The following is a 56168-nucleotide window of genomic DNA, read 5'->3' on the forward strand; positions in this document are numbered from 1 at the left end:
ATTATTCCGGAGGCCGTGCCGGCGACCCGCCGTCGATTGCCCTGGCAAAACGACTGCGTGAATTGCCGCTGCGTGTCGGCCGCTTGAAAACCGGTACTCCGCCACGTATCGACGGGCGTTCTGTGGACTTTTCGGTGATGACCGAACAGGCCGGCGACACACCGATTCCGGTGATGTCGTTCATGGGTTCCAAAGAACAGCACCCCAAACAGGTGAGCTGCTGGATTACCCATACCAATGCCCGCACCCACGAAATCATTGCCGCGAACCTCGACCGTTCGCCCATGTATTCCGGAGTGATCGAAGGTATTGGCCCGCGTTATTGCCCGTCGATCGAAGACAAGATCCACCGCTTTGCCGACAAGGAAAGCCACCAGGTGTTTATCGAGCCCGAAGGCTTGACCACCCATGAGCTGTACCCGAACGGAATTTCGACTTCCTTGCCGTTCGATGTGCAAATCCAGATCGTGCAATCGATTCGCGGCATGGAAAACGCGCACATCGTGCGTCCGGGCTACGCCATCGAGTACGACTATTTCGACCCGCGTGATCTTAAGTACAGCCTGGAAACCAAAGTGATCGGTGGCCTGTTCTTTGCCGGGCAAATCAACGGCACCACCGGTTACGAAGAAGCCGGCGCCCAAGGTTTGCTGGCCGGAACCAACGCCGCATTGCGCGCCCAAGGTAAAGACAGCTGGTGTCCGCGTCGCGATGAGGCCTATATCGGCGTGTTGGTGGATGACCTGATTACCCTGGGAACCCAGGAACCGTATCGGATGTTCACATCCCGCGCCGAATACCGCCTGATCCTGCGCGAAGACAACGCCGACCTGCGCCTGACCGAAAAAGGTCGTGAACTGGGGCTGGTTGATGACGTGCGCTGGGAAGCCTTCTGCAAAAAACGCGAAAGCATCGCGTTGGAAGAGCAGCGTCTGAAAAGCACTTGGGTTCGCCCCGGCACTGAGCAGGGCGATGCCATTGCCGAAAAATTCGGCACGCCGCTGACCCACGAGTACAACTTGCTCAACCTGCTGTCCCGTCCGGAAATAGACTACGCTGGCTTGGTCGAAGTGACAGGCGGTGGCGCAGAAGATCCACAGGTTGCCGAGCAGGTCGAAATCAAGACCAAATACGCCGGCTACATTGATCGCCAGCAGGACGAAATCGCCCGCCTGCGCGCCAGTGAAGACACCAAGTTGCCTGTGGATATCGACTACACCGGCATTTCCGGGCTGTCGAAAGAAATTCAAAGCAAGCTGGGGATAACTCGTCCAGAAACCCTGGGCCAGGCGTCACGTATCCCCGGCGTTACCCCGGCAGCGATTTCGCTGTTGATGATCCATTTGAAAAAACGCGGCGCGGGCCGTCAGTTGGAGCAAAGCGCTTGAGTTCGTTGGTCACCTCGCAACACGCCGAAGAGTTATCCACAGGGGCGCGCCAATTGGGCGTCGACCTGACCCCGGCCCAGCACGAATTGTTGCTGAGCTACCTGGCCCTGTTGATCAAATGGAACAAGGCTTACAACCTGACCGCTGTACGCGATCCTGACGAAATGGTGTCCCGTCACTTGCTCGACAGCTTGAGCGTAATGCCGTTTATCGAAAATGGCCGGTGGCTCGACGTTGGCAGTGGCGGTGGGATGCCTGGCATTCCGCTGGCCATCCTGTTTCCAGAGTCCCAAGTGACTTGCCTGGACAGCAATGGCAAGAAAACCCGCTTCCTGACCCAGGTCAAACTCGAACTCAAGCTGGATAACCTGCAAGTTATCCACAGTCGCGTCGAAGCCTTCACGCCTGAACAGCCTTTCAACGGAATTGTTTCCCGGGCGTTCAGCAGCATGGAGAACTTCAGCAACTGGACCCGCCACCTGGGCGATCGCGACACGCGCTGGCTGGCAATGAAGGGCGTCCATCCAAGCGATGAACTGTTAGCATTGCCGGCAGACTTCCACCTCGATAGCGAACACGCCTTGGCCGTACCCGGTTGCCAAGGCCAACGCCATCTGCTGATACTGCGCCGCACGGCATGATTGGGAACACAAGCAAGAATGGCTAAGGTATTCGCGATAGCGAACCAGAAAGGTGGCGTGGGTAAAACCACCACCTGCATCAACCTCGCAGCATCCCTGGTAGCCACCAAGCGCCGGGTGCTGTTGATCGATCTCGATCCACAGGGCAACGCCACCATGGGTAGCGGTGTGGATAAACACGGCCTGGAAAACTCGGTCTACGACTTGCTGATTGGCGAGTGCGACCTGGCCCAGGCCATGCACTACTCCGAACACGGTGGTTACCAACTGCTGCCGGCCAACCGCGACTTGACCGCGGCGGAAGTGGTGCTGCTGGAAATGCAGATGAAAGAAAGCCGTCTGCGCAGCGCTTTGGCGCCGATCCGCGAAAATTACGACTACATTTTGATCGACTGCCCGCCGTCTCTGTCGATGCTGACATTGAACGCGTTGGTGGCGGCCGATGGGGTGATTATCCCGATGCAGTGCGAGTACTACGCGCTGGAAGGGTTGAGTGACCTTGTGGATAACATCAAGCGTATTGCCGAGTTGCTCAACCCGAACCTGCAGATCGAAGGCCTGCTGCGCACCATGTTCGATCCGCGCCTGAGCTTGATGAACGATGTCTCTGCGCAGCTCAAGGAACACTTTGGCGACCAGTTGTACGACACGGTGATCCCGCGCAACATCCGTTTGGCTGAAGCGCCAAGCTACGGCATGCCTGCGCTGGCGTATGACAAATCCTCCCGTGGCGCCATTGCCTACCTGGCTCTGGCCGGCGAGATGGTACGTCGTCAACGTCGCAACTCACGCACCGCTGCAGCCCAGCCAACTTAAGGAACCCCCATGGCCGTCAAGAAACGAGGTCTCGGACGTGGACTGGATGCACTGCTCAGTGGTCCGACCGTCACGTCGCTTGAAGAACAAGCGGTGCAGGCCGACGAGCGCGAGCTGCAGCACCTGCCCCTGGACCTGATCCAGCGCGGCAAATACCAGCCACGCCGGGACATGGACCCCCAGGCGCTGGAAGAACTGGCCAACTCGATCAAGGCCCAGGGCGTAATGCAGCCGATTGTGGTCCGTCCGATCGGTGGTGGGCGCTTTGAGATCATTGCCGGTGAACGTCGCTGGCGTGCCAGCCAGCAGGCTGGCAAGGAAACCATCCCGGCGATGGTGCGCGATGTGCCGGATGAAACCGCCATCGCCATGGCGTTGATCGAGAACATCCAGCGTGAGGACCTCAACCCGGTCGAAGAAGCGATCGCGTTGCAGCGCTTGCAGCAGGAGTTTCAACTGACTCAGCAACAAGTGGCCGACGCAGTGGGCAAGTCCCGAGTGACGGTGTCCAACTTGCTGCGCCTGATCTCGCTGCCGGAAGTCATCAAGACCATGTTGTCCCACGGTGACCTGGAAATGGGTCACGCCCGTGCTTTGCTCGGTTTGCCGGAAAATCAACAGGTTGAAGGGGCGCGACACGTTGTCGCACGAGGGCTCACCGTTCGTCAGACCGAGGCTTTGGTTCGCCAGTGGCTCAGCGGCAAACCTGCACCGGTCGAAACGGCCAAACCTGATCCGGACATTGCCCGCCTCGAACAGCGCCTGGCCGAGCGCCTGGGCTCTGCGGTGCAAATTCGCCATGGCAAGAAAGGCAAAGGCCAATTGGTCATCGGATATAACTCGCTCGATGAGCTTCAGGGCGTCCTTGCCCACATCCGCTGAAACATTTGCTTATGTAGCGCGTGATCGGAAATCACTACCCGGCAGTTGAATAGGGGCTGAACCGCCCCTATACTCTGCGCGCATTTTGTCGGCACAAATTATGCCAAGTTATTGATTTCCGGCAGCCGACTATTGAGGAGCAAGAGTGATGGAAACCCGCACGCCAAACACGTCGCCGTTCCATCGCTTGGCTGTTTTTCCGGTTTTATTGGCTCAGTTTGTCATTTTGCTGATCGCCGCTTTGGCGCTTTGGTACTGGCATGGAGTCGTAGCCGGATACTCGGGACTCTGCGGAGGCCTGATAGCCTTGCTGCCCAATATGTATTTTGCTCACAGGGCCTTTCGGTTTTCCGGCGCCCGAGCAGCCCAGGCTATCGTCCGGTCCTTTTATGCCGGCGAAGCAGGGAAACTGATTTTGACGGCAGTGCTGTTTGCACTGACCTTTGCAGGTGTGAAGCCATTGGCGCCGCTGGCTGTATTCGGCGTCTTCGTGTTGACCCAACTGGTCAGCTGGTTCGCTCCCCTGCTAATGAAAACAAGACTTTCGAAACCTTAGGGCGTTTGAGGCAACCATGGCAGAAACAACCGCTTCGGGCTATATCCAGCACCACTTGCAGAACCTGACCTTCGGTCAGCTTCCTAATGGCGGCTGGGGCTTTGCCCACTCCGCAGCAGAAGCCAAAGAAATGGGCTTCTGGGCTTTCCACCTGGATACTCTGGGTTGGTCGGTCGCATTGGGTCTGATCTTCGTCCTGATTTTCCGCATGGCGGCAAAGAAGGCGACTTCCGGTCAGCCAGGTGCTTTGCAGAACTTCGTTGAAGTACTGGTCGAATTCGTCGATGGCAGCGTGCGAGACAGCTTCCATGGTCGTAGCGCGGTGATTGCACCGTTGGCACTGACCATCTTCGTCTGGGTGTTCCTGATGAACGCCGTCGACCTGATCCCGGTCGACTGGATTCCTCAGCTGGCCATCCTGATCTCCGGCGATCACCACATTCCATTCCGTGCGGTTTCCACCACGGATCCTAACGCTACCCTGGGCATGGCCCTGTCGGTATTCGCGTTGATCATTTTCTACAGCATCAAGATCAAGGGCATCGGCGGCTTCATCGGCGAACTGACCCTGCACCCGTTCGGCAGCAAGAACATCTTCGTTCAAGCCCTGCTGATCCCGGTGAACTTCCTGCTGGAGTTCGTGACCCTGGTTGCCAAGCCGATCTCCCTGGCCCTGCGACTGTTCGGCAACATGTATGCCGGCGAGCTGGTGTTCATTCTGATCGCTGTGATGTTCGGCAGCGGCCTGCTCTGGCTCAGCGGCCTGGGCATTGTTCTGCAGTGGGCGTGGGCTGTGTTCCACATCCTGATCATCACCCTGCAGGCCTTCATCTTCATGATGCTGACCATCGTCTACCTGTCGATGGCGCACGAAGAAAACCATTAAGGCCAGTCTCGACTAGTCTGATGTCCTTCCCGGTAACACGGGAAGGTGGCCCTCACGGGCTATGAAACGATTTGTTTTACCGCTTTAAAATCTAAAAAACCTAAACCATACGACGTAAAAGTCGGGAGGAAAGATGGAAACTGTAGTTGGTCTAACCGCTATCGCTGTTGCACTGTTGATCGGCCTGGGCGCCCTGGGTACTGCCATTGGTTTCGGCCTGCTGGGCGGCAAGTTCCTGGAAGGCGCAGCGCGTCAGCCAGAAATGGTTCCAATGCTGCAAGTTAAAATGTTCATCGTCGCCGGCCTGCTCGACGCCGTGACCATGATCGGTGTTGGTATCGCTCTGTTCTTCACCTTCGCGAACCCCTTCGTTGGTCAACTCGCCGGTTAATCACTCGTTTTTCGAGTGATTGGTGTGTTGTGCAACGAATGAGCGAGGTATTGGCGTGAACATTAATGCAACCATTATTGGTCAGTCCTTAGCGTTCTTGATTTTTGTCGTTTTCTGCATGAAGTTCGTATGGCCTCCGGTCATCGCAGCTCTGCACGAACGTCAGAAGAAGATCGCGGATGGGCTGGACGCTGCAGCACGAGCAGCTCGCGACCTGGAGTTGGCCCAAGATAAAGCGGGTCAACAACTGCGCGAAGCGAAAGCTCAAGCAGCCGAAATCATTGAGCAAGCCAAGAAACGCGGTAACCAGATCGTTGAAGAGGCTGTTGAAAAAGCCCGTATCGACGCTGACCGTGTGAAGGTTCAGGCTCAGGCCGAGATCGAGCAGGAACTGAACGGTGTCAAAGACGCGCTGCGTGCCCAACTGGGTGCTCTGGCCGTCGGCGGTGCTGAGAAGATCCTGGGTGCCACAATCGATCAAAACGCGCACGCGGAGCTGGTTAACAAACTGGCTGCTGAAATTTAAGCGAGGGCGATCATGGCAGAATTGACCACGTTGGCCCGACCTTACGCTAAGGCAGCCTTCGAGCACGCCCAGGCCCACCAGCAGCTGGCCTCTTGGTCAGCCATGCTCGGCCTGGCTGCAGCAGTGTCGCAAGACGACACCATGCAGCGCGTGCTCAAGGCCCCGCGACTGACGAGCGCAGACAAGGCCGCCACTTTTATTGAAGTGTGCGGCGACAAGTTTGATGTGAAGGCACAGAACTTCATCAACGTCATTGCCGAAAACGACCGTCTCCTGCTTCTGCCGGAGATTGCCGCTCTTTTCGACCTGTACAAGGCCGAGCAAGAGAAGTCGGTAGACGTTGAAGTGACCAGTGCTTTTGCATTGAACCAAGAACAGCAAGACAAACTCGCCAAGGTTCTCAGTGCACGACTCGACCGGGAAGTGCGCCTGCAAGTTGCGGAAGACCCATCCCTCATTGGGGGTGTTGTCATTCGCGCCGGCGACCTGGTTATCGATGGCTCGATTCGCGGCAAACTCGCGAATCTTGCCGAAGCATTGAAATCTTGAGTTTGAAGGGGCAGCAGAGCAATGCAGCAACTCAATCCTTCCGAAATAAGTGAAATTATCAAGGGCCGCATCGACAAGCTCGATGTGACCTCCCAAGCCCGTAACGAAGGCACTGTCGTCAGCGTATCTGACGGTATCGTGCGGATTCACGGTCTGGCCGACGTAATGTACGGCGAGATGATCGAGTTTCCGGGCGGCGTCTTCGGTATGGCCCTCAACCTGGAGCAAGACTCCGTAGGTGCCGTTGTATTGGGCGCGTACACCAGTCTGGCCGAAGGCATGAGCGCCAAGTGCACTGGCCGCATCCTGGAAGTTCCGGTTGGTAAGGAACTGCTGGGTCGCGTTGTCGACGCACTGGGTAACCCTGTTGACGGTAAAGGTCCACTGGGCAACACCGAGACCGACGCGGTCGAGAAAGTTGCTCCAGGCGTGATCTGGCGTAAGTCGGTAGACCAGCCTGTACAGACTGGCTACAAGGCTGTCGATGCCATGATCCCTGTCGGCCGTGGCCAGCGTGAGCTGATCATCGGCGACCGTCAGATCGGTAAAACCGCTCTGGCCATCGACGCGATCATCAACCAGAAAGACAGCGGCATTTTCTGCGTCTACGTAGCTATTGGTCAGAAACAATCGACCATCGCCAACGTGGTTCGCAAGCTGGAAGAAAACGGCGCCCTGGCCAACACGATCATCGTGGCTGCCAGTGCTTCGGAATCTCCTGCGCTGCAATTCCTGGCACCGTACTCCGGTTGCACCATGGGTGAATTCTTCCGCGACCGCGGTGAAGACGCGCTGATCGTTTATGACGATCTGTCCAAGCAAGCAGTGGCTTACCGCCAGATTTCCCTGCTGCTGCGCCGTCCACCAGGCCGTGAAGCTTACCCAGGCGACGTGTTCTATCTCCACTCCCGTCTGCTGGAGCGCGCATCCCGCGTTTCGGAAGAATACGTAGAGAAGTTCACCAACGGCGCAGTGACCGGCAAAACCGGTTCCCTGACCGCACTGCCGATCATCGAAACCCAGGCTGGCGACGTTTCCGCGTTCGTTCCGACCAACGTGATTTCCATCACCGACGGTCAGATCTTCCTGGAATCGGCCATGTTCAACTCAGGGATTCGCCCTGCAGTGAACGCCGGTGTTTCGGTATCCCGTGTGGGTGGTGCCGCTCAGACCAAGATCATCAAGAAGCTCTCCGGTGGTATCCGTACCGCTCTGGCTCAGTACCGTGAACTGGCGGCATTCGCCCAGTTCGCTTCTGACCTGGACGAAGCGACCCGTAAGCAACTTGAGCATGGTCAGCGCGTTACCGAGCTGATGAAGCAGAAGCAATACGCCCCAATGTCGATCGCTGACATGGCGTTGTCGCTGTATGCCGCTGAGCGTGGGTTCCTGACTGACGTCGAAATCACCAAGGTTGGCAGCTTTGAACAAGCGCTGATTGCTTACTTCAACCGCGATCATGCCGACTTGTTGGCCAAGATCAACGTGAAGGGTGACTTCAATGACGAAATCGACGCTGGCCTCAAAGCCGGTATCGAGAAGTTCAAGGCCACCCAAACCTGGTAAGCCGCAGCGGGAGCCGCAAGGCTCCCGCTTGCTAACCTGATAGGTGTTACATGGCAGGCGCAAAAGAGATTCGCAGTAAGATTGCGAGCATCAAAAGCACGCAAAAAATTACCAGCGCCATGGAAAAAGTGGCGGTCAGCAAAATGCGCAAGGCACAAATGCGCATGGCTGCTAGCCGTCCTTATGCGGAGCGTATCCGCCAGGTAATTGGGCATCTGGCCAACGCCAACCCGGAATACCGCCACCCATTCATGATCGACCGCGAAGTTAAGCGTGTGGGTTATGTGGTTGTGAGCAGTGACCGTGGTTTGTGCGGTGGTTTGAATACCAACCTGTTCAAGGCCCTGGTCAAGGACATGGCGGTAAACCGCGAAAAGGGCGTCGAGATCGATCTGTGTGTTGTTGGTAGCAAGGGTGCGGCCTTTTTCCGTAACTTCGGCGGTAACGTCGTTGCAGCTATCAGCCACCTGGGTGAAGAGCCGTCGATCAATGATTTGATCGGCAGTGTGAAGGTGATGCTGGATGCATACCTGGAAGGCCGGATTGACCGCCTCTCCGTGGTATCCAACAAGTTCATCAACACCATGACCCAGCAGCCAACCGTGGAGCAATTGATTCCACTGGTGGCGACTCCGGATCAGGAACTCAAGCACCACTGGGACTACCTCTACGAACCAGACGCCAAAGAGCTGCTTGACGGCTTGATGGTGCGCTACGTGGAGTCGCAGGTGTACCAGGCGGTGGTCGAGAACAACGCAGCTGAACAAGCGGCGCGGATGATCGCGATGAAAAACGCTACCGATAACGCCGGTGATCTGATCAGCGATTTGCAGCTGATCTACAACAAGGCGCGTCAGGCTGCGATCACCCAAGAGATCTCGGAAATCGTCGGCGGCGCTGCCGCGGTTTAACGGTTCAAATATTCAGAGGATCCAGCTATGAGTAGCGGACGTATCGTTCAAATCATCGGCGCCGTTATCGACGTGGAATTTCCACGCGACAGCGTACCGAGCATCTACAACGCGCTGAAAGTACAAGGCGCGGAAACTACTCTGGAAGTTCAGCAACAGCTGGGCGACGGCGTAGTTCGTACCATTGCGATGGGTTCCACCGAAGGCTTGAAGCGCGGTCTGGACGTCATCGACTCTGGCGCAGCCATCTCCGTACCGGTCGGTAAAGCGACCCTGGGCCGGATCATGGACGTACTGGGCAACCCGATTGACGAAGCTGGCCCGATCGACACCGAAGAGCGTTGGGGTATCCACCGCGCTGCGCCGTCGTTCGCAGAGCAGGCAGGCGGCAACGACCTGCTGGAAACCGGCATCAAGGTTATCGACCTGGTTTGCCCGTTCGCCAAAGGCGGTAAAGTCGGTCTGTTCGGTGGTGCCGGTGTAGGCAAGACCGTAAACATGATGGAACTGATCCGTAACATCGCCATCGAGCACAGCGGTTATTCCGTGTTCGCCGGTGTGGGTGAGCGTACTCGTGAGGGTAACGACTTCTACCACGAGATGAAGGACTCCAACGTTCTGGACAAAGTGGCACTGGTTTACGGTCAGATGAACGAGCCGCCGGGTAACCGTCTGCGCGTAGCACTGACCGGCCTGACCATGGCCGAGAAGTTCCGTGACGAAGGTAACGACGTTCTGCTGTTCGTCGACAACATCTACCGTTACACCTTGGCCGGTACTGAAGTATCCGCACTGCTGGGCCGTATGCCTTCGGCAGTAGGTTACCAGCCGACCCTGGCCGAAGAGATGGGCGTTCTGCAAGAACGTATCACTTCGACCAAGGAAGGCTCGATCACCTCGATCCAAGCGGTATACGTACCTGCGGACGACTTGACCGACCCGTCGCCTGCGACCACCTTCGCCCACTTGGACGCCACCGTCGTTCTGTCCCGTGACATCGCTTCCCTGGGTATCTACCCAGCGGTCGATCCACTGGACTCGACTTCGCGCCAGCTGGACCCGAACGTGATCGGCCAGGAGCACTACGACACCGCTCGCGGCGTTCAGTACGTGCTGCAGCGTTACAAAGAACTGAAGGACATCATTGCGATCCTGGGTATGGACGAGCTGTCGGAAGCCGACAAGCAGTTGGTAAACCGTGCTCGTAAGATCCAGCGCTTCTTGTCGCAGCCGTTCTTCGTGGCTGAAGTCTTCACCGGTGCTTCGGGTAAATACGTTTCCCTGAAAGACACCATTGCTGGCTTCAAAGGCATCCTCAACGGTGACTACGACCACCTGCCAGAACAAGCGTTCTACATGGTCGGCGGCATCGAAGAAGCGATCGAGAAAGCCAAGAAACTGTAATCCAGGCGCCCGGAAACGGGCGCTCATCAGGTTGAGGCAATCAGATGGCTATGACAGTCCATTGCGATATCGTCAGCGCGGAAGGGGAAATCTTCTCCGGTCTGGTAGAGATGGTGATTGCACACGGCGAACTCGGTGACCTTGGTATTGCCATGGGTCACGCGCCGTTGATCACCAGCTTGAAGCCAGGTCCGATCACTCTGACCAAGCAAGGCGGGGAGCGTGAGGTGTTTTACATCTCCGGTGGTTTCCTTGAGGTTCAGCCGAACATGGTCAAGGTACTTGCCGATACTGTGCAACGTGCTGGTGACCTGGATGAAGCCTCCGCTCAGGAAGCCGTCAAGGCTGCCGAGAAGGCCCTGAATGAAAAGGGTGCGGACTTCGACTACAGCGCTGCTGCTGTACGTCTGGCCGAGGCTGCAGCCCAGCTGCGCACGCTCCAGCAGATCCGCAAGAAGTAAGCGGCCACGCCGTCATGCTTCAAGCGCGATTGATTAAAAAGGGTAGCCTCGGCTACCCTTTTTCTTTTTCAGCAAAACACTTCTCTGGTCTGAAGCCGGACCGCCCAGGATTGGTAGCCACTCATGTCTCTTGAAATCGTCATTCTCGCCGCAGGCCAGGGCACCCGCATGCGTTCAGCCCTGCCCAAGGTGCTGCACCCGGTTGCCGGAAACTCCATGCTTGGCCATGTTATCCACAGCGCCCGGCAACTCGACCCCCAGCGTATCCACGTAGTGATCGGCCACGGTGCCGATGTGGTACGTGAGCGCCTGGCAGCGGACGACCTGAATTTCGTATTGCAAGACAAGCAGCTGGGCACCGGCCATGCCACCGCGCAAGCCGTACCATTCGTCACTGCCGACACTGTGCTGATCCTCTACGGGGACGTGCCTCTGATCGAAGTAGAAACCCTGCAACGCCTGCTCAAGCACGTAGTGCCCGGCCAGATGGGCCTGCTCACCGTCGAGCTGGACGACCCCACCGGCTATGGGCGCATCGTGCGTAACGCCCATGGCAAGGTCGCCGCCATCGTCGAACACAAAGACGCCAGCGAAGCACAGCGCGCCATCACTGAAGGCAACACCGGCATCATGGCCGTGCCTGCCAACAAGCTCGCCGACTGGATGAGCCGCCTGTCCAACAACAATGCCCAAGGTGAGTACTACCTTACCGACGTCATCGAGATGGCCGTAAACGATGGCCTGCTAGTGGCTACCGAACAGCCCCACGACCCGATGGAAGTTCAGGGCGCCAACGACCGCAAGCAGCTTGCTGAGCTTGAACGTCACTACCAACTGCGCGAAGGCCGCCGCCTGATGGCCCAGGGCGTGACCCTGCGCGACCCGGCACGTTTTGATGTGCGCGGCGAAGTGACCGTTGGCCGCGACGTGCTAATCGACATCAACGTGATCCTCGAAGGCCGTGTGATCATCGAAGACGACGTGATCATCGGCCCTAACTGCGTGATCAAGGACAGCACCCTGCGTAAAGGCGTGGTGGTCAAGGCCAACAGCCACCTGGAAGGCGCGGTAATGGGCGAGGGCAGCGATGCCGGCCCGTTTGCACGCCTGCGTCCAGGCACCGTGATGGGCGCCAGGGCGCACGTGGGCAATTTCGTCGAACTGAAGAACGCCCGAATGGGTGACGATGCCAAGGCTGGCCATTTGGCCTACCTCGGTGATGCGGTGATTGGTGCACGCAGTAATATTGGCGCGGGTGCCATTACCTGCAATTACGATGGCGCCAACAAATACCAGACGACTATTGGTGAGGACGTCTTCATCGGCTCCAATAACTCACTGATTGCGCCTGTCTCTATTGGTGATGGCTCGAACACCGCCGCCGGCTCAACGATCAATCAGGATGTGGATAAGTCCCAACTGGCGGTAGCCCGCGCCCGCCAACGCAACATCGACGGCTGGAAGCGTCCGGTCAAAATCAAAAAGACCTGAGTTATCCACAGCCTCATCAGCAACATATATCCAATGTGGGAGGGGGGCTTGCCCCCGATTGCGGTTTGCCAGCTACAGATAGGCTGGCTGATACACCGCTATCGGGGGCAAGCCCCCTCCCACATTTGTTCTGCGTTTGATCAGAAATTTGCTGCGCTGCGCTTGACGATCTTTCCCCAATAGGTTTTGATTGCCTTCGTTATCTTTCGAAACGAAACTTATCATCACCATGTCGAAACGAAATACACCCCAACGGCGCCACAACATCCTCACCCTGCTCAATGAACAGGGCGAAGTCAGCGTGGACGCATTGGCCAAGCATTTCGAAACTTCGGAAGTCACTATTCGCAAAGACCTGGCCGCCTTGGAAAGCAACGGCCTGTTGCTGCGTCGCTACGGCGGCGCCATCACCATGCCCCAGGAACTGGTGGGCGACGCTGCTCAACCCATCTCGCAGTACAAGCGCGCCATCGCCCGTGCCGCCGTGACGCGCCTGCGCGAACACGCCCGCATCATCATCGACAGCGGCAGCACCACCGCCGCCATGATCCCTGAACTGGGCCACCAGCCTGGCCTGGTGGTCATGACCAACTCCCTGCACGTCGCCAGCGCCTTGAGCGAGTTGGAACACGAACCGGTGCTGTTGATGACCGGTGGCACCTGGGACTCCCATTCGGATTCGTTCCAAGGCCAGGTCGCCGAGCAGGTGCTGCGTTCCTACGACTTTGATCAGCTGTTCATCGGCGCCGATGGCATCGATCTGCAGCGCGGTACCACCACCTTCAACGAACTGCTGGGCCTGAGCCGCGTCATGGCCGAGGTCGCCCGGGAAGTGGTGGTAATGGTCGAATCCGACAAGATCGGCCGCAAGATTCCCAACCTGGAGCTGCCCTGGAGCAGCGTCCATACCCTTATCACCGATGATCGCCTGCCGCTTGAGGCCCGCGACCAGATCCAAGCCCGCGGCATTACGCTGATATGCGCGGCAATCATCTAGGAGAAGCACCATGTGTGGAATTGTTGGCGCAGTCGCCGAACGCAACGTAACCGCCATCCTGATCGAAGGCCTCAAGCGCCTGGAATACCGTGGCTATGACAGCGCCGGGGTGGCCGTCTTCACCAACGCCGGCAAGCTTGAGCGCATGCGTCGCCCGGGCAAGGTCAGCGAACTGGAGCAGGCGCTGGCCGGCGAGCCGCTGGTGGGGCGCCTGGGGATTGCCCACACCCGTTGGGCCACCCACGGTGCGCCGTGTGAACGCAACGCCCACCCGCATTTTTCCGGTGACTTGGCGGTGGTGCACAACGGCATCATCGAAAACCACGAAGTGCTGCGCGAACAACTCAAGGGCCTGGGCTACGTATTCACCTCGGACACCGACACAGAAGTCATCGCCCACCTGCTCAACCACAAGCTCAAGGACCACAGCGACCTGACCACGGCCCTCAAGGCCACGGTCAAGGAACTGCACGGTGCCTATGGCTTGGCCGTGGTCAGCGCCAGCCAACCGGACCGCGTGGTCGCCGCCCGCAGTGGCAGCCCGCTGGTGATTGGCCTGGGCCTGGGGGAAAACTTCCTGGCGTCCGACCAACTGGCCCTGCGCCAGGTCACCGACCGCTTCATGTACCTCGAAGAAGGCGATATTGCCGACATCCGCCGCGAAAGCGTGGCGATCTGGGACGTTAACGGCAATTCTGTCGAGCGCGAAGCCGTGCAATACCGCGACGGCGCCGAAGCGGCCGACAAAGGTGAATACCGTCACTTCATGCTCAAGGAAATCCACGAGCAGCCCGCCGTTGTGCAACGCACCTTGGAAGGTCGCCTGAGCCAAAACCAGGTGTTGGTCAACTCCTTCGGCCCTCAAGCCGCCGAGCTGTTCGCCAAAGTGCGCAATGTGCAGATCGTCGCCTGTGGTACCAGCTACCACGCCGGCATGGTTGCCCGTTACTGGCTGGAAGAACTGGCCGGCATCCCATGCCAGGTCGAAGTCGCCAGCGAGTTCCGCTATCGCAAGGTGGTGGTACAGCCCGACACCCTGTTCGTGACCATCTCCCAGTCTGGCGAAACCGCCGACACCCTGGCTGCCCTGCGTAACGCCAAGGAACTGGGCTTTCTGGCCAGCCTGGCGATCTGCAACGTCAGCATCAGTTCCCTGGTGCGCGAATCTGACCTGACCCTGCTCACCCAGGCCGGTCGTGAAATCGGCGTGGCGTCCACTAAAGCCTTCACCACCCAGTTGGTTGGCTTGCTGCTGTTGACCCTGTCCCTGGGTCAAGTGCGCGGCACCTTGGGCGAGGGCGTTGAAGCCACTCTGGTAGAAGAACTGCGCCGCTTGCCAACCCGCCTCGGTGAAGCCCTGGCCATGGACAGCATCGTGGAAAAAGTCGCCGAACTGTTCGCCGACAAGAACCACACTCTGTTCCTCGGTCGTGGTGCTCAGTACCCGGTGGCGATGGAAGGTTCGCTCAAGCTCAAGGAAATCTCGTACATCCACGCCGAAGCCTATCCTGCTGGCGAGTTGAAACACGGCCCACTGGCCCTGGTGGATGACGACATGCCCGTGGTCACCGTGGCGCCGAACAACGAACTGCTGGAAAAACTCAAATCCAACCTGCAGGAAGTACGCGCCCGTGGCGGCCAACTGGTGGTATTTGCCGATGAGAAAGCCGGCATGACCAACGGCGAAGGCACCCACGTCATCAACATGCCGCATATCAACGACACCCTGTCGCCGATTCTGTACACCATCCCGCTGCAACTGCTGTCGTACTACGTGGCCGTGCTCAAGGGCACAGACGTTGACCAGCCGCGTAACCTGGCCAAATCGGTGACCGTGGAATAACTCGCCACACCCTGGAGGTCCGCCGGGTCTCCAGCCTTAGCTCGACGAAAGGATTCGACCTCGATGCACACTCCCTTCTCCCAGATCGGCGAGCGCTTGCACAATCGCCGTTTTGCGGTTTCCAACAACACCGAAGGGCTCTCTGGTGCCGGTACGGTGTTCCATTATCAAGTTGAAGGCGATGCTATTTCGAGCACCTACGAAGGCGGTCGTATTCGCATCGGCCAGCAGGTAGGGCGTGTAACCGGTGCCGATACGATCGAGCTGCTGTTTCAGTGTGTGACCACGCAGGGTGAGTTATTGGCCGGTTGGTCTCGCGGAACGGTCGGTGTTGATGACCCCGGGCGTACCACGCTGGCGTTTGTATGGGGTTGGTTGTCGGGGGCGATGGGTGGGGGAGAGTCGAGTTATGCAGAGATTTCGGTCTAGCGAAAAGATCAGAATTAATATCGGAAAAAGCGGTTAACAAAAGCTTGTATAAATAAGCAGATTCATCCAGCTACTATTGGTCCTTAACGGGAAAATAGATCCGAAAATCAATCGGAAAAGGTGAGGGAAATGACGCAGCTATTCATATCCGGAAACCATTGGCTGGAACCTGTTTGGCCATCTCCAGGTTTCCCTGCATCGATTTTACGTACGGCAGAATCACTGTCCTTTCGTGCAGGCAAACTGACAGGTGTACTCCACGAAAATACCGCTGCCCGCATCGGCGGTCTAATGCGAATCACCAATAGCTATTACAGCAATCTGATTGAAGGCCAATTCACCGAACCTGCCACCTTGTCGGCGCGTCTACCCAAGCGCGATTCCAAGGCGTTGCGCGAGTTGGCGGAAAGTCATATTGGTGTTCAGGAGTTGCTGGAGCGAGCATTACGTCGACCTAAATCTGCACAGGCGCCTTGGAGCGTTTTCTTCGCTCCTGAATTCATCTCCGTCATCCATCGTCGCCTTTTTGCGGATGCCAGCGATGACGACCTGCGACTAAGCGATGGCCGATTGCTCACACCCGGCCAATTACGTGATGCCGCTCAACGCAATGTGTTAGTCGGCGACCACGCCGCGCCGGCGTGGGAGTCTGTCACTCCAATGCTCACACGCCTTCAACACGTATACGGCGGGCAATCGGACCTGACCTCACGAATTCTGGGTGCCCTTGCTTATCACCATCGACTGGCGTTCGTTCACCCGTTCGAAGATGGCAATGGCCGAGTTGTGCGTATGGTTACGCATCTTCAGCTCATGCGTCTGGGGCTTGCGTCCCCGTTATGGTCACTTTCCCGAGGGCTGGCACGAAAGCAGGGCGAGTACTACGCACGTTTACGCGCTGCCGATCAGCCTCGGCGAGGGGACTTGGACGGTCGCGGCCAGTTGACTCAAAGCGGGTTGTGCGAGTTTGTAGAGTTCATGCTGCAGGTCTGCATTGATCAGATGGAGTATGTAGAGCAGGCGATGGGCCTGGTCAGTCTGCGCCAGCGACTTGAGCGCGTGATCGGCCTGGAGCCCCGATTCCTAGAGGCTGGCGTAAAACAGGAAATGGCCAAGGCCATTCACATCTTGCTGACTCAAGGCGAAGTTGCTCGTGCGGACTTTAAAACGTTTTCCGGCCTCCATGACCGAGTGGCGAGCGAGCAGCTCAGAAAACTGGTCGATATGGGCGTGGTTGAAGCACCTTCCGCCAAGTCACGTTCAGTCTTTCCAGGGCTACCGGTCTGGTTTGCGCAGATGGTATTTCCAGACCTGCATCGGCGCTTTCACTGATTTTAGGAGCACATACTCAGTTTTGTGCGTTCTTAACAGAGGATCACGGCACAAACTCCACCCTCAACCCCCGACTCGCACTGCGGCCCTGATCATCACTGACCCGCAACCGATACTCCCCCGACTTGCCTGGCCGCCAGTTCAGCGTGGCTTGGGGCGGGCCCTGGCCGATCAGGGTTTGATCGGCGAACCAGTACAGCGTTGTCGCATCGCTGGCCGCATTGGCATTGAGCGCAATGCTTTCCTGCGGTTGGGACAGGCGTAGCTGGTAACTCACCTGGGTCAACGGTGAGCGGATCTGCGGTGCTTCGCTCTGGTCGCTGGTGCGATGGGGCTGGCAGTTTTTCATCACATTGGGCGGAGTGCGGCGGGGCAGGCCGGCGGCGCGGTACAGGCGTTGCACGTCGCTGGGCCAGAACTCGAAAACTTCTTCGCGGGTGTATTGCGCTTCGAACGGCGGGCATGCGGCCTTGCCGGTGCGGGTGTCGATCAACACCGGGCGATGCAGGTTGGACACGCGAATCGGCGACACACCGGGGATGTACCAAGTCTTGCGGGTTTGCGGGCACCAACGGTTGGGCAGTTCGCCGGATGCGGCGCACACATCAATGCGCACCAGGCCAGCGGGCGGTTTGTCGGGCTTGATCACCACATTGGGCAAGGCCAGGGGGAGCGCATCGGCGATTCGAAAGAACAGCGGCGCGGCGGTCTTGGCGCCGATAAACGCTGGGTTCGGCCGACCGTCGAAGTTGCCTACCCACACCACCAACACGTAGGGGCCCACCAGCCCAGCGCTCCAGGCGTCGTGAAAACCCCACGAGGTGCCAGTCTTCCACGCGGTGCGCCAGTGACGGCCGGGCAACCCATCCGGGCGCGGGTTGCGGCGCAGCATGTCGCGCACCATAAAGGCGGCCTGGGGGGTGAGCAGCTGCGTGCCAGTGGATTGCGACTGTTCCTGCAAATAACGCAAGGGTCGTAGATGCCCGTCACCGGCCAGCATCACATACAGCCGCGCCAGTTCCTCGGGTGTCATCTCGCCGCCGCCGAGGGCCAGGGCCAGGCCGTAGTGGCTCTCGTCCCGAAGGCCCTTGATGCCGGCGCGTTGCAGCAGACCGTATAACGAAGGCGATTTGACCTGGCTGGCCAGCCACACCGCCGGGATATTGCGGCTACGGATCAGCGCATCCCGCGCTGTCAGCGGGCCGACAAAACTGCCGTCGAAATTTTCTGGCTGGAAGTAGCCGAAGTTACTCGGCAAGTCCTTGAGGATACTCATGGGGTGGATCACCCCTTGGTCCAGCGCCAGCCCATACAAAAACGGCTTGAGGGTCGAGCCCGGCGAGCGTCGCGATAGCACGCCATTGACCTGGCCGTGGATGCTTGTGGATAAGTAATCCGCCGACCCTACCAGCGCCTTGACGCTCTGGTCGCGGCTGTCGATCAGGATCGCCGTGGCGTTTTCCACACCGGTGCTGCGACGCTCGGCGATAAACCCGGTGATCAGGCGTTCCAGCAATTGCTGCAGGGGCAGGTTGAGGGTGCTGTTCAGCTCGTTACCCGGCTGGGACGCCAGCAACTGTTCGCTCAAGTGCGGCGCCAGGAATGGAATCTGCTGGCGGGTGCGCGCCTCCAGGGGCAGGTCTAGCAAACTGTCGTTACGCGGGTCTTGTGGATAAGTCTCGCGCCAATCGGCCATCAAGCGCAGCCGCGCGTTTTGCAGCGACGGCCCGAAGCGCGCGCGCCGTCCCGGCTGCTGGGGAATCACCGCCAGCGCCAGCGCCTCGGACAACGACACCTGCGCCGCCGACTTACCAAAGTAGATGCGACTGGCCGCCTCGGCGCCCTCGATGTTGCCGCCCATGGGCGCCAGGTTCAGGTAGGCCTCAAGGATGTCGTGCTTGCTATAGCGCGCTTCCAGCCACAGGGCCAGGGCCATTTGCTGCAACTTGCCCGGCACTTGGCGGGTGTTCAGATCCCACAGGCGCCGCGCCAATTGCATGCTCAAGGTCGAACCGCCCTGGCGCTGGCCCCCGCTGTAGGTGGCCATGGCTGCACGCAGCAACGCCGGAGGATTGATCCCCGGGTGCCAGTAGAAATTGCGATCTTCCTTGAGCAACAAGGCTTCGATCAGTGAAGGAGATATCCGCTCCAGGGGTAGCCAGAGGCGATACTGGCCGTCATCTGCCAAGGTCATGCGTAGCAGTGAGCCGTCGTCGGCCAGTACCACCCGCGACGAGGTCACGGCCTGTTCCAGCGGGGCATGGGGCCACAGCCGCAGCCCCGCCAGCACTACCGCCGCTGCAAGCAGCGGCGTCAGGCGCTTAAGGCTTGGTAATTTCAAGCTGGCCTACTTTGCCACGCCCTTGCAGGGTGGTTTCGTACATGCCTTCGGCGTAGGCCGGTGGCGTATTGAAGGTGCCGGCGTTGGTGGCGCGCACGCGGTACACGAACGTGCCTGCATCCCGCAGGGCTGTGCCGTACAACACCACCCGATCATCCCGTACGTCCACGTATTCCGGCTGCCAGTTGCTCAGCTCGGTTTCGCCGATGGGTGCTTGCCAGGTCGCTTCTTCCTGGCTGTCTTCTTCTACGTATTCAGACTCTTCGCCGTCGCCTTCCTCGGTGCTGGCGGGTTCCGGCTCCGGCGGCAAGTTATACACAGGCTCGACACCGCCTGGCAGCAAGTCGACCACGGCCACCTGCTGCACCTGATCGCGGTCGGTGGCGCGCAGACGCAAGCGCACCAGGAACTCATCGCCCACGGCGACTTTGCTCACTGCCTCGCCCTTAAGGTCGAGGTATTCGTGGATGATTTCCAGGCCATTGTTGATCGGCTTGAGCTTGGCGCCCTTATCGAAACCGGCTTCGCTGAGCATGTAGAACGCCGCAGGGCCGTCGGATTTTTCCATCACCAGCTTTTGCGTGGCGCCCGGCACTGCGGCGCGCGGCGGTTGGCCGGCCATCTCCAGTAACTGCTGCTGTTTGTCACCCAGCCAGGCAGTAGCCTTGAGGGTCATGTCGCTCTGCGCACGCTGGCCATAGTTGTCCAGGGCCCGCAGCAACAGCGCCGCCGACAACGAGTTGTAGCGTTGCTCGTTGAGGCGCTTGCCGAGTTTATCCAGCAGCGCCGTGGGTACATCGTCCATCAGCTCCGGAAAGTGCCGCGCCAGCAGGTGCAGGTGTTCGGCGTCGTGCACCAGCGGGTCGTAGTACAGCCCGTCGCTGTCCCACTTATCCACAAGGGCGCGCCATGGGACTTTGCGGAACAAGGTATCGGCCTGGCGATCCTGCTTGAGCAGCTTGTAGCTGGCGGCCAGGTAGGCGGCGCCCAGGTCGTTCTGCCAGGTGTCCTTGAAGTAGCTCTCGTAGCGCTCGCGAATATCGCTCAAGGCGCCGCTCACCAGAATCCCCTGACGGCTCAAGAGGTAACTGGCGTAGGCGCGGTTGCGCAATTCCGACAAGCCTTCACTCGGGCCGTTGGCCAGGTCTGTCAGATATGCGTTCGAGCGCACCAGCAGGTCTTCCGGCACCGGCAGGCCACGCTCCTTGGCTTCGATCAGGAAGTCGGTGGCATACAGGCTGGCGTACGGCGCCACGTCCGGGTTGGCCGCCCACAAACCAAAGCCACCAGCCTGGTTCTGGCGTTGGCGCAGCATGCGCACCGCGCTGTTAAAGGCTTGCTCGGCCTCGGGTACATTGCCGCCCCAGATCAACGCGGGCATGGCCTTGGACACCAGTTGCTCAGTGCAGGCATAGCCGTAGTCGTCCAGGTAGTGCTTGAGGCCGTTGGCCCACACCAGTGGCGAGGCCGCTACGCCCAGTTGCACGTCGCGCAGTTGGCTGAACAGTTCGCGGGTGGGTTTGAGCTCTTTGCTGGCGCTGTCGAAACGACCCAGGCTCAGGGCCACACGATGCTCACTCAAGGGGCGGATCGAGGTGGTTTCCGCCACCTGGATGCGCTTGCCGTCCGGCAGCACCGCGACAAAGCGCAGGTCTGCCGAACCCAGGATTTCGCCGACCTTGATCTTAAACTCAGCGGTGCCTTCCTTACGCGGTTGCAGAGACAGGGTGCTGCCCTTGTCGCCTTGCACCTTGAGGCCGTCGCTGGTCTGCAGTTCAAACTTCACGTCTGCTGGCGTATCGAGGTTGCTGAACACCCCGGCGCTCACGCTGAACACATCCCCCGGCGCCACAAAGGCTGGCACGTTCGGCGTGATCACAATCGGCCCACGCACATCGGTACTGGCTTCGCTCACGCCCACACTGTCGCTGTCCACCGCCACCGCAAACAGGTGCAGCTTGCCGTTGAAGCTGTCTGGCACCTGGTAATGCAGCACGGTCTCACCGGCCGGCAAATCTACCAGGCCAGACCACCAAGCCACCGGTGGCTGATGTTTGCGCTTGAACGGGTTCAGGTGGTTGGCCAAGGCGCCTTCCGTATCGCCACCGGGCGCGGCCCCGCTGAGCAGGCGGCTGAATTCCGGCAGGATCAGGTCCAGGATCTGACTGGTACCCACCTCCAGCGCGCGCTTCTGGAAGAAAAAGCCCAGCGGGTCCGGCGTCTGGTAGCGCGCCACTTGCAGGATGCCTTCGTCCACCGCATACACTACGGCGCGGCCGGGGCGGTCGGCGTTGACCTTGATATCCAGCACCTGCCCCGGCTCGATCTTCGCCGGGCTTTCTACCTTGAGCGCCATGCGCCGCGCATCCAGGTTGATGCTGAACGGCACCACGCCGTAGGACAGCGGGCTCATGTACACCTCGGCCGAGCCCATGTCCCGCACAAACTGCACGTTGACGTAGGCATTGCCCTCAAGCCCTGCGGGCACGCGGATATGCTGCACGCTGTTGGTGCTGTCGGCCTTGAACCACTGCTGGGTGTAGACCTTGTCCCGTTCGATGGTGATCAACCCGGCGCCGGTGTAAGGCGCGCGGATGCTGATCGCAATTTCGTCACCGGTGGCATAGCTGCGCTTATCCAGGCGCAGTTGCAGTTCGGCGTTGCGTTCCAGGGAGCGCGAGGTGTTGCCACGCCCGGCCACGCTGTAGTCGATCTGGTTGAGCAGGTTGCCGTTGGCGTCCTTGAGCTGCAGGGTGAAATCCCCCGGCGTGCCGGTATTAAGTGTCTGCTTGGCGCCTTCTTTGGTCATCACCAGCGGTGAGGCCGGTTGGCTGATGTTCTTGATGCGCGACTCGTACTTGTAGGTGCCGTTGGATTGCTTCACCAGCACCGACACGTAGCGGTGTTCGACCACCTCTGTGGTCAGGCCGTCCACCGCCAGCGGCGAAAGGTCTGGCGCGACGGCCAGCCATTGCACCTGGCGTGGCGCATCCTTGGCGACGTACGACAACGAGTCCTGACTTTTCACACCCACCAGGTAAGGCGCGGACGACACCAGCAAGGCACTTTGCGCCGCCACATTGCGACCGCCCTCGGCTTCAAACACCTGGGCCATCACTTGCAGGCGGTAGGTGCTGTTGGCGAAGCGTTGCAGGTTCAGGTCGAGCACCGCCTGGCCGTTATCGTCGGCCGTGGTTTCGGCCAGGTCTTCGGTGCTGGCGTCTTCCAGGGAATCGTTGAGGCGGAAGCGATAGTCGGGGTAGCGGTCGAACGCCGCGAGGGTTGGGCTCAGCGACATTTTCGCGGTGACACGACGCCCGGACGCCGGGGCGCCGAACAGGTGCATCGCGGTGACCTTGGCCACCACTTGGTCTGGGGCAATCCAGCCCTGCACAGGGGTGTCATGCAGGCTCAGGCTGACCTTCATGCGGTCCGGCTCGAAGTCGCGCACCTTGAAGCTCACGCTGCCCAGGTCTGTGCGCGTCTGCTTCTGGCCAATCAGCTGCAAGGTCGCGGTGTAGTCGCCTGCGGGGGCCACTTCGCTGCTGGGGAAATCAAAGCTTTCAAAGCCGCTGGCGGACAGCTTCAGCGGTTGGCGAATCACTTCCAGGCCACGTGGGTCGGTGATTTGCAGCTCCACCGGCAGGCCTTGCAGGGCACCTTGCCAATTGCCACTGCGCACGATCATGCCCAGGTGCGCGGTCTCGCCTGGACGGTACAGGCCTCGGTCGGTAAACAGGTAGGCGCTGAGGCGATCAATCGCACCGTCTTCTTCCAAGCCGCCTACGTCGAAGCGCGACAAATCCAGCTGCTGGGACTGACGGGCAATCGGCAAGAACGACTGGTCGTTGCCACGGGTCACCACATACATCAGCGGCGTTTTCTCACGGCGCAGTTCATCGAGCTTGGCGAAATGCGCGTGGCCTTCGGCATCGGTATGCCCGCTGGCGACCGGCAAACCGTTGCGGCCGATGATGTCGACCTGCGCATCAGACACCGGCGAGCCGTTGCCGATGGACTGCACGTACACGTCATGGCTACCGTCGCTGGAGCGCTTGGCGATGATGCCAAGGTCGGTCACCACGATAAATCGCAGGTCGCTGGTACTGCTGCGCTCGTACTCGAAGGTGCGTTCGGCCGGGTCATCCTGGGGGCTGAGCTTGAGCACGAAAATGCCGCGTCGGCCGCCGTTGGCGGTGAGGTAGTGGCCCAAGTCCACATTGTCGTAGACGGTTTTGGCCGGGTCATTGGACGACAGCGCAATATCCAGCGACTGACGCTCGACCATGCGGTCGAAATACTCGTTGCCGAAGTTTGGCCGGGCAAAGCTGCCGCTGCTCTGATCCACCAGGTGTTGCAACTGGTTGGGCAGCAAGCGGGCGATTTCCACATGGGCACCGGGCACGCCACGGGCCATGAAACCCAGGCGTTTTTCGCCGTTGAGGCTGAGCAAGGCGCCGTCAGACAGAAACTGCAAGGTACGCGGGTACGCCGGCATGCTGATGAGCGACGCCGTAGGGTTTTTCGCCAAATAGCCGCCGATGGCTTCCAGGTTGGCCGGCACACGCACGTAAATAGCCCGGCCAGCCGGCGCCTTGAACTTGAAGGCGTGCAGGGTGTTCAGCGGTTCGACGCTGGGCACGTGGGCGAGGTTGAGCTTGGTGCTGCGGGCGAGCAGGGCGTCGTCAATGTCATTGCTGCTGTAGGGGCGGGTATCGTCCTGGGCTTTTTCCGGCAGCAACCAGGCCTGCACCTTACCGGCGATGGTCTCATCGGCTACAGCGCTGGAACTGCTGAACATCAGCACCGGTTCCGGCTCGCCGCGTTCGTTGTCGACAAAACTCACGTCGGCGCCGGTAAAGGTCAGGCGATAACGACCGGGCACGGTGACCTGCGCCACCAATGGCGCGGTGCTGGCGTTGCCGCCGTCGCGGGCCTTGAGGCCTTCGTCGAGCTTGGCGCTGACCTGCGTGCTTTCTAGCGGCGTGGCCAGGGCGGCGGAGCGCACATAGGCGTTGAGCTTTTTCTCGTCGAAGGTAACTTCCGGGCGGTTGGGCAACTGGGCGTCGCGGTAGGCCAGGCCTTTGTCCAGGGTCACCGTTACGCGTTTGCGTAGGCTGTCTTCATCCACCGGGTGGGAAAAATGAAAGGTCGCCACCAGCTGTTTCAGCGTCGGGTTGGACGGGTCTTGGTACAACTCGTTTTGCGCCAAGGTGGCGCGGAACGGTTGGGTGGAAAATTGCGCGCTGTACTGGTCGAGCAACACGCCGTCGGCCAGCAGGTTTTTCTTGGCCAGATCCAGGGTGTAACCAGCGTCGATGGGCCAGTCTTTTTCCGGTACGAACAGCAAGGTGCGGTCGTCGGACCAGCGCCAGGTGCCCGCGACGCTAGGCTTGAGCGTGATGCCTTCGGTCACCGGTTTGCCAATCGCCGTCAACGGGGCGACGGACTCGGCGAAGCGAACCTGCAGGTTATCCACCACCGGCGTTGGCTGGGTGTAGTCGGTCAGGTTGGGTTTGTGCAGCGAATAACTCGCCGTGTGGGGCTGCGGCAGGTGGGAATACCACTGCCAGCCGTAGAACCCGGCGGCGGCCAGCAACACCACGCCCAACACACCGGCACCCGCCTGGCGCGGATAGGCACGCGCCTTGTGGCCCGCGTTAGCCAGGCCGCGCCCGATGGCCCGCAGCCAGAACGGCGGATGCCATTGACCGAAAACGGCCCCCACCACAGTCGCTAACGCACCGGCAATACGGCGGCTGATCGCTTTGAACGAGTCGAACATGGTGAGCATCCCTGGCTAAGTGCGGCGTATCTTACACGCGTCTTTGATACAAAAGATTACCCCGCTCAACTGATACCTGTGGTGAGCGGGCTCGCCCCGCGCCGGGCTGCGAAGCGGCCCTAATTCGGCCGCCGCAGTGTTTCAGGAAAACCGAGGCGCCTGGGTTTGGGGCCGCTTCGCAGCCCAGCGCGGGGCAAGCCCGCTCACTACAACCCCGTCGTTACGAGGGGCTCATGCATTCCAGCGAACGATCCACCATGACTTTTGCCATTTCCACTAGATAACCGGCGGCTTTGGGCGACTGGCCCAACGCTTCGGCACAGTGGAGCAGGTCTGAGGCGTAGGCCAGGGCGTCTTCGAAGCTGAGTTCGGGGTGGGTGATGAAAAAGTTGTGGGGCGGGTTGGACTTTACTTTCGTCATTTCGATAACTCCAAGTAGTCCAATGTTCGTTCGAGCTGCTAAACCCGGTCACTGAATGGGCAGTGACGAACGCAGACTAGCCACCGAAAAGGCAGGGCACAAGCGGCTGGGATTCTCTCGGAAATGTCCTGCGAAAGAAAGGGACGCGGGAGGTAGGAGCAGCAGATTCGGACTTATCCGAGACGCCATAGTGACTACGTCAGCTGCGCACGAAAGCCAAAAGCAGCACGTAATCATTGGTATCGGCGGCGCGAAGCGCTTGGATGTAACGCTGGCGAACTTCGTTTGCCGTCACCAAGTTGCCACGGCCCCAAGAGAAGGGCGCGAGACCGCATTGCCTGAGTAGACAATCAGTCATCAGCCGAGCGTGGCGGCCGTTTCCATTAGGAAAGGCGTGCAGCCACACCAGCTGGTGATGAAATCGCACTGCAATTTTGTCCGGTGGGAAAACCTCGTGTTCCAGCCAGTAAGCGACGTTGTCGAGCAGTTGGCGTAAGTTGACGGCGATTTTCGTCCAATCGCAGCCGATATTTTTATCTGACTTGCGGAAGGTCCCTGCCCACTTCCAAGTGTCGCTGAACATTTTCGTGTGCAATTCACGACAAAAGTGATCGTTCAAAACGTCCAGTTTCTTCTGGCGGTTTATCCACAGGGTGGCTTTGAGGATGTTCTGTGCTTCCCACTCGTCCAACTCGCCTTGGGTTGCGATGTGTCTTGGTTTAAGGCCAGAAACCTCATCCGGATCCAGAGGCGTCTGACCTGGTTTAAGTTCCAGTTCTATCGCCATAGGCGCGCCCACGAACCATCCAGCAGTTCTTTGCGACGCTCATCAATCTGGCGTTCGATAAAAGTGTCCGAGGGGCGTTGGTCCTCAAGGCTCATGGAATGCGCAACGCCCAGGATTTCCTGCTTTGCTAGAAACTCGGCGCGATCTTCAATCATCACGTGCAGTGGCTTTTTGGGCACGAGGCCGTAGACGAGTTCACAGTCCAGTGCTGCCGCGAGTTTTCTAAGTTGGGCGAGCGATATCCTATCTTCCGCCTCGGAGCGCTCGGACTTGGTCAACGTCACCGCCGACACGCCAGCGATCTCTGCCTGGACACGCAGCGAACGGCCTAGAGACTCTCTGATGGATCGCAGCCAACCTCCGGGCGGCACTGAAGCGCCTTTGATGCTGCTAAAAGGCTCAATTGCCCGTTCCACTTGAGATAGTCGCAATTTGTAGAGGTTGGAAGTGTTCATAGCTAATTGCCTTTTGAAAGCCTGTAGGCTTTCAGTATTGCAGTAAATGTAAGCCTATAAGTATACAATTTAATAAAATAAGTAAGCCTATAGGCAAACAATATATCTTGTTTTGTTTGCTTATAGGCTTGCAGGTTGATTCAAATTGTTAATTTGAAACGAGATTCAGGTCCACCAGAAACGCACAAGGTGGAAGAAAATCGGTGCCGCAAAACACACCGAATCCAGCCGATCCAGCATGCCGCCATGCCCTTCGATCATGTGCCCCCAGTCCTTCACGCCGCGGTCGCGCTTGATCGCCGACATCACAATGCCGCCGGCAAAGCCCAGCAGGTTGATCAACAGCGCAATCAAGAACGACTGCCACGGGTTGAACGGGGTGGTCCAAAACAGCGCGGCGCCGATCAGGGACGAGAGCAGGATGCCGCCGACAAAGCCTTCGACGGTTTTGGACGGTGACAGGTTGGGCGCGATCTTGTGTTTGCCGAACAACTTCCCACACACGTACTGGAGCACGTCCGACAGTTGCACCACGATCACCAGGTAGGCGATCAGCAGCAGGTTGCGCCCTTCGTAGCCGGGGATGTCGAGGGTGAGCAGGGCAGGCACGAACGACACGCAGAACACCGCGATCATCAGGCCCCACTGCACTTTCGAGGCGCGTTCGAGGAAGTGGGTGCTGTCGCCGCCCAGGGACGCGAGGATCGGCAGCAGCAAAAACACGTACACCGGGATAAAAATCGAGAACAACCCGTACCAGTCCGAGTAGATCAGCAGGTATTGCAGCGGCAACGCCAGGTAGAACGCCGCCACCAGCGCCGGGTAGTCGCTGCGCCGCGTGGGGGTGAGGGTGAGGAATTCGCGCAGGGCGTAGAACGACACGGCGTAGAACAGCAAAATCACCGCGCCGGTGCCGAGCCAGAAGGCGATGCCGATCACCACCACCATCACCCACCAGGCGTTGATGCGGGCGTTGAGGTTGTCGATCACCGCATTGGGCGTGCCACGGGTGCGAATTTTCAGGATCAGGCCAATCAACGAGGCGAGTACCAGGATCGCGCCGATGCCGCCGAACAGCATTATGGTCTGGCTGTGCATATCAGCAGTGCTCCGGGGCAAGGGCGAGCAGGGCGTCGCGGGTGCGGGCGAGGAAGGCGGCTTTGTCTTCGTCTTCTTCCAAGTGCAGCGGCGCGCCGAAGCTGGTGGTGCACAGCAAGGGCAGCGGCAAGACGCGCCCCTTGGGCATGACCCGGTTGAGGTTGGCGATCCACACGGGGATCAATTCAGCCTGTGGGTAACTTTTTGCCAGGTGGTACAGGCCGCTTTTGAACGGCAGCAGGCCGTCTTCCAGGTTGCGGGTGCCTTCCGGAAAGATGATCAGCGAGTCGCCGCTTTCCAGAGCGTTGAGCATGGGTTGCAAAGGGTTATCCACAGGGTCTTTGCGTTCGCGGTCGATCAGCACGCCGTTGAACACGCTGTTGATGATGTAGCGACGCAGGGCGCTTTTGTTCCAGTAATCGCTGCCGGCCACCGGGCGCGTGAATTTGCGCAGGTTCTGCGGCAGCGAGGCCCACAACAACACGAAATCGCCGTGGCTGCTGTGGTTGGCAAAGTAGATGCGCTGCACCGGCACCGGCGCGCACCCGAGCCACAGGCTACGAGCGCCGGTGACGGTACGGGCCATGGAGGTTATGAGCGTGGCGACCACGGGTTCGAACATGGGAATTCCTTATCCGGCAAAAGGCAGCCAAGGGCTGGCGAGAATCACACCCAGGGTCAGCAGCGCTTGCGCGCCCAGCAGCCAGGCTTGTTTGCGCAGCAGTTTGAGGGCGCCGCGACGGCGCTCGGTCCAGGGCCTGCCGGCGCGCTTGGGCGATTGCAGGCCGAGGGTTTGCAAGGCTTGGTCGAGGTCTGCGGTACGGTCTATGTCGCGGGCCAGCAGGGCGAACAGGTCGGCGTCGAAGGCCACCCGCAGCGCCCAGTATTTTTGCAGCAACCCCAGAATAATCATCCACAGGGCCAGCAACAGGCAGATGGTTGAAATGCTCGCCATCAACAGCTGAGCCAGGCCGAACAATACGCCGAGCAAGGTCAGGCCTGTGGATAACTGATCCAGCGAACGGCCACGACGCAACAGGCTGGCGACGACCTGGAGTTCCATATCAGCGGGCATGGGCTAAACCCTCCAACGCTTCACGATGAGCAGGATGCAGGACCACATCGGCCCGCGCTGTACGAATGATAGTCAGCGCTTGCTCCACCGTCGTTGCACGGTCGGTATGCAGCAACCAGGCGGCGACGGCCGTTGCGCTGCGGGAGTAGCCGAGGGCGCAGCACACCAGCAGCGGGCCATGGGCGCGCAGGCGTTCGATGGCCTGGGCGGCGAGCAGGCATTCGGCGGGAGTGGGGGCGATCAAGTCGAGCACGGGGATGGATATGTAGGCGCGGCCCTGTGGATTAATCGGCAGCTCGGCGCACAAATCGACGATGGCCTTGAAGGGCTCTTGCTCGCGCGTCGTAGGAATACGCCCGAGCCAGACGTTATCCACAATCAGATCCGGCTGTGGATGTTTACGTGTCCACAGGCGCGAGTTGATCCACGCGGCGGCCAGATAAGGTGCATAGAGCCAGCGCGCGGCGGGCGTGAGTCGGCCATCGGCGCGCTTCTGAAAACCTGCGGCCCCCAGCACGACGTAGTTCGCCTTGATCAAGGCCAGGGAAATCGCCGGCCAAAGTATCCACAACCAGCCGCCACCCATCACAAACGCCAGGATCGCCAGGGCCAGTGCGCCCAAGCCGTAGCGCAGGCCCAAACGCCAACGCTTGGGGTCTCGCGTCAGCCGTGCGTTCAACAATGGGCTCGGATGCTCCACCGGCCACAACCACACACAAATCCAACCGGCGAGGGCCCCTGTGGGTAAGTCGATAAAGTGATGTTGATAAGTGGTCAGCACCGAAATACCGATCAGCGCAAACCAACCATGCACCACCCATCGCCACACGCCCTGAGTATGGCGCTGGAACATCACCCACAAGATCACCAGCAGCGCGATATGCAGGGAAGGCGCCTGGTTGAAGGGTTTGTCGAACCCCGCCAATACCGCAAACAGCCAGCCGAACACGCCGTCCAGTTCCGGCCGTTCGAAGGTGAACCGCAGCGGCCAGATCAGGAAGCAGCTCACCGCGATCACCTGGGCGCTGAGCAGGCGCAGGGCATGTTGCTTCAGTTCATGCCGGGTGTGGGGCAGCAGCAGGGAAAACCCGTAAAGCAGGTCGATGGACCAGTAGGGCACGATGGTCCAGGCCCAGAACGGCATGTGGGTTTCCCAGCCGAACACCAGGGTGCCGACGTCACTGCGCTGGCTGGTCACCCAGGTGGCAAAGCCGTAGGTGCTGAAAAACAGCGGCGCCAACAACAGCAGCCACAGGACCGCTGGTTTCAATAAACCCGGTTCGCGCATGCTCAGATCTTCTGTGCCAGGGACACGGTGAAAATGCCCCATTCATCCACACGCTGGGTGATCTTGCGAAAGCCTGCCGCTTCGACCAGTTGATCCATTTCGGCCTGGCTGCGCCGACGCATCACCCAGGCCTGGCCTTGGCGATGGCTGGTGAGGGCGCGGGCGATCAGTTCCAGTTGCGGGTGCCACGGCTGGCCGGTGTAGACCAGATAACCGCCAGGCTCCACGGCCTCGGCAAGGCCCGCCAACGAGCCGCCGACCATGGCGTTATCGGCAAACAATTCATACAACCCGGACACCACCGCCAGCGTCGGTTTCGGCTCCAGCGCCGCCAGGTCAGCGCGATCGAACGCATCGCCTTTGACGAACTGGGCGATATCCCCCAGGCCTTTCTCGCGAATCAGTGCGCCACCGTCGCGCACGTTGATGTCGCTGTAGTCGCGCAGCAGGATCGACTCCGGCAGCGGCGACACGCCCTGCAAGGCTTCGAGAATGTAGCGCCCGTGGCCGGCGGCGATATCGACGATGCGCACTTGGCGGTCTTCTTCGCGCAGCTTGGCCATGGCCAGGCGCAGCAGTTCCTCGACGTTCAACTTGCGCTGGCGAATACCGCGCCAGCCGATGGAGTTGAGGTAGTTGGTGTCGATCATCCGCCCCAGCCCGCCTTTGCCGGTGGGCTTGTTGCGGTACACGTAGTCCAGGGTGCTGCCGGAGTCGAAGCCGGTGTCGAAGCCCAGCTTCACGCCCTCGGACAGGTTCTTGCCCAGGCCCATGCTGGCGCGGGTCATGCGCCAGTACAGGTCGCGCAGGGAGTTGCGCGGCAGCGGCGCGGCGAGGGCTTCGGACTCGGCGCAGGTGGCGCCGATTTTGTCGGCGTCGAGCAGCGAAGCGCGGTCCAGCGGGTGCTCGAAGTTTTGCAGGATAAAGCGCCGGGCGCTGCTCAAGGCGGTGGCGCGGTCGCGCTCGCCCAGGGTGTCGTGGAAGTAGCCAGGGAGGATATGCAGCTCTTTTTTCAGGCTGCCCAGGCGGTCGAAAAACTGCTGCTGGGGTTTGCGGTGCACCACAAAGTCCGAGCCCGAGACCAGGAGCTGCGTGGGCACCTGGATCGCCTGGGCATCGGCCACAACGCGGTCGGCCGCTTCGTACAGACCCAGCAGCACATTCACCGAGATGGCCTTGGTGATCAGCGGGTCGCTGTCGTAGGACGCCACGCGCTCGGGGTCATGGCTGAGGAACTTGGCCTTGACGTAACTGTTGACGAAAAAGTTGCCGCGAAACCTGCGCATCAGCGCCAGGCCGGGCCGCGCGAACGGCACGTACAGCTTGACCTTGAAGGCCGGGGAGGCGAGCACCAGGGCGCGGATCTTCGGTGCGTAATCATGCACCCAGGTCGCGGCGATCACGGCGCCGACGCTTTGCGCGATCACCGCGAAGTTCTCTTGCTCTATGCCGTAGGTGGCGCCGATGTGATCGTAGAAGGTCTGCACATCTCGGGCGCTGGTGGCGAAGCTGGGGCTGTCGCCGCGCTCGCCGGGGGACTGGCCGTGGCCACGGGCATCCCAGGCGAAGAAATCGAACTGCGGCAGGTCCAGCTCATCCACCAAGTGGGCGATGCGCCCCGAATGCTCATGGCCGCGATGGAACAACACGATGGCCTTGCGCGGCCCATCGCCTGCCGTGGCCGGCCAGTGCCGGTAGAAAAGCTCGACGCCATCATGGGTACTGAAGCTGTGTTCTTGTTGTTCACGCATCGCAAAATCCTTATGCAGAAGGGGGAGTGTGTTCTTCTTTGAGGCCCTGGCGCACCCGGTTGACCAGGGTGTAGGCGAGCAGGGCGGCCACCAGCCACATCACCGCCTCGACCCAACCTGCGCCCAGCCAGCCCAATGCCACGCCAGTGGCCAGCACACCCAGTACGAAGGCCCGATCGCTCTTGCCCATTGGCCCGTCATAGCGCCGTGACGCGCCCACCATCGGGCCCAGCACGCCAGCGTATTCACTGAACACCGCCAGCAGCGCCACCAGCAACACCGGCGCCAGGCTCACGCCTGGGATCAGCGCAAAGGGCAGGATCAGCGCGCTGTCGGCGACCACGTCGCACAGTTCGTTGAGGTAGGCGCCCAGGCGCGACTGCTGGCCGAATTCGCGGGCGAGCATGCCGTCGATGGCGTTGAGGGCCATGCGCAGGATCATCCACAGCGGGATCAGCGCGAACAGCCACAGGTGGTGGGCGAAGCTGGCGATCAACAGGCCTACCAGCAGGGAAATCACGCCCGCAAGGACGGTGATCTGGTTGGCGGTGGTGCCGTTGTCGTAGAGGCGCTGCACGAGGGGGCGCAGCAGGTTTTGAAAACGCGGCTTGAGCTGATAGATCGAAATCATGGGGGTGACGCTTCCTTGTCCGTGAGCCCGCGAAAAACTGGATGGGAGTGTGCCGATTAAACGCCGTGTACACCAGTGATGGCGCGTGTTTATGGGGGGTTGGTCACGGTCTTGAGTACTGCGATGTACCCCTGTGGGAGCGGGCTTGCTCGCGAAAGCGGAGTGTCAGTGAGCATATGTAGCGACTGGCACCGCGCTTTCGCGAGCAAGCCCGCTCCCTCAGGGGATTTGCAGTGGGTTCGATAGCTGTATTCATCGAACAAAAATTTCACGCTCCGTGTTATATCGTAACGAATTATGTACATGCGGGCGTTGAGTGGATGCAAGTGGATCTTGAAGCTGACGGCGCTTCGGTAGAAGGCCTCGCGCGTTTTCAACAGGGGCTTTTCCATGCCCGTCGATTGCGCCAAGCCGGTATCAGCCTGACGACGTTGGCCGTCGGCGGTTGGGTGCTGGCGCTGTTTGTCGCGCTGTTTGCGTCGTTGTCGATCTGGCCGGTGGTGTTGATCAACTGCGCCTCGGCGTTGCTGCTGATGGTGGCCGGTTTGCAATCGGCGTGGTGGGTGGCCGACTGGCGCACCCAGGCGTTGGAGCAACCCACGGTTCAAATGCCGGTTGAGGACGCGAGCCACTACGCGCGCCTTACCGAGCGCTTTGGCAAACACATCGGCGCGCCGGTGGTGTGGCTTGGCGGTTGGTCGCTGCTGGCGCTGGTCAGCATTGTCGAGTTCTGGAACCTGGCATTGCCCGCCGCGCCTGTTGGCCAATCGGCCAGTATCGGTGCCGCGCTGGCCTTGGCCCTGGCGTTTGGCTTACTGGTGTTCGAACGCCGCCTGGCCCAGGAAACTGCCGCTCAATGGCCGGAAGCCTCGCAACTGGCGCAGTTGAGCCGGGTAGCGATTATCTGCCTGGTGATCAGTGCGGTTTGCCTGTTGTTTGCCAGCGCCGAGTCTGTCTGGCCATTGCGTCTGGCCGTGCTGATCGGCGTGCTGCCGGCGCTGGTGGCGGTGGAGTTGCTGCTACGGGCCGTGCTGTCACTGTTCAGCCCACGCCAACCGCAACTTGAACCTCGCCTGATGGCGCAGAGTTTTGTCGCCGGTTTGCTGCGCTGGCCGCCCCAACCCTTGTTGGCATTGCAGCACGAGTTGCATAACCGCTTCGGCATCGACCTGCGTCAGATCTGGGCGTTTACCTACATGCGCCGGGCATTTTTGCCGGTGTTGCTGGTGGTGCTGGCGGTCGGCTGGGTGCTGACCGGCGTGCACGAAGTGCCCCTGCAAGGGCGTGGGATTTATGAGCGCTTTGGCAAACCCGTCGAGGTGTTCGGCCCCGGTCTGCATGCTGGGTTGCCCTGGCCGTTGGGCCGCGTGATCAAGGTGGAAAACGGCGTGGTCCACGAGCTGGCCACCAGCGTCAGTGAAGCGGCCGCACCGGACCTGGCCCCTGCCGAAGGCCCGGCGCCGCTGATCGCCAATCGGTTGTGGGACGCCAGCCATGTGAATGACAAATCCCAGGTGATCGCCAGCAGCAGCGGCGACAAGCAGAGCTTCCAGATCGTCAATATGGATGTGCGCTTCGTCTACCGCATTGGCTTGACCGACCAGGCAGCGCTTGCCGCCACCTATAACAGTGCGGATGTGCCGACCCTGATCCGCAGCACCGCCAGCCGCATCCTGGTGCACGACTTTGCTTCACGCACGCTCGATGAACTGCTGGGTGAACAACGCACCCGCCTGGCCGACGAAATCGGCCGCGCCGTGCAAGGGGATCTCCAAGCACTCGACAGTGGCGTGGAAATTCTCGCCACGGTCGTCGAGGCGATCCATCCACCGGCCGGAGCCGCCAACGCCTATCACGGTGTGCAAGCTGCGCAAATCGGCGCCCAGGCCCTGATCTCCCGCGAGCGCGGTGCGGCCAGCGAGCAAACCAACCAGGCCTTGCTGCAAGCCAGTACCGCCCGCGACCAGGCCAGCGCCACCGCCCGCGAAGTGAACGCGGGTGCCCAGGCTGCCGACCTGCGGTTTGCCGCCGAACAAAAGGCCTATGCCACCGCTGGCAAGGCCTTCGTGTTGGAGCAGTACCTCGGCCAACTCAGCCAGGGCCTGGCCAACGCCAAGTTGCTTATCCTGGATCATCGCCTGGGCGCCGACAGTGCACCGACGATCGATCTGCGTTCCTTTACCTTGCCGGCCGATCCTTCGTCGCCGCGTAAAGCCGTTCAATAAGGAGTCTGACTGTTGAGCGCTCATTCCCACGATCACGGTCATCATCATGGCCATCACCACCACCATCATCACGGTGACGAACAGGCTGGCGGGCCTTTCCCTTGGCGGCGCATGGCCTGGGCGGTGTTGCTGGTGCTGTTTGCGGTGGCGGCCGCCAGCCTGGTGCAGGTGCGCTCCGGCGAAGCCACGGTCATAACGCGGTTCGGCAACCCGGCGCGGGTGCTGCTGGAGCCGGGCCTGGGCTGGCGCTGGCCGGCACCGTTCGAGGCAGCGATCCCGGTGGACCTGCGCCTGCGCACCACCTCCAGCGGTTTGCAGGACGTGGGCACTCGCGATGGCTTGCGCATCATCGTGCAAGCGTATGTGGCCTGGCAGGTGCAGGGCGATGCCGACAACGTGCAGCGCTTTATGCGTGCGGTGCAAAACCAGCCGGATGAGGCGGCGCGGCAGATCCGTACCTTTGTCGGCTCGGCGCTGGAAACCACGGCGGCCAGTTTTGATCTGTCGAGCTTGATCAACACTGATGCCAGCCAAGTGCACATCGCGCAATTCGAAGCCCAACTGCGCCAGCAGATCGAGCAACAATTGCTCACCACCTATGGCGTGCGTGTGGCTCAAGTTGGTATCGAGCGGCTGACGCTGCCCTCGGTTACCCTCACCGCCACGGTCGATCGCATGCGCGCCGAGCGCGAAACCATCGCCACCGAACGCACCGCAGTGGGCAAGCGCGAAGCGGCGCAGATCCGCTCCGCTGCCGAGCGTGATGCACGCATCGTGCAGGCTGATGCCACGGTGAAAGCTGCCGATATCGAAGCCCAGTCGCGGGTAGAGGCGGCGCAGATCTATGGCCGTGCCTATGCGGGTAACCCGCAGCTGTACAACCTGCTGCGCTCCCTCGACACCCTGGGCACGGTGGTTACGCCGGGCACCAAGATCATCCTGCGCACGGATGCGGCGCCATTTCGCGCCCTGGTGGACGGGCCGAAGGACGTCCAGCCATGACCGAGCGTGACAGCCCAGACAGCCCGTGGATCCAGGCGGGGCGCCTGACGTTCCTGGCGTTGTATGCGGTGACCGTATTGGCCGCGTTGGCGTGGGCGTTTTCCAATGTGCGCCAGATCGACCCGCAGAACCGCGCCGTGGTGCTGCACTTCGGTGCCCTGGACCGCATCCAGAATGCCGGGCTGTTGCTGGCCTGGCCGCAACCGTTCGAGCAAGTGGTGCTGTTGCCGGCGGCGGACCGGGTGATTGAACGCCGGGTAGAGAATCTGCTGCGCTCCGAGGCGGCAGTGCAGGCCGACCGTGTGGCCAGTTTCGCCACGCCGTTGAGTGATGCCTTGGCGGGCTCCGGCTACCTGCTGACCGGCGATGCCGGTGTGGTGCAATTGGATGTGCGGGTGTTCTACAAGGTCACCGAGCCCTATGCCTTTGTGTTGCAGGGCGAGCATGTATTGCCGGCCCTGGATCGCCTGGTGACCCGCAGCGCCGTGGCCCTCACGGCGGCCCGCGACCTGGACACAATTCTGGTGGCGCGCCCCGAGCTGATGGGCACTGACAACGGCGCCGCCGAGCGTCGTGAACGGCTGCGTGGCGACTTGGTGCAAGGCATCAATCAACAGTTGGCGGCGTTGACTTCCAGTGGCTTGGGCCTGGGCATCGCCGTTACGCGCGTGGATGTGCAATCGAGCCTGCCCGGCCCGGCGGTGAATGCGTTTAACGCCGTTCTGACCGCCAGCCAGCAAGCCGATAAAGCCGTGGCCAACGCGCGCACGGATGCAGAAAAACTCACCCAGACCGCCAATCAGCAGGCCGACCGCTTGGTGCAAGTGGCCCACGCCCAGGCCAGCGAACGCCTGGCCAATGCCCAGGCGCAAACCGCCACGGTGGCCAGCCTGGCCCAAGTGAAAGACCCGGGCTTGTTGCTGCGCCTGTACCGCGAGCGCTTGCCGAAGATCCTCGGCCAGGCGGGCTCCGTGACCACGGTCGACCCCAAAGACGACTCCCGTTTGATCATCCAGGGAGCCGAACAATGAGCGCACCTATGCTGACCAGCGCCGAACAGCGCAGTGCCGCGCGGCAATTGACCCTGGCCATGCTGGCCCTGGGTTTGCTGGTGTTGGGCCTGGTGTGGCGCTGGCTGGCGCCGGACCAGATCGGGGTGAGCCAACTCTTGCTGGGCGTGGCCTCGTTATTGGTGGCAGTGCCGGTGATGCGTTCGGCCTGGTACAGCCTGCGGTTTCCCAGCCTGCATGGGATCACCGACCAACTGATCGCCCTGGCCATGCTTGGCGCCTGGGCGACCGGTGATCTGCTGACCGCCGCGCTGCTGCCGATCATCATGATTTTTGGCCATGTACTGGAAGAGCGCAGTGTGATCGGCTCCCAGGAAGCGATCCACGCCCTGGGCAAACTGACCCGCAGCCATGCGCGCTTGGTGCAGGCCGATGGCAGCATTGTGGAAGTGGACAACGGCACGCTGCACACCGGCGATATCGTCGAAGTGCGCGCCGGTGACCGCGTACCGGCCGATGGGGTGGTGCTGTCGGGCCAGGCGAGCCTGGACACGGCGCCGATCACCGGTGAGTCGGTGCCGCTGGAAGCCAGTGCCGGCGTGCAGGTGTTTGGCGGGGCGATTAACCTGGACGGCTTGCTGCGCCTGGAGGTGACGCGCACTGGCAACGAATCCACCCTGGGCAAAGTCATCGCATTGATGCAAAACGCCGAGCGCTCCAAGCCGCCGATTACCCGGCTGCTGGAGCGCTACGCCGGTCGCTATATGGTGTTGGTGTTGTTGCTGGCCGCCGTGACCTGGTTTGTGACCAACGATGCCCAGGCGATGCTCGCCGTGCTGGTGGCGGCGTGCCCCTGTGCGTTGGTGCTGTCGGCGCCGGCTACGGCCATTGCCGGGATTGCCGTGGCGGCGCGCCATGGGATTCTGATTCGCAGCTCGGCGTTCCTGGAAGAGCTGGCGGACCTGACTTCCCTGGTGGTCGACAAGACCGGCACCCTGACCTTTGGCACCCTGCGCCTGCAATCGATCGAGACCAGCGCGCCGGATCGGCAGGGGTTGCTTAACTTGGCGGCCAGTTTGGGGTCGGCCAGCAGCCACCCGGTCAGCCGGGCGTTGGCGGGGCTGGCAGCGCAGGAACAGATGTGGGGGCTGACCGACATTCGCGAACGCCAGGGCTTGGGTGTGGTGGCGCAGACCGAGCAGGGCGAGGCAGCGCTGGGGCGGCCGGAGTTGTTTGAGCAGTTGGGCGTTTCGACCACCTCTGTGCCGACCCATGACGGCCCGATTGCCGGTTTGGCCTTGAACGGGGAGTTTCTGGCCTGGCTGCTGTTGGCCGACAGCGTCAAGCCGGAAGCCCGCCAGGCCCTGCAAGAGTTGCGCGACCTCGGTTTGGGTCGCCAACTGCTGCTCACCGGCGACCGCCAAAGCGTCGCCGACAGCCTGGCGCTGGAGGTGGGCATCAGTGACGTCGACGCCCAGGCCTTGCCAGAAGACAAGCTCAACCGCGTGCTGGAGGAAATCGCCAGCGGCTTCCGGCCGATGGTGGTGGGCGATGGCATCAACGATTCCCTGGCGCTCAAGGCCGGCGTGGTTGGCGTGGCCATGGGGGCGGGCGGGGCGGACATCGCGCTGGCGTCGGCGGACGTGGTCCTGATCGGCAGCGACCTGCGGCGCCTGGGTACGTGCGTGCGCTTGAGTCGCCAGTGCCGGCAGACGTTGCAGGTGAACGTGATCATCGGCCTGGGCTGGACGCTGGCCATTGTGGTGTTCGCCGCATTCGGCTGGCTGGGGGCGGCCGGCGCAATGATTGCGGCGGTGTTGCATAACCTCAGCACGTTGCTGGTGCTGGGCAATGCCGGGCGCCTGCTGCGTTTTCAGGAGCCGTTGCTCAAGCTCGAAGAAAAATCCTGAGGCCGCTGTAACGCCAGCGGGGGTCCTCTCTCTAGTGGTGTGTCGAGACCGGGCAATCCGCTCGGACCGGCACCCCTATTGATATTTGAGGATTACAAAAATGAACATCAAGAACGCCGTTTCCGGTGCTGCCCTGGCTATCGCTGCCGCCACTCTGTTTGCCGGTGTCGCCACCCAGGTCCAAGCGGCCGACGCTACTGTTCACTGCTACGGCGTGACGTCCTGCAAAGGCATGAACGACTGCAAGACCGCCGAAAACGCCTGCAAAGGCCAGGCTGCCTGCAAGGGCCACGGCTTCAAGGCCATGACCAAGGCAGCCTGCGACGCGGCTGGCGGTAAAGTCGGCGAGTAACCCCGTGCTCCCGCAGCGGCTGCCTAGCGTCGCTGCGGACACTTTGCCCCGGAGTGTCCAATGCCCACTTCCCTTCCAAACCTTGGCTACGGCCTGGGTTTACGCAATGAATACTACGAGCAGATCCTTGAGCAATCCCCCGCGGTGGATTGGTTTGAGGTCATCTCCGAGAATTACTTGGTACAGGGCGGCAAAGCCCTCTACTACCTGGATGCGATAGCCGAGCGCTACCCCCTGGTGATGCACGGTGTGTCCCTGTCCATCGGCGGGCCCCACGCCCTCGATATCGACTACCTGAAGCAGATCAAGCAACTGGCCGAGCGTATCCAACCGGCGTGGGTCTCCGACCACCTGTGCTGGAGCCGCGGCAGTGCCCATCAGTTGCACGACCTGTTGCCGCTGCCCTACACCGAGGAAAGCCTGTACCACGTCGCCGCCCGCGTGCGCCAAGTGCAGGATGTATTGCAGCGCCCGCTGGTGCTGGAAAATGTCTCCAGCTACGTGCGCGCCAAGGCCGATGAATTTACCGAGTGGGAATTTCTCAACGCGCTGGCGCACTTGTCCGGGTGCCAATTGCTGTTGGACGTCAACAATGTGTACGTCAGCTCGCGCAACCATGGTTTCGATGCCTGGACGTTCATTCGCAACCTGCCGCCCGAGAGCATTCGCCAACTGCATTTGGCCGGGCACATGGACTACGGCGACTACGTGGTCGATACCCATGATCACCCCGTGTGCGATCCGGTGTGGGCGCTTTATCAGCAGACCCTGGAACACTTGGGGCCCGTTTCGACATTGCTGGAGCGCGATGACCACTTCCCGCCGTTCGAAGAACTGCTCACCGAACTGAGCAAGGCGCGTGAGTTGGGCGCTACGGCGCTGGCCAGGAGATCGCTATGCGCCTGACCGATTGGCAGTTGGCCTTCGAACAACATCTGCTGACTCAAACGCCTGCGGTCAGCAGTGGCTTTGCCGCGACTTTATTGGGTGGGCCCACGCTGGATGTAGAGACGGGCCTTGCGATCTACCACAACGCCTATCTCTCTCGGTTGCAGGAAGTGCTGCGTCATGACTTCAGCGCCCTGCGCTATTGGCTGGGGGATGATGAATTTTCGGCGTTGGCTGAAGCTTATGTGCGCCGTTATCCGTCCGCCCATTTCAGCCTGCGTTGGCTCGGTGAACGGTTGCCCGCATTTATCACCGAGCATCTGGTCGCAGAGCAAAGCGCACCTCTTGAGGAACTGGCCCGGCTGGAGTGGGCGTTTTCCCTGGCTTTCGATGCCTGCCAAGGGGAGCCTCTGAGCCTCAATGACATGGCGTTGTTGCCAGCCGATGCCTGGCCGGATTTGCAGGTCACCCTGGGGCCGTCAGTGCAACAGTTGCTGTGCCGCTTCAACACGCTGGCGATCTGGCGGGCCAGCAAGGATGACGCGGACTTTCCCGGCAGCCATGCCCTGGAGTTCGCGCAGGTTTGCCTGGTGTGGCGCCATCAGAACGTATGCCACTACCGCAGCCTGGAACCTGCCGAAGCCTGCGCGCTGGCGGGCATGGTGACCAGCGGTTGGCGTTTTTCAGAACTGTGTGCCGAGTTGGCAGTCACCTGTGCAGAGGGTGCGCCACTGCAAGCCGTAACGTGGCTGAAACAGTGGGTCCAGGAGGGGTTGATCGAGCGTCGGAACCCGTAGGGGCGTGCGACTAATAGATAGCTTCCTACTTTTATAGGGATGGTCTACCCTCACTCCAGACGTCTGAAACAAGGGGGGACTACTCATGCTCGCGCAACTTCCACCGGCCTTACAGAATCTTCAGCTACCGCTGCGTCTTCGACTCTGGGACGGCCATGAATTCAACTTGGGCCCAGAGCCCAGTGTGACCATCGTGGTGAAGGACCCCACGGTCGTGACACAGCTGACCCATCCCACGCTCGACTCACTGGGCGAGGCCTTCGTCGAAGGCAAACTGGAGCTCGAAGGCTCCATTGCCGAGGTCATCCGGGTATGTGACGAATTGAGTCACGCCCTGGTGGAGGACGACGAGGAACGCGCTCCGGTGCGTTCGATCCACGACAAGGCCACTGACGCAGCCGCCATTTCCTATCACTACGACCTGTCCAACGCGTTCTACCAGCTGTGGCTGGACCAGGACATGGCGTACTCCTGCGGTTATTTCGAAACCGGCAGCGAATCCATCGACCAAGCCCAACAAGACAAATTTCGCCACCTGTGCCGCAAGCTGCGGCTGCAGCCAGGGGAGTATTTGCTCGACGTCGGCTGCGGTTGGGGTGGGTTGGCGCGGTTTGCGGCGCGGGAGTTCGGGGTGAAAGTGTTTGGCATCACCCTGAGCAAGGAACAGTTGGCGTTGGCCCGGGAACGGGTGAAGGCCGAGGGCCTGGAAGACCAGGTGGACCTGCAACTGCTCGACTACCGTGACCTGCCGCAAGACGGGCGTTTCGACAAAGTGGTGAGCGTGGGCATGTTCGAGCACGTTGGCCATGCCAACCTGGCCGAGTACTGCCAGACCTTGTTCGGCGCGGTGCGTGAAGGTGGCCTGGTGATGAACCATGGCATCACCGCCAAGCACACCGATGGCCGCCCCGTGGGCCGTGGCGCCGGTGAGTTTATCGAACGGTATGTGTTCCCCAACGGCGAGTTGCCGCACCTGGCGATGATGACAGCTGAAATCAGTGAAGTCGGGCTGGAAGTGGTCGACGTCGAAAGCCTGCGCCTGCACTACGCGCGCACGCTGGACCATTGGAGCGAGCGCCTGGAAGACAACCTGGAAGCGGCGGCGAAACTGGTGCCGGAGCAGGCGTTGCGGATTTGGCGGTTGTATTTGGCCGGGTGTGCTTATGCGTTTGCGCGGGGCTGGATCAACCTGCACCAGATATTGGCGGTCAAGCCCCATGCCGATGGCAGCCACGAACTGCCGTGGACGCGGGAGGATATCTACCGCTGAGCCGGTTTTAAGAACAATGAAAATCCAAATGTGGGAGGGGGCTTGCTCCCGATAGCGGTGGGTCATTCACAGAAGTGTTGTCTGACCTACCGCTATCGGGAGCAAGCCCCCTCCCACATTTTTCACCGCGTCGCCTGTTAGAGAATCGGTGAAATAAGCCGAGCCACCCGCATCCCCAACTGCTGCAAACGCCGAGTCTCGCGGCTTTCTTCCTGGCTGACTTCGTGGGCCTGGGCAAAATCATCCAGCAGCATGTGCTCCACTTCGCTGGCAAAGGTTTCATCCACGGTCAGCAACATCACTTCGAAATTCAGCCGAAACGAGCGGTTGTCCATGTTTGCACTGCCGATGGCGCTGATTTCGCTGTCCACCAACACCACCTTCTGATGCAGAAAGCCTGGCGTGTAGCGAAATACCCGCACTCCGGCGCGCACGGCTTCAATCGCATAGAGGCTGGATGCGGCATAGACGATACGGTGGTCAGGGCGCGAGGGCAGTAGCAGACGTACATCCACACCCCGCAACACCGCCAGGCGCAGGGCAGAGAAAACCGCCTCGTCGGGGATGAAATACGGGCTGGTGATCCATACTCTTTCGGTCGCCGCATGGATAGCTTCGACGAAAAACAGTGAACAGGTTTCATACGGATCGGCCGGGCCGCTGGCGAGCAGTTGGCAGAGCACGCCATCTTCAGGGTAGGCATCCGGCAGGATCAGTGGCGGCAGTTTGCGTGCGGCCCAGAACCAGTCCTCGGCAAATGACTCCTGCAAACAGGCCACCACAGGGCCCGTGACCTGCATATGGGTATCGCGCCAGGGTGCCAGTGGTGGTTTTTTGCCCAGGTACTCATCGCCCACGTTATGGCCACCCACAAACCCGGTGATGCCGTCCACTACCACGATCTTGCGGTGGTTGCGGAAGTTGACCTGGAAGCGATTGAGCCAGCCGCTGCGGGTGGCGAACGCCTTGACCTGCACCCCGGCGTCGCGCAGGGATTGCACATAGTGATGGGGCAGGGCGTGGCTGCCGATGCGGTCGTACAGCACGTAAATGTCGACACCTTCGGCGGCCTTTGCCTTTAACAGGGCGTGCAGTTGGCGGCCGAGTTCGTCGTCGTGAATGATGAAAAACTGAAACAGTATCGCGGTCTTGGCGTTGCGGATGGCCTCGAAAATCGCGCTGAAGGTGGCTTCGCCATTGATCAACAAGCGTACTTCATTGTTGGCCAGGCACGGCATGCGACCCAGCTTGGGCATGGCGCGCAGGGACGCATAGGCGCTGGAGTTGCGCGCGGCCAGGGCTTCCTCGACCCAGGGGCGCCAGTTCAGCTCGGCGATGGCGGTGTGCATTTCCTGGTTGGCCTGGCGGCGTGCCTGGATGTAGGCGTCGAAGGTGCTGCGGCCAAAAATCAGGTAAGGGATCAACGTGAGGTAAGGAATAAACATCAGCGACAAGGCCCAGGCGATGGAGCCTTGGGCGGTCCTGACGGTCAGCACCGCATGGATCGCGGCGAGGGTGCCGAAAAAGTGCAGCGTGGCAATGAAGTAGGCGAGCAGGTGCGGGCCAAAGAAATCCATGGACGACGATACTCCAGACAATCCAATGCCTAACAGACCATGAACGGCTGCGAATGTCGCTATTTTATTTGCCGTGCAACACTGGCCACTTTGCGACGTCTAACGCCCAACATTACCCAGGAGTTACCCGATGAATGCTCGTTTGCTCTGCTTAGCCATGGTCACTGGTTTGGCGCTGCCGGTCGCCGCGCAGGCACAGATGCTGGCGCCGGGCTTGTGGGAATTGACCACCAGCAACATGAAAGTGGATAACCAGGACCTGCCGGACTTGTCGCTGATCCTCGGCCAGCTCAAGCAACAGATGACGCCTGAACAGCGCGCCATGCTGGAGAAACAAGGCATCACCATGGCCGGCAAAGGCGTGCAGGTGTGCCTGACCCCGGCGCAGGTGGCCTCCGACTCGATCCCCCTGACCGACCCGCAATCGGGCTGCAAACAGGAAGTGACCGACAAGACCGGCAACCAGTGGAAATTCCGTTTCAGTTGCCCCAAAGCCCAAGGGACCGGTGTAGCTACCTTCCAGAGCCAGAAGGAATTCACCACCACCGTCAACGGTACCTTCAATGCCACCGGCATCCAGCAGAAGGGCAGCCTGGACAGCCATGCCCAGTGGCTGGGCAACGACTGCGGCACCGTCAAACCCCGCGCTTAACGCAGAAAATGCAGGGGCAGGCCCTGGCAGCTGTCAACCACCTGGCCGTTGTGCCACGCCAGGTGGCCGGACACCAATGTGGTGCTGACGCTGTGCCGGAAGCTGCGCTCGGCAAACGGCGTCCAGCCGCAGCGGCCAAGGATCGGTTGGCTGCTCACAGGTTTGCCTTCGGGCTCGGGCTGGATCAGCACCAGGTCGGCCCAATACCCCTCACGCAAATAGCCACGGTCGGGAATGGCGAACAGGTCCGCCACGCGGTGGCTGGTCTTGGCCACCAGGGTGGCAAGGGGCAGATGCCCATCGGCCACCAACTCCAATAACGCCGGCAGCGCATGCTGCACCAGGGGCAAACCCGACGGCGCCTCTCGGTACTCCAGTTGCTTTTGCGCCCAGGTATGGGGCGCATGGTCACTGCCAATCACATCCAGACGATCACTCAACAAGGCCAGGCGCAAGGCATCGCGGTCGGCGCGGGTCTTGATCGCTGGGTTGCATTTGATCTGGTGGCCGAGGCGGTGATAGTCGCGGTCGTCGAACAGCAAGTGGTGCAGGCAGACTTCGGCAGTGATGCGCTTTTGCGCCAGCGGTTTGTCGTCGAACAGTGCCAGTTCCCGGGCGCTGGTCAGGTGCAGCACATGCAGGCGCGTGTCGTGACGCTTGGCCAATTGCACCGCGAACGACGATGAGCGATAACACGCCTCGGCATCGCGGATCAGCGGGTGGGCAACGGCAGGGATGTGCTCGCCGAAGCGTTCGCGCAGGCGTTGCTCATTGGCCAGGATGCTCGGCGTGTGTTCGCAATGGGCCAGCAGAATGGTGGGCACTTCGGCAAACAGCCGCTCCAGGATGCGCGGGTCGTCCACCAGCATATTGCCGGTGGAGGCGCCCATGAACACTTTGACCCCGGCCACCTGGGTAGGGTCAAGGGCGGCAATGATGTCGAGGTTGTCGTTGCTAACGCCGAAGTGAAAGCCGTAGTTGGCAACCGAATGCAGGGCGGCGCGGCGCTTTTTGTCGGCCAGGGCGTCCAGGTCGAGGGTGGCCGGGTTGGTGTTGGGCATGTCCATGAAGCTGGTGATGCCCCCGGCTACCGCCGCGCGGGATTCGCTGTAGAAGCTGCCTTTGTCCGGCGCGCCGGGTTCGCGAAAGTGCACTTGGTCGTCGATCATGCCGGGCAACAGCCACTGGCCGCTGGCGTCGATTTCCAGCGGCGCGCTGCAGCCTTCGATACTGCTGGCGATCTTTTCAACACGGCCGTTGGATACCAGTACATCGGCGTCGAATTCCTGGCCTTCGTTCACCAGGCGGGCATTGCGAATCAGCAGGCGGCTCATGTTCAGAACTCGTTTTGCAGGGCTTTGTAGCCGCGTACCAGGTCGACATTGGTGCGTGCCACGTCTTCGGAAAACTCCGAAGCGCTGACACTTACCGGCGGGAATTGGGACAGGTCGGTGTTGGGCCCGATGCGAGTGGTGGAGGGCACGTAGAACGCGTCCGGCAAATCACGCCCGTCTACCACCGAGTTGTGGCGCACCACGCAGCCATCGCCCACGGCGCAGTTGAACAGCACGCTGTTGAAGCCGATAAACACCCGGTCGCCCACGGCGCAGGGGCCGTGGACGATAGAGCGGTGGGCGATGGAGGTGAATTCACCAATGGTCACCGCCGCGCCGGATTTGGAGTGGATGACCACCCCATCCTGGATGTTGGAGTTGGCGCCGATGGTGATCGGGTCCATGGCGCCGCTGGCGTCGACTTCGTCGGCGCGGATCACGGCATAGGGGCCGACGAAAACGTTCTCGCCGATGATGACCTTGCCGCAGATGATGGCGGTCTTGTCGACGTAGGCTGATTCGGCAATCACCGGCAGATCGCCGGAAGGGTTTTTACGGATCATGGTTTGCCCAACGCGGCGCACAGTGTGTTGAGGTTGTATTCGAACAACCCGGTGAAGGTGCTGGCCGGGCCTTCGGCGGCAAGGGCGTCGGAGTACAGCGTGCCGCCGATCTGCGCGCCGCTTTCATCCGCGATCTGCTTGAGCAGGCGCGAATCCTTGATGTTTTCCATAAACACGGCCTTGACCTTGTCTTTGCGGATCTGGGTGATCAGTGCCGCGACTTCGGCGGCAGACGGCTCACGTTCGGTGGACAGGCCCTGCGGCGCGAGGAACTCGATGCCGTACGCCTGGCCCAGGTAGCCGAAGGCGTCATGGGAGGTGACGATGCGACGGTTGCCCGCGGGCAGCGCGCCAAACTTGGTCTTGGCTTCGGCGAGCAGGCGGTAGATGTCTTTGAGGTAGGTTTGGCTGTTGCGCTGGTAGTCGGCCTGGTTGGCCGGGTCGGCAGCGATCAGCGCCTTGGTGATGTTGTTCACATAGATTTCGGCATTGGCCAGGTTGTGCCAGGCATGCGGGTCGGGGATGGTTTCGCCGTCTTCATCCATGGTGTGGGAGATCACGCCCTTGCTGGCGGTAACGACGGTGGCTTTGGTTTCGGTGCTGGTCACCAGGCGGTCCAGCCACGGCTCGAAGCCCAGGCCGTTCTTGATGATGACGCGGGCCTTGAGCAGTGCCTTGGCATCGTCCGGGGAGGGTTCGTAGGTGTGGGCGTCGGCGTCCGGGCCGACCATGTTGCTGATCTGGATATGATCGCCCCCGATCTGGTGGGTGATGTCATCCAGAATACTGAAGCTGGTGACCACCTGAAGTTTGTCGGCGGCCTGGGCCATCGACAGCGGCAGCAGAATGCTGAACAGCACGAGTAAAGCGCGCATCGGTAAACACCTCATAAGGATGACAGTGAAGGCGGACGGCGCAGCAAACCGTGCACCGGACCCAAGACCACGGACAGCAAGTACCCGGCGCCCGCCACCAGCACGATGGCCGGGCCGCTGGGCAACGAGTAGTAGAACGACAGCAACAAACCCAACCACACCGACAGGCATCCGAGCACCGCCGATACCGCGATCAACACCGGCAGGCGCCGGCTCCAGAAACGTGAGGCAATGGCCGGCAACATCATCAGGCCCACCACCATCAGTGCGCCGATGGCCTGGAAGCCGATCACCAGGTTCAGCACTACCAATGTCAGGAACACACCGTGGGCCAGTGGGCCCAGGCGGCTGACGGTCTGCAGGAACAGCGGGTCGAGGGTGTCCAGCAGCAGCGGTTTGTAGATCACCGCCATGGCGATCAGGCTGAAGCCGGTGACCCAGAGCATGCCGGTGAGGGTGGTTTGGTCCACCGCCAGGGCGGAGCCGAACAGCAGGTGCAGCAGGTCCAGGCGTTTACCGGCGATGCCGAGGATCAGCACGCCAGCGGCCAAGGAGATGGGGTAGATGGCCGCCAGGCTGGCGTCTTCGCGCAGGCCGGTGCGGCGGGTGATCCAGGCCGACAGGCCGGCCATGCCCAAACCGGCGCCGAGGCCGCCGAGGGTCAGGGCGGGCAGGCTGAGGCCGGCGAACCAGAAACCGAGGGCCGCGCCGGGCAGTATGCCGTGGGCAACGGCGTCGCCGATCAGGCTCATACGGCGCAGGATCAGGAACACGCCCAACGGCGCAGTGCTGCAAGCCAGCACCAGCCCGCCTATCAGTGCGCGGCGCATGAAGACGAAGTCGACGAAAGGCATCCACAGGTGGGCGGCGAAATGCATCAGGCCACCTGCATGTGCGGTTGCGGGCGGATCAGCGCTTTGCTGTCACCGAACAGGCAGCCGGTGCGTTTGATCTGGACGACTTGCTGGGTGTGCTGGCGCACCGATGCGAGGTCATGACAAACAATGACCACCGTGCGGCCTTCATCGTGCCAGGCGTGTACATGTTTCCAGCACAGTACCTGGCCTTCTTCGTCGAGGGCGGCGTGGGGTTCGTCGAGCAGCAGCACCGGCGCTTGGGCCAGGCTCATGCGGGCGAGCAGGGCGCGTTGCAGTTCGCCGCCGGACAATGCCATCAACGGCCGATGTTCCAGGCCGCCGAGGCACCAGTCGTCCAACACCGCTTCAAGGCGTTGGCTGCGTTGTTGGGGCGTGAGTTGAGTGCCCCAGAAACCGGCGGCGACCAACTCTTGCAGGCTGATGGGGAACTGCCGGTCGAGGTGCTGCTGTTGAGGCAGGAACGACAGGCCACCACGGCGTGGAACGTCCACCGTCACCTTTCCCGCCAATGGCTTTTGCAGGCCGGCGATGACTTTGAGCAGGCTGCTTTTACCGGTGCCGTTGGCACCGATGATGCCGGTGAGGCTGCCTTTTTCCAGATTGATATCCAGGGCGGGTGTGAGTGGTTGGCCTGGGGCGCCCCAACGTAATGCAGTGCAGGTGATCATGCAGAGTGTCTCGTCCAGCGGCTTTCAGCGACGGCGTCATGCGCGTGCAGGCTTTCGGCGTGGATCACTTTCAGGTGGAAGGCTTTGACGGCATCCGAGCGTTTCAAGGCGAGGTTCAGGCGGCGGGCGGCGTCTTCGCAGAACATCAGGTTCTGGCCGTTGGCCAAGGCGAAGGCTTGCTCATCCGCGCGTTTTACGGCGGTTTGGACGGCGGTGCCAAGGGCGGCTTCGGCGTCGTTGATCAGGTCAGTCAGTGCCAGATGCTCACCTTGCAGATGGACATGTAGCTGGGCGCTGCTGCGCTGACTGTGAGGGGTGGCGACGATGCCGTTAGCGCTGCCGAGCCAGGTCAGCACGTCTTCATGCTGCAACGGCGTGTTGCCGAAGTCTTCGAGAAATTGCTGCTGAATCAACTGCCTGGCGAGGGCGGCCGAGCAAGGGCAGGTTGAGGAATAAGTAACGTCAATTTTTAGTTCCACGTGGAACATCTGGTTTTCCAGACGCGCTTCGATGCTCACCGGGTAGCTTTTCCAGCCGGCTAAAGGGCTGACCAATGCTGGGCGTTTAAGCAGTAAGTCGGTGTGGATGCGCAGGTAGGCGTTCTTAGATAAACCTTCATGTGTGTCTAGGAAGCGCTGCAGTACATTACGCAGAAGTGCAGGCGTAAGGGCCTGCTGCTCAAGCATTTCCAGCGCCAGGTACAGGCGTGACATATGAATGCCACGGGCCTCGCCATCGTCCAGGCTGACGCCGGCATCGGCGCGGGCGCTGAGGCGTTGGCCGTCGATGAGGATTGGCAAGGCAATGCCGCACATACCCACCCAGTCGAGTGGCAAGGCTTGGCGTGAAGCCTGCGCGGCAATATCCGGCAGAGTCAGCGCATTCATGAGCAGGTCCATCGTTGGCAATAATTAGATATGTTATAGTATAACAATATGTTCGACGATGAATATTCTGCTCCAGCCTTTTTTCAGTCATGTCGAGTAGGGATGCTCCTCAATTCGCGGTAGTTGTCATGCACAGACGTCAGCTCCTTAACCTGCTTCTTGCCAGTCCCCTGTTCACCTTGCCGTTTGCGGCGCATGCCACGCAGATCAGCAATGCGCGTTTGTGGCGCTCGGAGGACAAGCTGCGCCTGGTGTTCGACCTCAGCGGCCCGGTGCACTACAAGACCTTTTCCCTGACGGCGCCGGAGCGCCTGATCATCGATCTGAGTGGTGCAGGGCTCAGCGGGAATTTCTCCCAGTTGGCGCTGAAGAACAGCGGTATCACCGCGATCCGCTCGGGGCATTTCGGCAAGGGTGATACGCGCATCGTGCTGGACCTGGCGGCGCCGATGCAGCTCAACAGCTTTCTATTGCCGCCACAGGATGGGCAGGGTCATCGCCTGGTGCTTGATTTGACCAGCGCCACCCAGGCACCCCGCCAAATCGCGGATGAGCCCAAGCCGTTGGTGGATAAGGCCCATCCCAAACGCGACATCATCGTTGTGGTCGACCCCGGCCATGGCGGAAAAGACCCTGGCGCCGTCGGCTCCAAGGGCCAGCGCGAAAAGGACGTGGTGCTGTCCATCGCCCAGCTATTAGCCAAGCGATTGAAGCGTGAAAAGGGTTTTGACGTGAAGCTGGTGCGCAACGACGACTTCTTCGTGCCGCTGCGCAAGCGCGTGGACATCGCCCGTCAGCACAAGGCCGACATGTTTATCTCGGTGCACGCCGATGCCGCGCCACGGCTGACAGCGTCGGGCGCGTCGGTGTATGCGTTGTCAGAAGGTGGCGCGACCTCCGCCACGGCACGCTTTATGGCGCAGCGTGAGAACGGTGCCGACCTGCTGGGCGCCACCACACTGCTCAATCTCAAGGACAAGGACCCGATGTTGGCCGGGGTGATTCTGGACATGTCGATGAACGCCACCATCGCCTCCAGCCTGCAACTGGGCAGCTCGATCCTGGGCAGCCTGGAGGGCATCACCACCCTGCATCAGAAACGCGTGGAGCAAGCCGGATTCGCAGTGCTCAAGTCACCGGACGTGCCGTCGATTTTGGTAGAGACCGGGTTTATCTCCAACACCCGCGACGCTGCGCGCCTGGTCACTGCGCGGCACCAGCAGGCCGTTGCGGACGGCCTGTTCGAAGGCCTTAAACGGTATTTCGAGAAGAACCCCCCCATGAACAGCTACATGGCCTGGGCCCGGGAACAGAAAAACGCGCAGGTCTAACAGCCCGTGATACGGCTGCAGGTAAATTTGGCGCTGGCACCACCGGAACTGGAAAACCGGTTGATCGTGGTCCAGCCCACACGTCGCGTGTAGCCCACCCACGCCTCACCGTCCGACGCCAACCCGGTAAAGAACGTCAGTTGCCCATAACGGCTGTTGGTTTGTGCCCAGTAGCGTTTGCCGATCACCTCGAAGCCGCGCAAATACGTGGTGCTGCCGTGGGTCGCCACGCTGTAGGCATTGCCCAGCGGGTCGACGCACGCCAGCAGGTTGGCGCTGCGCGTGCAGTTGGCCAGCAGGCTGGGTACTTGGGCGCTGGCAGGTCCGGCCGCTGCCAATAACAGGGCGCACACCAGGTATTTCATAGGGTTTCTCGGCGCAGGAAGGTGCTCAAGCATTACGCCCTTCATCGTGGCGTTCAAGGGGGATTGGCTTATTTGTATTGTTATACTATAACATAAAAGCACAGCCTGACCCGTGAACCGCCCTCATGACCGAACAAGACCTGCTGGCCCAACCGCCCGCCGACTACATGAATGAAGCCCAGCAAGGCTTCTTTCGCGAACTGCTGCTGGCCCAGCGCAACGAGTTGCAAGCCCGCATCGACGCCCAGTTCCTGGTATTGCGCGAACAGGAGGTCAACAGCGACCCGGCGGATGTCGGCAGCGCCGAAGAACAGCGTCAATGGCAACTGCGCCTGCTGGAGCGCGAGAAGAAGTTGCTGGACAAGATCGACGACGCCTTCGAACTGCTGGCCCGCGGTGAGTACGGCTGGTGCCGTGAAACCGGCGAGCCCATTGGCCTGCAACGCTTGCTGCTGCGCCCCACCGCCACCCTGTGTATCGAAGCCAAAGAACGTGAAGAGCTGCGCGAACGCCATAAACGGGCGATTTGACCGGCCAACCCTGATGAGGAATACCTGATGCCCAATCGTCTCCCCGTTACTGTGTTGTCCGGCTTTCTCGGCGCCGGTAAAAGCACGCTGCTTAACTACGTCCTGCGCAACCGCGACAACCTGCGGGTGGCGGTGATCGTCAATGACATGAGCGAAATCAACATCGACGGCAGCGAAGTCCAGCGAGACGTCACCCTCAACCGTTCCGAAGAAAAACTGGTGGAGATGAGCAACGGCTGCATCTGCTGCACCTTGCGAGAAGACCTGCTGCTGGAAGTGGGAAAACTCGCCAAGGAAGGTCGCTTCGATTACCTGCTGATTGAATCCACCGGCATCTCCGAACCCCTGCCCGTAGCCGAAACCTTCACCTTTCGCGACGAAAACGAACAAAGCCTGACCGACATCGCCCGCCTGGACACCATGGTCACGGTGGTCGACGGCATGAACTTCCTGCTCGACTACCAGGCCGCCGAAAGCCTGGCGTCACGGGGCGAAACCCTGGGCGAAGAAGACGAACGCTCCATCACTGACCTGTTGATCGAGCAGATCGAGTTCGCCGACGTGATCCTGATCAGCAAGATCGACCTGATCAGCAGCCGCGAACGCCAAGAGCTGATGGCGATCCTCGAACGCCTCAACGCCCAAGCCGAAATCATCCCGATGGTCATGGGCGAAGTGCCGCTGCACAAGATCCTCAACACTGGCCGTTTCGACTTTGAGCGCGCCGCCCAAGCGCCGGGTTGGCTCCAGGAACTGCGCGGTGAACATGTGCCGGAAACCGAGGAATACGGTATCGCCTCCACCGCTTATCGAGCGCGCCGCCCGTTTCATCCCCAGCGTTTCTTCGACTTTATCGACCGGCCTTGGGTCAACGGCAAATTGCTGCGCTCCAAAGGGTTTTTCTGGTTGGCCAGCAAGCATCAGGACGCGGGTAGTTGGTCCCAGGCCGGTGGCTTGATGCGCCATGGTTTTGCCGGGCGTTGGTGGCGCTTTGTGCCCAAAAGCCAGTGGCCCCAGGACGAGGAAAACGTCGCGGCCATCATGGGTAACTGGCAACTGAGCACCGGCGATTGCCGCCAGGAACTGGTGTTTATCGGGCAGAACATCGACTTCGCGCAGATGCGCGCCGAGTTGGATGCGTGCCTGCTCAACGATGAAGAAATGGCCTTGGGCGTCGAAGGTTGGCGCCTGCTGGCCGATCCTTTTGGCCCTTGGTATGAGGAGGCTGCCGCCTGATGCTCGCCCCGGTAATACCCCTGCGCCCCGTGATTCGCCAGTCGTTTGGTGACACACCGCTGGCGTTGTCCGACATTCTTGAAGACGGCGTAAACCTGGCGTTATGGCAGCGCCAGTTGCCCCTGCATATCGCCGAGTTCGGTGCCTTGTTGGTGGCGCTCAACGAGCCGTTGGCCGACTCGATGGTGATAGAACTCAACAGCGAAGAGGCTGAGCCGAACTTGCAGGGTTTGGCGGCCAGTTGCCGTGATCTTGAAGGCTACGAAGGTTTTATCGCCGATGTGTCCTGGCTGGTCAGTGCGTTTGCCTGCTTGCTGGGCGCCAAGCGCATCGGCGTGCGTCTGCGCCTGTTGGACAAGGCCATGTGCCCGCGCTTTCACGTAGACCATGTGCCGGTGCGGTTGATCACCACCTATGCGGGCATCGGCAGCCAGTGGTTGCGCGAAGGTGTGATGGATCGTCGCAAACTGAGCCGGCCGGACGCCGAGCCTCATGACCGTATCGAGCAAGTTCGCTGTGGCGAAGTGGCCCTGCTCAAAGGCACAAAATGGCATGGCAACGAAGGCCACGGCCTGATCCACCGCTCGCCAGCCCTCAAGGCCGACGAGCGTCGTTTGATCCTGACACTGGATTGGCTGGCATAACCGCGTAGGATCGAGCGCTCTACACGGCCTGAATGATGCCCCTGATGTTGAAGAACATTCCCACCCATGTGATTGCCGGGCCTTTGGGCGCCGGCAAGACCAGTCTGATCAAGCACCTGCTCTCTCAGCGCCCGGCCAACGAGCGCTGGGCCGTGCTGATCAACGAGTTCGGGCAGATCGGCCTGGACGCCGCCCTGCTGACGTTGGACGACGATGGTATTGCCCTGGGCGAAGTAGCCGGTGGCTGCCTGTGCTGTGTGAATGGTGCACCGTTCCAGGTAGGCCTGGGGCGCTTGTTACGTAAGGCAAAACCGGATCGGCTGTTTATCGAGCCCTCGGGGCTGGGGCATCCGGCGCAGTTGCTCAAACAGTTGCGAGAGGCGCCGTGGCAGCAGGTGTTGGCGGTTCAGCCGTGTGTAATGGTGCTTGATGCCCAGGCTTTGGCAGCGGGCAAACCTTTGCCGTCAGCCCAACAGGATGCACTGGCGAGCGCCGGGCTGTTGGTCTTGAACAAGGATGAGGCGCTGGATGCCGCGCAACGTGCGGCTGTCGAACGGCAGTTGCCCGATTGCCCGCGGTTTTGGACCCGCCAGGCACAACTGCCTTTGGCGCAGTTGCCTGGCCTGGCGATAACAGCCGAGCCGGCTTCGGATCACTTCGAAGTGCCCAAGGGGCTGGCGCAAATGCCGGCCATCTGGAGCGACCCCGCGCAGCCTATCTGCCTGAGCCAGGCCCAGGAGGGCGGCTGGAGCATTGGCTGGCGCTGGCACCCGAGCCAGCAATTCGACGTTGCGCTTTTGCACCAGTGGCTCACAAGCGTTGAGTGGCGCCGCGCCAAACTGGTTATCCACAGCCCCGAGGGTTGGGTCAGCGCCAATGCTGTGGATAACAGCCCATTTGTTTGGCAACCCAGCGAATGGCGGCGCGACTCACGTATCGAATTGATCTTCAGCGCACCCCACGACGTGGCGGCGTTGCAGGCCGCATTGGCGGCCTGTCGTCAGTGACGATTCTTGCTGGCGTGGTCTTGGCGCCACTGGCTTAGCTCGATCACGTCGGCGCTGGGCAGCGGCGTCTTGATCTCGAACGGGTAGGGCGCCAGTTCGATCTGCGCACTATGGGCGCCAAACTGCGTAATGGTCCCTGGGTGGCGGGCCTCGCCGGTCACGGTGAACTCGAAGTTGTAGATGCGCGCCAGGCGCCGGCGACCCTTGGCATCTTTTACAAAACCGATGCGCTTGAGGGCCACGGCGCCATCGAGCAGTTCAATGTCGAGCTTGGCGCAATGCTGCTTGACCCGCTCCAGTGCGCGCTCGCGCAGGCCGTGGTTGTGCCACACCCAGGCAGCGCCGGTGGCGAGCAGCATCAACACGAAGATGTTTCCCAGGGTCAGCATGCGAAAAACTCCAACAAAGTGAGAGCAGCTTAACTGTGTCGCCGGTCTGTCGTACAGGCTGCGTTTAGTCGCATACTGCGCGGCCAGAATTTCAACGGTTTTACGGAAATCTCCTGCATGAAACGCACACCTCATCTGCTTGCGATCCAGTCTCATGTGGTCTTCGGCCACGCCGGAAACAGCGCCGCCGTGTTCCCCATGCAGCGTGTGGGGGTGAATGTGTGGCCGCTGAACACCGTGCAGTTTTCCAACCACACCCAGTATGGTCAGTGGGCGGGAGAAGTGTTGGCGCCGCAGCAAATTCCCGCGTTAGTGGAAGGGATTGCTGTTATCGGTGAGCTAGGCAACTGCGATGCGGTGCTGTCCGGTTACCTGGGCAGTGCCGACCAGGGGCGCGCGATTCTCACCGGCGTGGCGCGCATCAAGGCCACCAACCCCAAGGCGTTGTACCTGTGCGACCCGGTAATGGGCCATCCGGAAAAGGGCTGCATCGTGCCCCAGGAAGTCAGTGATTTCCTGCTGGACGAAGCGGTGGCCATGGCCGACTTCCTGTGCCCCAACCAGCTGGAGTTGGACAGTTTTGCCGGGCGCAAGCCGCAATCGCTGTTCGATTGCCTGGGCATGGCCAAAGCGTTGCTGGCACGTGGGCCGAAGGCGGTGTTGGTCAAGCACTTGGATTATCCGGGCAAGTTGCCGGATGGCTTTGAGATGTTGCTGGTGACGGCTGAAGGCAGCTGGCACCTGCGTCGGCCATTGCTGGCGTTCCCGCGTCAGCCGGTGGGCGTGGGCGACTTGACCTCGGGGTTGTTCCTGGCGCGGGTACTGCTGGGTGACAGCCTGGTGGCGGCCTTCGAATTCACCGCAGCGGCGGTGCATGAAGTGCTGCTGGAGACCCAAGCGTGTGGCAGTTACGAGCTGGAGTTGGTGCGGGCGCAGGACCGTATCGCCCATCCGCGTGTGCGGTTTGAAGCCACGCCGATCGGTCTCTAACTCCACAAATCAAAAATGTGGGAGCGGGCTTGCTCGCGAATACGGTGTGTCAGACCCGAATGAGTTGACTGACACACTGCATTCGCG

At 60.8% G+C, this 56168-nt stretch carries 53 protein-coding genes (1 of these 53 running past the window's edge); 33 read left to right on the forward strand and 20 right to left on the reverse strand.

Features of this window, described 5'->3' with window-relative positions:
* From mnmG to DYL59_RS15435, 18 genes are all read left to right on the forward strand, one after another.
* On the forward strand, positions 1-1388 hold the 3' portion of the coding sequence (mnmG, locus tag DYL59_RS15350) for a tRNA uridine-5-carboxymethylaminomethyl(34) synthesis enzyme MnmG (protein ID WP_105521474.1). It extends 505 nt beyond the left edge of the window; only the last 1388 of its 1893 coding nucleotides appear in the window; the start codon falls outside the window, past its left edge; the stop codon is at positions 1386-1388.
* Positions 1385-2029, forward strand: coding sequence for a 16S rRNA (guanine(527)-N(7))-methyltransferase RsmG (gene rsmG / locus DYL59_RS15355; RefSeq protein WP_135289956.1), 645 nt, complete (start codon positions 1385-1387; stop codon positions 2027-2029). The genes mnmG and rsmG overlap by 4 nt, the downstream gene beginning before the upstream one ends.
* 18 nt (positions 2030-2047) lie before the next feature.
* Positions 2048-2845, forward strand: coding sequence for a ParA family protein (locus tag DYL59_RS15360; RefSeq protein ID WP_016978715.1), 798 nt, complete (start codon positions 2048-2050; stop codon positions 2843-2845).
* Between the two features lie 9 nt (positions 2846-2854).
* On the forward strand, positions 2855-3727 hold the full coding sequence (locus tag DYL59_RS15365) for a ParB/RepB/Spo0J family partition protein (protein WP_122485314.1): 873 nt from the start codon (positions 2855-2857) through the stop codon (positions 3725-3727).
* A gap of 148 nt (positions 3728-3875) precedes the next feature.
* Complete coding sequence (locus DYL59_RS15370; RefSeq protein WP_131699634.1) at positions 3876-4283, forward strand: F0F1 ATP synthase subunit I; 408 nt, start codon at positions 3876-3878, stop codon at positions 4281-4283.
* A gap of 16 nt (positions 4284-4299) precedes the next feature.
* Entirely contained in the window at positions 4300-5169 is an 870-nt protein-coding gene (atpB, locus tag DYL59_RS15375; RefSeq protein WP_003213554.1) for a F0F1 ATP synthase subunit A, read from the forward strand.
* Between the two features lie 133 nt (positions 5170-5302).
* Positions 5303-5560 (forward strand): F0F1 ATP synthase subunit C, encoded by a 258-nt coding sequence (gene atpE / locus DYL59_RS15380; protein ID WP_002555987.1) that lies wholly within the window; start codon positions 5303-5305, stop codon positions 5558-5560.
* 55 nt (positions 5561-5615) lie between these two features.
* A complete protein-coding gene (locus DYL59_RS15385) occupies positions 5616-6086 on the forward strand; it encodes a F0F1 ATP synthase subunit B (protein WP_008439543.1) in 471 nt (156 codons plus the stop codon).
* A 12-nt stretch (positions 6087-6098) separates the two neighbouring features.
* On the forward strand, positions 6099-6635 hold the full coding sequence (locus DYL59_RS15390) for a F0F1 ATP synthase subunit delta (RefSeq protein ID WP_017528669.1): 537 nt from the start codon (positions 6099-6101) through the stop codon (positions 6633-6635).
* Between the two features lie 21 nt (positions 6636-6656).
* Positions 6657-8201 carry a F0F1 ATP synthase subunit alpha gene (atpA, locus tag DYL59_RS15395; RefSeq protein ID WP_122485313.1) on the forward strand — a complete coding sequence of 515 codons (1545 nt, stop codon included), beginning with the start codon at positions 6657-6659 and terminating at the stop codon, positions 8199-8201.
* A gap of 50 nt (positions 8202-8251) precedes the next feature.
* Positions 8252-9112 (forward strand): F0F1 ATP synthase subunit gamma, encoded by an 861-nt coding sequence (atpG, locus tag DYL59_RS15400; RefSeq protein ID WP_010207685.1) that lies wholly within the window; start codon positions 8252-8254, stop codon positions 9110-9112.
* Positions 9113-9139: 27 nt separating this feature from the next.
* Positions 9140-10516 carry a F0F1 ATP synthase subunit beta gene (gene atpD / locus DYL59_RS15405; RefSeq protein WP_135289957.1) on the forward strand — a complete coding sequence of 459 codons (1377 nt, stop codon included), beginning with the start codon at positions 9140-9142 and terminating at the stop codon, positions 10514-10516.
* 44 nt (positions 10517-10560) lie between these two features.
* Positions 10561-10977, forward strand: coding sequence for a F0F1 ATP synthase subunit epsilon (locus DYL59_RS15410; protein WP_032885166.1), 417 nt, complete (start codon positions 10561-10563; stop codon positions 10975-10977).
* Between the two features lie 123 nt (positions 10978-11100).
* Entirely contained in the window at positions 11101-12468 is a 1368-nt protein-coding gene (glmU, locus tag DYL59_RS15415) for a bifunctional UDP-N-acetylglucosamine diphosphorylase/glucosamine-1-phosphate N-acetyltransferase GlmU (RefSeq protein WP_135289958.1), read from the forward strand.
* Positions 12469-12697: 229 nt separating this feature from the next.
* Positions 12698-13465 carry a DeoR/GlpR family DNA-binding transcription regulator gene (locus DYL59_RS15420; protein ID WP_135289959.1) on the forward strand — a complete coding sequence of 256 codons (768 nt, stop codon included), beginning with the start codon at positions 12698-12700 and terminating at the stop codon, positions 13463-13465.
* 10 nt (positions 13466-13475) lie between these two features.
* Positions 13476-15308 (forward strand): glutamine--fructose-6-phosphate transaminase (isomerizing), encoded by a 1833-nt coding sequence (gene glmS, locus DYL59_RS15425; RefSeq protein ID WP_135289960.1) that lies wholly within the window; start codon positions 13476-13478, stop codon positions 15306-15308.
* Positions 15309-15371: 63 nt separating this feature from the next.
* The gene (locus DYL59_RS15430) at positions 15372-15737 is read left to right on the forward strand and encodes an avidin-fold protein (RefSeq protein ID WP_135289961.1); all 366 of its coding nucleotides are present in this window, start codon (positions 15372-15374) and stop codon (positions 15735-15737) included.
* 129 nt (positions 15738-15866) lie between these two features.
* Positions 15867-17069, forward strand: a complete 1203-nt coding sequence (locus DYL59_RS15435) for a Fic family protein (protein WP_135289962.1) — start codon at positions 15867-15869, stop codon at positions 17067-17069.
* 43 nt (positions 17070-17112) lie between these two features.
* Here DYL59_RS15435 and pbpC read toward each other — a convergent pair whose 3' ends face one another.
* The 11 genes from pbpC to DYL59_RS15490 all read right to left on the reverse strand — a co-directional run bounded on the left by pbpC (position 17113) and on the right by DYL59_RS15490 (position 32701).
* The gene (gene pbpC / locus DYL59_RS15440) at positions 17113-19410 is read right to left on the reverse strand and encodes a penicillin-binding protein 1C (RefSeq protein WP_135289963.1); all 2298 of its coding nucleotides are present in this window, start codon (positions 19408-19410) and stop codon (positions 17113-17115) included.
* Positions 19391-25195, reverse strand: a complete 5805-nt coding sequence (locus DYL59_RS15445; protein WP_135289964.1) for an alpha-2-macroglobulin family protein — start codon at positions 25193-25195, stop codon at positions 19391-19393. The genes pbpC and DYL59_RS15445 overlap by 20 nt, the downstream gene beginning before the upstream one ends.
* Before the next feature lie 220 nt (positions 25196-25415).
* Complete coding sequence (locus DYL59_RS15450) at positions 25416-25616, reverse strand: DUF3077 domain-containing protein (RefSeq protein ID WP_135289965.1); 201 nt, start codon at positions 25614-25616, stop codon at positions 25416-25418.
* A gap of 199 nt (positions 25617-25815) precedes the next feature.
* On the reverse strand, positions 25816-26403 hold the full coding sequence (locus DYL59_RS15455) for a mobile mystery protein B (protein ID WP_135289966.1): 588 nt from the start codon (positions 26401-26403) through the stop codon (positions 25816-25818).
* On the reverse strand, positions 26394-26858 hold the full coding sequence (locus DYL59_RS15460) for a helix-turn-helix domain-containing protein (protein WP_135289967.1): 465 nt from the start codon (positions 26856-26858) through the stop codon (positions 26394-26396). Before DYL59_RS15460 ends, DYL59_RS15455 begins: the two co-directional genes overlap by 10 nt.
* A 165-nt stretch (positions 26859-27023) precedes the next feature.
* On the reverse strand, positions 27024-27956 hold the full coding sequence (locus tag DYL59_RS15465) for a phosphatidate cytidylyltransferase (protein ID WP_135289968.1): 933 nt from the start codon (positions 27954-27956) through the stop codon (positions 27024-27026).
* A 1-nt stretch (position 27957) separates the two neighbouring features.
* Entirely contained in the window at positions 27958-28578 is a 621-nt protein-coding gene (locus DYL59_RS15470; protein WP_135289969.1) for a lysophospholipid acyltransferase family protein, read from the reverse strand.
* 9 nt (positions 28579-28587) lie between these two features.
* Positions 28588-29031, reverse strand: coding sequence for a hypothetical protein (locus tag DYL59_RS15475; RefSeq protein ID WP_135289970.1), 444 nt, complete (start codon positions 29029-29031; stop codon positions 28588-28590).
* A complete protein-coding gene (locus tag DYL59_RS15480; protein WP_135289971.1) occupies positions 29021-30319 on the reverse strand; it encodes a phosphatase PAP2/dual specificity phosphatase family protein in 1299 nt (432 codons plus the stop codon). Before DYL59_RS15480 ends, DYL59_RS15475 begins: the two co-directional genes overlap by 11 nt.
* A gap of 2 nt (positions 30320-30321) precedes the next feature.
* The gene (locus DYL59_RS15485; protein WP_135289972.1) at positions 30322-32070 is read right to left on the reverse strand and encodes a bifunctional alpha/beta hydrolase/class I SAM-dependent methyltransferase; all 1749 of its coding nucleotides are present in this window, start codon (positions 32068-32070) and stop codon (positions 30322-30324) included.
* 10 nt (positions 32071-32080) lie between these two features.
* Positions 32081-32701, reverse strand: a complete 621-nt coding sequence (locus DYL59_RS15490; RefSeq protein WP_135289973.1) for a CDP-alcohol phosphatidyltransferase family protein — start codon at positions 32699-32701, stop codon at positions 32081-32083.
* Positions 32702-33021: 320 nt separating this feature from the next.
* Between DYL59_RS15490 and hflK (DYL59_RS15500) the strand changes: the two genes are divergently transcribed.
* The 8 genes from hflK (DYL59_RS15500) to cfaB all read left to right on the forward strand — a co-directional run bounded on the left by hflK (DYL59_RS15500) (position 33022) and on the right by cfaB (position 42155).
* The gene (hflK, locus tag DYL59_RS15500; RefSeq protein ID WP_135289975.1) at positions 33022-34926 is read left to right on the forward strand and encodes a protease modulator HflK; all 1905 of its coding nucleotides are present in this window, start codon (positions 33022-33024) and stop codon (positions 34924-34926) included.
* A gap of 9 nt (positions 34927-34935) precedes the next feature.
* A complete protein-coding gene (hflC, locus tag DYL59_RS15505) occupies positions 34936-35928 on the forward strand; it encodes a protease modulator HflC (RefSeq protein WP_167496683.1) in 993 nt (330 codons plus the stop codon).
* Entirely contained in the window at positions 35925-36959 is a 1035-nt protein-coding gene (gene hflK / locus DYL59_RS15510) for a protease modulator HflK (RefSeq protein ID WP_135289977.1), read from the forward strand. The genes hflC and hflK (DYL59_RS15510) overlap by 4 nt, the downstream gene beginning before the upstream one ends.
* Complete coding sequence (locus DYL59_RS15515) at positions 36956-38848, forward strand: cation-translocating P-type ATPase (RefSeq protein WP_135289978.1); 1893 nt, start codon at positions 36956-36958, stop codon at positions 38846-38848. Before hflK (DYL59_RS15510) ends, DYL59_RS15515 begins: the two co-directional genes overlap by 4 nt.
* 100 nt (positions 38849-38948) lie before the next feature.
* On the forward strand, positions 38949-39200 hold the full coding sequence (gene bufA2, locus DYL59_RS15520; RefSeq protein ID WP_135289979.1) for a BufA2 family periplasmic bufferin-type metallophore: 252 nt from the start codon (positions 38949-38951) through the stop codon (positions 39198-39200).
* A gap of 60 nt (positions 39201-39260) precedes the next feature.
* Positions 39261-40106 (forward strand): MNIO family bufferin maturase, encoded by an 846-nt coding sequence (gene bufB, locus DYL59_RS15525; RefSeq protein ID WP_135289980.1) that lies wholly within the window; start codon positions 39261-39263, stop codon positions 40104-40106.
* Positions 40097-40885 (forward strand): HvfC/BufC N-terminal domain-containing protein, encoded by a 789-nt coding sequence (locus DYL59_RS15530; protein ID WP_135289981.1) that lies wholly within the window; start codon positions 40097-40099, stop codon positions 40883-40885. The genes bufB and DYL59_RS15530 overlap by 10 nt, the downstream gene beginning before the upstream one ends.
* A gap of 85 nt (positions 40886-40970) precedes the next feature.
* Positions 40971-42155 carry a C17 cyclopropane fatty acid synthase CfaB gene (cfaB, locus tag DYL59_RS15535; RefSeq protein WP_135289982.1) on the forward strand — a complete coding sequence of 395 codons (1185 nt, stop codon included), beginning with the start codon at positions 40971-40973 and terminating at the stop codon, positions 42153-42155.
* Between the two features lie 137 nt (positions 42156-42292).
* Here the strand turns inward: cfaB and cls are convergent, their stop codons facing one another.
* Positions 42293-43732, reverse strand: a complete 1440-nt coding sequence (gene cls, locus DYL59_RS15540; RefSeq protein WP_135289983.1) for a cardiolipin synthase — start codon at positions 43730-43732, stop codon at positions 42293-42295.
* A 130-nt stretch (positions 43733-43862) separates the two neighbouring features.
* Between cls and DYL59_RS15545 the strand changes: the two genes are divergently transcribed.
* Entirely contained in the window at positions 43863-44384 is a 522-nt protein-coding gene (locus tag DYL59_RS15545; RefSeq protein ID WP_105521334.1) for a DUF3617 domain-containing protein, read from the forward strand.
* On the opposite strand, the gene DYL59_RS15550 is transcribed toward DYL59_RS15545, so the two are convergent.
* The 6 genes from DYL59_RS15550 to folE2 are packed head-to-tail and all read right to left on the reverse strand — an operon-like array spanning position 44381 to position 49589.
* Positions 44381-45718: a dihydroorotase gene (locus tag DYL59_RS15550; RefSeq protein WP_135289984.1), complete on the reverse strand. Its 1338-nt coding sequence runs from the start codon at positions 45716-45718 to the stop codon at positions 44381-44383. The two genes, DYL59_RS15545 and DYL59_RS15550, sit on opposite strands and share 4 nt — an antisense overlap.
* Before the next feature lie 2 nt (positions 45719-45720).
* Positions 45721-46281: a gamma carbonic anhydrase family protein gene (locus DYL59_RS15555; RefSeq protein ID WP_135289985.1), complete on the reverse strand. Its 561-nt coding sequence runs from the start codon at positions 46279-46281 to the stop codon at positions 45721-45723.
* Positions 46278-47156: a metal ABC transporter substrate-binding protein gene (locus DYL59_RS15560; protein WP_135289986.1), complete on the reverse strand. Its 879-nt coding sequence runs from the start codon at positions 47154-47156 to the stop codon at positions 46278-46280. The genes DYL59_RS15555 and DYL59_RS15560 overlap by 4 nt, the downstream gene beginning before the upstream one ends.
* A gap of 11 nt (positions 47157-47167) precedes the next feature.
* Complete coding sequence (locus DYL59_RS15565; RefSeq protein WP_135289987.1) at positions 47168-48034, reverse strand: metal ABC transporter permease; 867 nt, start codon at positions 48032-48034, stop codon at positions 47168-47170.
* Complete coding sequence (locus DYL59_RS15570) at positions 48034-48702, reverse strand: metal ABC transporter ATP-binding protein (protein WP_135289988.1); 669 nt, start codon at positions 48700-48702, stop codon at positions 48034-48036. The genes DYL59_RS15565 and DYL59_RS15570 overlap by 1 nt, the downstream gene beginning before the upstream one ends.
* Positions 48699-49589, reverse strand: coding sequence for a GTP cyclohydrolase FolE2 (gene folE2 / locus DYL59_RS15575; RefSeq protein ID WP_135289989.1), 891 nt, complete (start codon positions 49587-49589; stop codon positions 48699-48701). The genes DYL59_RS15570 and folE2 overlap by 4 nt, the downstream gene beginning before the upstream one ends.
* 128 nt (positions 49590-49717) lie before the next feature.
* On the opposite strand from folE2, the gene DYL59_RS15580 reads away from it, so the two are divergent.
* Positions 49718-50920 (forward strand): N-acetylmuramoyl-L-alanine amidase, encoded by a 1203-nt coding sequence (locus DYL59_RS15580; RefSeq protein WP_135289990.1) that lies wholly within the window; start codon positions 49718-49720, stop codon positions 50918-50920.
* Here DYL59_RS15580 and DYL59_RS15585 read toward each other — a convergent pair.
* Positions 50917-51285 carry a glutamine synthetase gene (locus tag DYL59_RS15585; RefSeq protein WP_135289991.1) on the reverse strand — a complete coding sequence of 123 codons (369 nt, stop codon included), beginning with the start codon at positions 51283-51285 and terminating at the stop codon, positions 50917-50919. The genes DYL59_RS15580 and DYL59_RS15585 overlap by 4 nt on opposite strands.
* 125 nt (positions 51286-51410) lie before the next feature.
* Between DYL59_RS15585 and dksA the strand changes: the two genes are divergently transcribed.
* From dksA to DYL59_RS15605, 4 genes are read left to right on the forward strand one after another with little or no spacing between them, the layout of a single operon-like run.
* On the forward strand, positions 51411-51815 hold the full coding sequence (gene dksA / locus DYL59_RS15590; protein ID WP_135289992.1) for an RNA polymerase-binding protein DksA: 405 nt from the start codon (positions 51411-51413) through the stop codon (positions 51813-51815).
* 27 nt (positions 51816-51842) lie between these two features.
* Entirely contained in the window at positions 51843-53051 is a 1209-nt protein-coding gene (gene zigA, locus DYL59_RS15595; protein WP_135289993.1) for a zinc metallochaperone GTPase ZigA, read from the forward strand.
* Entirely contained in the window at positions 53051-53695 is a 645-nt protein-coding gene (locus DYL59_RS15600; RefSeq protein WP_135289994.1) for a DUF1826 domain-containing protein, read from the forward strand. The genes zigA and DYL59_RS15600 overlap by 1 nt, the downstream gene beginning before the upstream one ends.
* A gap of 44 nt (positions 53696-53739) precedes the next feature.
* A complete protein-coding gene (locus DYL59_RS15605) occupies positions 53740-54702 on the forward strand; it encodes a CobW family GTP-binding protein (RefSeq protein ID WP_135289995.1) in 963 nt (320 codons plus the stop codon).
* Here DYL59_RS15605 and DYL59_RS15610 read toward each other — a convergent pair.
* Positions 54696-55091 carry a DUF3301 domain-containing protein gene (locus DYL59_RS15610; RefSeq protein WP_122511969.1) on the reverse strand — a complete coding sequence of 132 codons (396 nt, stop codon included), beginning with the start codon at positions 55089-55091 and terminating at the stop codon, positions 54696-54698. The two genes, DYL59_RS15605 and DYL59_RS15610, sit on opposite strands and share 7 nt — an antisense overlap.
* Before the next feature lie 117 nt (positions 55092-55208).
* Between DYL59_RS15610 and pdxY the strand changes: the two genes are divergently transcribed.
* Positions 55209-56081, forward strand: a complete 873-nt coding sequence (gene pdxY, locus DYL59_RS15615) for a pyridoxal kinase PdxY (RefSeq protein WP_135289996.1) — start codon at positions 55209-55211, stop codon at positions 56079-56081.
* Positions 56082-56168: the final 87 nt, after the last annotated feature.

It is taken from the genome of Pseudomonas kairouanensis, from assembly GCF_004682055.1.
Lineage (GTDB): Bacteria > Pseudomonadota > Gammaproteobacteria > Pseudomonadales > Pseudomonadaceae > Aquipseudomonas > Aquipseudomonas kairouanensis.

Excerpts from the sequence above, each read along its gene's own strand:
- glmU (WP_135289958.1), top strand. The coding sequence starts at position 11,101 with ATGTCTCTTGAAATCGTCATTCTCGCCGCAGGCCAGGGCACCCGCATG.
- DYL59_RS15555 (WP_135289985.1), bottom strand. The coding sequence starts at position 46,281 with ATGATCCGTAAAAACCCTTCCGGCGATCTGCCGGTGATTGCCGAATCA.
- DYL59_RS15445 (WP_135289964.1), bottom strand. The coding sequence starts at position 25,195 with ATGTTCGACTCGTTCAAAGCGATCAGCCGCCGTATTGCCGGTGCGTTA.
- DYL59_RS15585 (WP_135289991.1), bottom strand. The coding sequence starts at position 51,285 with ATGAAATACCTGGTGTGCGCCCTGTTATTGGCAGCGGCCGGACCTGCC.
- dksA (WP_135289992.1), top strand. The coding sequence starts at position 51,411 with ATGACCGAACAAGACCTGCTGGCCCAACCGCCCGCCGACTACATGAAT.
- DYL59_RS15530 (WP_135289981.1), top strand. The coding sequence starts at position 40,097 with ATGCGCCTGACCGATTGGCAGTTGGCCTTCGAACAACATCTGCTGACT.
- DYL59_RS15515 (WP_135289978.1), top strand. The coding sequence starts at position 36,956 with ATGAGCGCACCTATGCTGACCAGCGCCGAACAGCGCAGTGCCGCGCGG.
- DYL59_RS15560 (WP_135289986.1), bottom strand. The coding sequence starts at position 47,156 with ATGCGCGCTTTACTCGTGCTGTTCAGCATTCTGCTGCCGCTGTCGATG.
- atpB (WP_003213554.1), top strand. The coding sequence starts at position 4,300 with ATGGCAGAAACAACCGCTTCGGGCTATATCCAGCACCACTTGCAGAAC.
- DYL59_RS15475 (WP_135289970.1), bottom strand. The coding sequence starts at position 29,031 with ATGCCCGCTGATATGGAACTCCAGGTCGTCGCCAGCCTGTTGCGTCGT.
- cls (WP_135289983.1), bottom strand. The coding sequence starts at position 43,732 with ATGGATTTCTTTGGCCCGCACCTGCTCGCCTACTTCATTGCCACGCTG.
- hflK (WP_135289977.1), top strand. The coding sequence starts at position 35,925 with ATGACCGAGCGTGACAGCCCAGACAGCCCGTGGATCCAGGCGGGGCGC.
- DYL59_RS15565 (WP_135289987.1), bottom strand. The coding sequence starts at position 48,034 with ATGCATTTCGCCGCCCACCTGTGGATGCCTTTCGTCGACTTCGTCTTC.
- DYL59_RS15435 (WP_135289962.1), top strand. The coding sequence starts at position 15,867 with ATGACGCAGCTATTCATATCCGGAAACCATTGGCTGGAACCTGTTTGG.
- atpG (WP_010207685.1), top strand. The coding sequence starts at position 8,252 with ATGGCAGGCGCAAAAGAGATTCGCAGTAAGATTGCGAGCATCAAAAGC.
- DYL59_RS15485 (WP_135289972.1), bottom strand. The coding sequence starts at position 32,070 with ATGCGTGAACAACAAGAACACAGCTTCAGTACCCATGATGGCGTCGAG.
- DYL59_RS15605 (WP_135289995.1), top strand. The coding sequence starts at position 53,740 with ATGTTGAAGAACATTCCCACCCATGTGATTGCCGGGCCTTTGGGCGCC.
- DYL59_RS15430 (WP_135289961.1), top strand. The coding sequence starts at position 15,372 with ATGCACACTCCCTTCTCCCAGATCGGCGAGCGCTTGCACAATCGCCGT.
- DYL59_RS15610 (WP_122511969.1), bottom strand. The coding sequence starts at position 55,091 with ATGCTGACCCTGGGAAACATCTTCGTGTTGATGCTGCTCGCCACCGGC.
- DYL59_RS15390 (WP_017528669.1), top strand. The coding sequence starts at position 6,099 with ATGGCAGAATTGACCACGTTGGCCCGACCTTACGCTAAGGCAGCCTTC.
- DYL59_RS15455 (WP_135289966.1), bottom strand. The coding sequence starts at position 26,403 with ATGGCGATAGAACTGGAACTTAAACCAGGTCAGACGCCTCTGGATCCG.
- DYL59_RS15420 (WP_135289959.1), top strand. The coding sequence starts at position 12,698 with ATGTCGAAACGAAATACACCCCAACGGCGCCACAACATCCTCACCCTG.
- DYL59_RS15545 (WP_105521334.1), top strand. The coding sequence starts at position 43,863 with ATGAATGCTCGTTTGCTCTGCTTAGCCATGGTCACTGGTTTGGCGCTG.
- DYL59_RS15580 (WP_135289990.1), top strand. The coding sequence starts at position 49,718 with ATGCACAGACGTCAGCTCCTTAACCTGCTTCTTGCCAGTCCCCTGTTC.
- zigA (WP_135289993.1), top strand. The coding sequence starts at position 51,843 with ATGCCCAATCGTCTCCCCGTTACTGTGTTGTCCGGCTTTCTCGGCGCC.
- atpD (WP_135289957.1), top strand. The coding sequence starts at position 9,140 with ATGAGTAGCGGACGTATCGTTCAAATCATCGGCGCCGTTATCGACGTG.
- pdxY (WP_135289996.1), top strand. The coding sequence starts at position 55,209 with ATGAAACGCACACCTCATCTGCTTGCGATCCAGTCTCATGTGGTCTTC.
- DYL59_RS15465 (WP_135289968.1), bottom strand. The coding sequence starts at position 27,956 with ATGCACAGCCAGACCATAATGCTGTTCGGCGGCATCGGCGCGATCCTG.
- DYL59_RS15365 (WP_122485314.1), top strand. The coding sequence starts at position 2,855 with ATGGCCGTCAAGAAACGAGGTCTCGGACGTGGACTGGATGCACTGCTC.
- glmS (WP_135289960.1), top strand. The coding sequence starts at position 13,476 with ATGTGTGGAATTGTTGGCGCAGTCGCCGAACGCAACGTAACCGCCATC.
- DYL59_RS15550 (WP_135289984.1), bottom strand. The coding sequence starts at position 45,718 with ATGAGCCGCCTGCTGATTCGCAATGCCCGCCTGGTGAACGAAGGCCAG.
- DYL59_RS15460 (WP_135289967.1), bottom strand. The coding sequence starts at position 26,858 with ATGAACACTTCCAACCTCTACAAATTGCGACTATCTCAAGTGGAACGG.
- hflK (WP_135289975.1), top strand. The coding sequence starts at position 33,022 with ATGCAAGTGGATCTTGAAGCTGACGGCGCTTCGGTAGAAGGCCTCGCG.
- atpA (WP_122485313.1), top strand. The coding sequence starts at position 6,657 with ATGCAGCAACTCAATCCTTCCGAAATAAGTGAAATTATCAAGGGCCGC.
- cfaB (WP_135289982.1), top strand. The coding sequence starts at position 40,971 with ATGCTCGCGCAACTTCCACCGGCCTTACAGAATCTTCAGCTACCGCTG.
- DYL59_RS15600 (WP_135289994.1), top strand. The coding sequence starts at position 53,051 with ATGCTCGCCCCGGTAATACCCCTGCGCCCCGTGATTCGCCAGTCGTTT.
- DYL59_RS15370 (WP_131699634.1), top strand. The coding sequence starts at position 3,876 with ATGGAAACCCGCACGCCAAACACGTCGCCGTTCCATCGCTTGGCTGTT.
- DYL59_RS15570 (WP_135289988.1), bottom strand. The coding sequence starts at position 48,702 with ATGATCACCTGCACTGCATTACGTTGGGGCGCCCCAGGCCAACCACTC.
- DYL59_RS15360 (WP_016978715.1), top strand. The coding sequence starts at position 2,048 with ATGGCTAAGGTATTCGCGATAGCGAACCAGAAAGGTGGCGTGGGTAAA.
- DYL59_RS15470 (WP_135289969.1), bottom strand. The coding sequence starts at position 28,578 with ATGTTCGAACCCGTGGTCGCCACGCTCATAACCTCCATGGCCCGTACC.
- bufA2 (WP_135289979.1), top strand. The coding sequence starts at position 38,949 with ATGAACATCAAGAACGCCGTTTCCGGTGCTGCCCTGGCTATCGCTGCC.
- DYL59_RS15490 (WP_135289973.1), bottom strand. The coding sequence starts at position 32,701 with ATGATTTCGATCTATCAGCTCAAGCCGCGTTTTCAAAACCTGCTGCGC.
- DYL59_RS15410 (WP_032885166.1), top strand. The coding sequence starts at position 10,561 with ATGGCTATGACAGTCCATTGCGATATCGTCAGCGCGGAAGGGGAAATC.
- folE2 (WP_135289989.1), bottom strand. The coding sequence starts at position 49,589 with ATGAATGCGCTGACTCTGCCGGATATTGCCGCGCAGGCTTCACGCCAA.
- bufB (WP_135289980.1), top strand. The coding sequence starts at position 39,261 with ATGCCCACTTCCCTTCCAAACCTTGGCTACGGCCTGGGTTTACGCAAT.
- DYL59_RS15480 (WP_135289971.1), bottom strand. The coding sequence starts at position 30,319 with ATGCGCGAACCGGGTTTATTGAAACCAGCGGTCCTGTGGCTGCTGTTG.
- DYL59_RS15450 (WP_135289965.1), bottom strand. The coding sequence starts at position 25,616 with ATGACGAAAGTAAAGTCCAACCCGCCCCACAACTTTTTCATCACCCAC.
- atpE (WP_002555987.1), top strand. The coding sequence starts at position 5,303 with ATGGAAACTGTAGTTGGTCTAACCGCTATCGCTGTTGCACTGTTGATC.